Annotated in this window: 52 protein-coding genes; 26 read left to right on the top strand and 26 right to left on the bottom strand. The window is 61.3% G+C overall.

Translation table 11 applies throughout. The annotated features are described in order from the left end of the window. Positions 1-116: 116 nt before the first annotated feature. The 3 genes from QWZ03_RS13535 to QWZ03_RS13525 are packed head-to-tail and all read right to left on the bottom strand — an operon-like array spanning position 117 to position 2,537. Positions 117-716 (bottom strand): chemotaxis protein CheW, encoded by a 600-nt coding sequence (locus QWZ03_RS13535; RefSeq protein ID WP_290333203.1) that lies wholly within the window; start codon positions 714-716, stop codon positions 117-119. Then, on the bottom strand, positions 713-2,086 hold the full coding sequence (locus tag QWZ03_RS13530) for a CheR family methyltransferase (protein WP_290333202.1): 1,374 nt from the start codon (positions 2,084-2,086) through the stop codon (positions 713-715). Before QWZ03_RS13530 ends, QWZ03_RS13535 begins: the two co-directional genes overlap by 4 nt. Beyond that, entirely contained in the window at positions 2,073-2,537 is a 465-nt protein-coding gene (locus QWZ03_RS13525; RefSeq protein ID WP_290333201.1) for a chemotaxis protein CheW, read from the bottom strand. Before QWZ03_RS13525 ends, QWZ03_RS13530 begins: the two co-directional genes overlap by 14 nt. Positions 2,538-2,813: 276 nt before the next feature. On the opposite strand from QWZ03_RS13525, the gene QWZ03_RS13520 reads away from it, so the two are divergent. Then, positions 2,814-4,541, top strand: a complete 1,728-nt coding sequence (locus tag QWZ03_RS13520) for a methyl-accepting chemotaxis protein (RefSeq protein ID WP_290333200.1) — start codon at positions 2,814-2,816, stop codon at positions 4,539-4,541. A gap of 73 nt (positions 4,542-4,614) precedes the next feature. Here QWZ03_RS13520 and QWZ03_RS13515 read toward each other — a convergent pair whose 3' ends face one another. Continuing rightward, positions 4,615-6,396: an acyl-CoA dehydrogenase C-terminal domain-containing protein gene (locus QWZ03_RS13515; RefSeq protein ID WP_290333199.1), complete on the bottom strand. Its 1,782-nt coding sequence runs from the start codon at positions 6,394-6,396 to the stop codon at positions 4,615-4,617. Positions 6,397-6,733: 337 nt separating this feature from the next. On the opposite strand from QWZ03_RS13515, the gene QWZ03_RS13510 reads away from it, so the two are divergent. Continuing rightward, complete coding sequence (locus QWZ03_RS13510; protein WP_290333198.1) at positions 6,734-7,186, top strand: DUF4259 domain-containing protein; 453 nt, start codon at positions 6,734-6,736, stop codon at positions 7,184-7,186. A gap of 113 nt (positions 7,187-7,299) precedes the next feature. Here QWZ03_RS13510 and QWZ03_RS13505 read toward each other — a convergent pair whose 3' ends face one another. Continuing rightward, a complete protein-coding gene (locus tag QWZ03_RS13505; protein WP_290333197.1) occupies positions 7,300-7,755 on the bottom strand; it encodes a DUF6368 family protein in 456 nt (151 codons plus the stop codon). Positions 7,756-7,977: 222 nt separating this feature from the next. After that, positions 7,978-8,328: a metalloregulator ArsR/SmtB family transcription factor gene (locus QWZ03_RS13500; RefSeq protein ID WP_290333196.1), complete on the bottom strand. Its 351-nt coding sequence runs from the start codon at positions 8,326-8,328 to the stop codon at positions 7,978-7,980. Between the two features lie 197 nt (positions 8,329-8,525). Here QWZ03_RS13500 and QWZ03_RS13495 point away from each other — a divergent pair, with 197 nt between their 5' ends. From QWZ03_RS13495 to QWZ03_RS13485, 3 genes are all read left to right on the top strand, one after another. Beyond that, entirely contained in the window at positions 8,526-8,852 is a 327-nt protein-coding gene (locus tag QWZ03_RS13495; RefSeq protein ID WP_290333195.1) for an ArsR/SmtB family transcription factor, read from the top strand. A 9-nt stretch (positions 8,853-8,861) separates the two neighbouring features. Continuing rightward, positions 8,862-9,119: a hypothetical protein gene (locus QWZ03_RS13490; protein WP_290333194.1), complete on the top strand. Its 258-nt coding sequence runs from the start codon at positions 8,862-8,864 to the stop codon at positions 9,117-9,119. Positions 9,120-9,226: 107 nt separating this feature from the next. Next, positions 9,227-9,952, top strand: coding sequence for a DUF4386 domain-containing protein (locus QWZ03_RS13485; RefSeq protein WP_290333193.1), 726 nt, complete (start codon positions 9,227-9,229; stop codon positions 9,950-9,952). A 958-nt stretch (positions 9,953-10,910) separates the two neighbouring features. Here QWZ03_RS13485 and QWZ03_RS13480 read toward each other — a convergent pair. The 3 genes from QWZ03_RS13480 to QWZ03_RS21010 form a co-directional block, all read right to left on the bottom strand. Continuing rightward, positions 10,911-11,366 carry a T6SS immunity protein Tdi1 domain-containing protein gene (locus QWZ03_RS13480; RefSeq protein WP_290333192.1) on the bottom strand — a complete coding sequence of 152 codons (456 nt, stop codon included), beginning with the start codon at positions 11,364-11,366 and terminating at the stop codon, positions 10,911-10,913. A gap of 101 nt (positions 11,367-11,467) precedes the next feature. Further along, on the bottom strand, positions 11,468-11,779 hold the full coding sequence (locus QWZ03_RS13475; RefSeq protein WP_290333191.1) for a hypothetical protein: 312 nt from the start codon (positions 11,777-11,779) through the stop codon (positions 11,468-11,470). A gap of 74 nt (positions 11,780-11,853) precedes the next feature. Beyond that, positions 11,854-12,273 (bottom strand): GFA family protein, encoded by a 420-nt coding sequence (locus QWZ03_RS21010; RefSeq protein ID WP_441302639.1) that lies wholly within the window; start codon positions 12,271-12,273, stop codon positions 11,854-11,856. 726 nt (positions 12,274-12,999) lie between these two features. Between QWZ03_RS21010 and QWZ03_RS13460 the strand changes: the two genes are divergently transcribed. Then, complete coding sequence (locus QWZ03_RS13460) at positions 13,000-13,545, top strand: GNAT family N-acetyltransferase (protein ID WP_290333190.1); 546 nt, start codon at positions 13,000-13,002, stop codon at positions 13,543-13,545. A 4-nt stretch (positions 13,546-13,549) separates the two neighbouring features. Here the strand turns inward: QWZ03_RS13460 and hmpA are convergent, their stop codons facing one another. The 4 genes from hmpA to QWZ03_RS13440 are packed head-to-tail and all read right to left on the bottom strand — an operon-like array spanning position 13,550 to position 15,988. After that, a complete protein-coding gene (gene hmpA, locus QWZ03_RS13455; RefSeq protein ID WP_290333189.1) occupies positions 13,550-14,755 on the bottom strand; it encodes an NO-inducible flavohemoprotein in 1,206 nt (401 codons plus the stop codon). 35 nt (positions 14,756-14,790) lie between these two features. Then, positions 14,791-15,057, bottom strand: coding sequence for a hypothetical protein (locus tag QWZ03_RS13450; RefSeq protein WP_290333188.1), 267 nt, complete (start codon positions 15,055-15,057; stop codon positions 14,791-14,793). Positions 15,058-15,101: 44 nt separating this feature from the next. Next, a complete protein-coding gene (locus tag QWZ03_RS13445; protein ID WP_290333187.1) occupies positions 15,102-15,527 on the bottom strand; it encodes a group III truncated hemoglobin in 426 nt (141 codons plus the stop codon). A gap of 2 nt (positions 15,528-15,529) precedes the next feature. Then, a complete protein-coding gene (locus tag QWZ03_RS13440; RefSeq protein ID WP_290333186.1) occupies positions 15,530-15,988 on the bottom strand; it encodes an Rrf2 family transcriptional regulator in 459 nt (152 codons plus the stop codon). 202 nt (positions 15,989-16,190) lie between these two features. Here QWZ03_RS13440 and QWZ03_RS13435 point away from each other — a divergent pair, with 202 nt between their 5' ends. Further along, positions 16,191-18,632, top strand: coding sequence for a phosphocholine-specific phospholipase C (locus QWZ03_RS13435; protein ID WP_290333185.1), 2,442 nt, complete (start codon positions 16,191-16,193; stop codon positions 18,630-18,632). A gap of 95 nt (positions 18,633-18,727) precedes the next feature. Beyond that, complete coding sequence (locus QWZ03_RS13430) at positions 18,728-19,036, top strand: flagellar basal body rod C-terminal domain-containing protein (protein WP_290333184.1); 309 nt, start codon at positions 18,728-18,730, stop codon at positions 19,034-19,036. 158 nt (positions 19,037-19,194) lie between these two features. Here QWZ03_RS13430 and QWZ03_RS13425 read toward each other — a convergent pair whose 3' ends face one another. Further along, the gene (locus QWZ03_RS13425; protein ID WP_290333183.1) at positions 19,195-19,641 is read right to left on the bottom strand and encodes a GNAT family N-acetyltransferase; all 447 of its coding nucleotides are present in this window, start codon (positions 19,639-19,641) and stop codon (positions 19,195-19,197) included. A 306-nt stretch (positions 19,642-19,947) separates the two neighbouring features. Here QWZ03_RS13425 and QWZ03_RS13420 point away from each other — a divergent pair, with 306 nt between their 5' ends. Beyond that, on the top strand, positions 19,948-20,601 hold the full coding sequence (locus QWZ03_RS13420) for a TetR/AcrR family transcriptional regulator (RefSeq protein ID WP_290333182.1): 654 nt from the start codon (positions 19,948-19,950) through the stop codon (positions 20,599-20,601). Here QWZ03_RS13420 and QWZ03_RS13415 read toward each other — a convergent pair. Then, the gene (locus QWZ03_RS13415) at positions 20,591-21,535 is read right to left on the bottom strand and encodes an alpha/beta fold hydrolase (RefSeq protein ID WP_290333181.1); all 945 of its coding nucleotides are present in this window, start codon (positions 21,533-21,535) and stop codon (positions 20,591-20,593) included. The two genes, QWZ03_RS13420 and QWZ03_RS13415, sit on opposite strands and share 11 nt — an antisense overlap. Positions 21,536-21,657: 122 nt before the next feature. On the opposite strand from QWZ03_RS13415, the gene QWZ03_RS13410 reads away from it, so the two are divergent. From QWZ03_RS13410 to QWZ03_RS13385, 6 genes are all read left to right on the top strand, one after another. Beyond that, positions 21,658-22,512, top strand: coding sequence for an AraC family transcriptional regulator (locus tag QWZ03_RS13410; RefSeq protein ID WP_290333180.1), 855 nt, complete (start codon positions 21,658-21,660; stop codon positions 22,510-22,512). A 284-nt stretch (positions 22,513-22,796) separates the two neighbouring features. Continuing rightward, on the top strand, positions 22,797-24,527 hold the full coding sequence (locus QWZ03_RS13405) for a S8 family peptidase (RefSeq protein WP_290333179.1): 1,731 nt from the start codon (positions 22,797-22,799) through the stop codon (positions 24,525-24,527). A 330-nt stretch (positions 24,528-24,857) separates the two neighbouring features. Continuing rightward, the gene (locus tag QWZ03_RS13400; protein ID WP_290333178.1) at positions 24,858-25,088 is read left to right on the top strand and encodes an exodeoxyribonuclease VII small subunit; all 231 of its coding nucleotides are present in this window, start codon (positions 24,858-24,860) and stop codon (positions 25,086-25,088) included. Continuing rightward, positions 25,085-25,984, top strand: a complete 900-nt coding sequence (locus QWZ03_RS13395) for a polyprenyl synthetase family protein (RefSeq protein ID WP_308447567.1) — start codon at positions 25,085-25,087, stop codon at positions 25,982-25,984. The genes QWZ03_RS13400 and QWZ03_RS13395 overlap by 4 nt, the downstream gene beginning before the upstream one ends. Positions 25,985-26,048: 64 nt before the next feature. Next, positions 26,049-27,896 carry a 1-deoxy-D-xylulose-5-phosphate synthase gene (gene dxs / locus QWZ03_RS13390; RefSeq protein WP_290333177.1) on the top strand — a complete coding sequence of 616 codons (1,848 nt, stop codon included), beginning with the start codon at positions 26,049-26,051 and terminating at the stop codon, positions 27,894-27,896. Between the two features lie 188 nt (positions 27,897-28,084). Beyond that, the gene (locus QWZ03_RS13385; protein ID WP_290333176.1) at positions 28,085-28,945 is read left to right on the top strand and encodes a peptidylprolyl isomerase; all 861 of its coding nucleotides are present in this window, start codon (positions 28,085-28,087) and stop codon (positions 28,943-28,945) included. Between the two features lie 469 nt (positions 28,946-29,414). Here QWZ03_RS13385 and QWZ03_RS13380 read toward each other — a convergent pair whose 3' ends face one another. The 3 genes from QWZ03_RS13380 to QWZ03_RS13370 form a co-directional block, all read right to left on the bottom strand. Further along, positions 29,415-30,395, bottom strand: a complete 981-nt coding sequence (locus tag QWZ03_RS13380) for a Gfo/Idh/MocA family protein (RefSeq protein WP_308447566.1) — start codon at positions 30,393-30,395, stop codon at positions 29,415-29,417. 141 nt (positions 30,396-30,536) lie between these two features. Then, positions 30,537-32,282, bottom strand: coding sequence for an alpha/beta fold hydrolase (locus QWZ03_RS13375; RefSeq protein WP_290333175.1), 1,746 nt, complete (start codon positions 32,280-32,282; stop codon positions 30,537-30,539). An 82-nt stretch (positions 32,283-32,364) separates the two neighbouring features. Further along, entirely contained in the window at positions 32,365-34,134 is a 1,770-nt protein-coding gene (locus QWZ03_RS13370; protein WP_290333174.1) for a GMC family oxidoreductase N-terminal domain-containing protein, read from the bottom strand. 267 nt (positions 34,135-34,401) lie between these two features. On the opposite strand from QWZ03_RS13370, the gene QWZ03_RS13365 reads away from it, so the two are divergent. From QWZ03_RS13365 to QWZ03_RS13355, 3 genes are all read left to right on the top strand, one after another. Continuing rightward, positions 34,402-37,770 (top strand): hybrid sensor histidine kinase/response regulator, encoded by a 3,369-nt coding sequence (locus QWZ03_RS13365; RefSeq protein WP_290333173.1) that lies wholly within the window; start codon positions 34,402-34,404, stop codon positions 37,768-37,770. 471 nt (positions 37,771-38,241) lie between these two features. Beyond that, positions 38,242-39,354: a ribosome small subunit-dependent GTPase A gene (gene rsgA / locus QWZ03_RS13360; protein WP_290333172.1), complete on the top strand. Its 1,113-nt coding sequence runs from the start codon at positions 38,242-38,244 to the stop codon at positions 39,352-39,354. A gap of 1 nt (position 39,355) precedes the next feature. Further along, positions 39,356-39,895, top strand: coding sequence for a GNAT family N-acetyltransferase (locus QWZ03_RS13355; protein WP_290333171.1), 540 nt, complete (start codon positions 39,356-39,358; stop codon positions 39,893-39,895). Positions 39,896-39,909: 14 nt separating this feature from the next. On the opposite strand, the gene QWZ03_RS13350 is transcribed toward QWZ03_RS13355, so the two are convergent. From QWZ03_RS13350 to QWZ03_RS13335, 4 genes are all read right to left on the bottom strand, one after another. After that, positions 39,910-41,544: a diguanylate cyclase gene (locus tag QWZ03_RS13350; RefSeq protein WP_290333170.1), complete on the bottom strand. Its 1,635-nt coding sequence runs from the start codon at positions 41,542-41,544 to the stop codon at positions 39,910-39,912. Between the two features lie 160 nt (positions 41,545-41,704). Beyond that, positions 41,705-42,319, bottom strand: a complete 615-nt coding sequence (locus QWZ03_RS13345; protein ID WP_290333169.1) for a GNAT family N-acetyltransferase — start codon at positions 42,317-42,319, stop codon at positions 41,705-41,707. Positions 42,320-42,419: 100 nt separating this feature from the next. Then, a complete protein-coding gene (locus tag QWZ03_RS13340; protein ID WP_284194787.1) occupies positions 42,420-42,743 on the bottom strand; it encodes a c-type cytochrome in 324 nt (107 codons plus the stop codon). 10 nt (positions 42,744-42,753) lie between these two features. Beyond that, on the bottom strand, positions 42,754-43,074 hold the full coding sequence (locus QWZ03_RS13335) for a c-type cytochrome (RefSeq protein ID WP_284194786.1): 321 nt from the start codon (positions 43,072-43,074) through the stop codon (positions 42,754-42,756). Between the two features lie 385 nt (positions 43,075-43,459). Here QWZ03_RS13335 and QWZ03_RS13330 point away from each other — a divergent pair, with 385 nt between their 5' ends. Continuing rightward, the gene (locus tag QWZ03_RS13330) at positions 43,460-44,368 is read left to right on the top strand and encodes a MerR family transcriptional regulator (RefSeq protein ID WP_290333168.1); all 909 of its coding nucleotides are present in this window, start codon (positions 43,460-43,462) and stop codon (positions 44,366-44,368) included. 254 nt (positions 44,369-44,622) lie between these two features. Here the strand turns inward: QWZ03_RS13330 and QWZ03_RS13325 are convergent, their stop codons facing one another. After that, positions 44,623-45,366, bottom strand: a complete 744-nt coding sequence (locus QWZ03_RS13325; RefSeq protein ID WP_290333167.1) for a class I SAM-dependent methyltransferase — start codon at positions 45,364-45,366, stop codon at positions 44,623-44,625. On the opposite strand from QWZ03_RS13325, the gene gloB reads away from it, so the two are divergent. Beyond that, complete coding sequence (gene gloB, locus QWZ03_RS13320; protein WP_290333166.1) at positions 45,365-46,126, top strand: hydroxyacylglutathione hydrolase; 762 nt, start codon at positions 45,365-45,367, stop codon at positions 46,124-46,126. The genes QWZ03_RS13325 and gloB overlap by 2 nt on opposite strands. 260 nt (positions 46,127-46,386) lie before the next feature. Further along, a complete protein-coding gene (locus QWZ03_RS13315) occupies positions 46,387-48,129 on the top strand; it encodes a lytic transglycosylase (protein ID WP_290333165.1) in 1,743 nt (580 codons plus the stop codon). 75 nt (positions 48,130-48,204) lie between these two features. Here the strand turns inward: QWZ03_RS13315 and msrC are convergent, their stop codons facing one another. Next, a complete protein-coding gene (gene msrC, locus QWZ03_RS13310; RefSeq protein WP_284194781.1) occupies positions 48,205-48,684 on the bottom strand; it encodes a free L-methionine (R)-S-oxide reductase MsrC in 480 nt (159 codons plus the stop codon). Positions 48,685-48,869: 185 nt separating this feature from the next. Here msrC and QWZ03_RS13305 point away from each other — a divergent pair, with 185 nt between their 5' ends. The 4 genes from QWZ03_RS13305 to QWZ03_RS13290 all read left to right on the top strand — a co-directional run bounded on the left by QWZ03_RS13305 (position 48,870) and on the right by QWZ03_RS13290 (position 52,292). Further along, positions 48,870-49,484, top strand: coding sequence for a hypothetical protein (locus QWZ03_RS13305; protein ID WP_290333164.1), 615 nt, complete (start codon positions 48,870-48,872; stop codon positions 49,482-49,484). 390 nt (positions 49,485-49,874) lie between these two features. Continuing rightward, positions 49,875-51,014 (top strand): RNA ligase RtcB family protein, encoded by a 1,140-nt coding sequence (locus QWZ03_RS13300; RefSeq protein ID WP_290333163.1) that lies wholly within the window; start codon positions 49,875-49,877, stop codon positions 51,012-51,014. Continuing rightward, the gene (prfH, locus tag QWZ03_RS13295; protein WP_290333162.1) at positions 51,011-51,631 is read left to right on the top strand and encodes a peptide chain release factor H; all 621 of its coding nucleotides are present in this window, start codon (positions 51,011-51,013) and stop codon (positions 51,629-51,631) included. Before QWZ03_RS13300 ends, prfH begins: the two co-directional genes overlap by 4 nt. A 61-nt stretch (positions 51,632-51,692) precedes the next feature. Beyond that, the gene (locus QWZ03_RS13290; protein WP_290333161.1) at positions 51,693-52,292 is read left to right on the top strand and encodes a DUF1287 domain-containing protein; all 600 of its coding nucleotides are present in this window, start codon (positions 51,693-51,695) and stop codon (positions 52,290-52,292) included. Positions 52,293-52,382: 90 nt separating this feature from the next. On the opposite strand, the gene QWZ03_RS13285 is transcribed toward QWZ03_RS13290, so the two are convergent. Further along, the gene (locus tag QWZ03_RS13285) at positions 52,383-53,162 is read right to left on the bottom strand and encodes an ATP-grasp domain-containing protein (protein ID WP_290333160.1); all 780 of its coding nucleotides are present in this window, start codon (positions 53,160-53,162) and stop codon (positions 52,383-52,385) included. Positions 53,163-53,302: 140 nt separating this feature from the next. Then, positions 53,303-55,750: an alpha/beta hydrolase family protein gene (locus tag QWZ03_RS13280; protein WP_290333159.1), complete on the bottom strand. Its 2,448-nt coding sequence runs from the start codon at positions 55,748-55,750 to the stop codon at positions 53,303-53,305. 408 nt (positions 55,751-56,158) lie between these two features. On the opposite strand from QWZ03_RS13280, the gene QWZ03_RS13275 reads away from it, so the two are divergent. Continuing rightward, positions 56,159-56,775: carbohydrate-binding protein (locus QWZ03_RS13275; RefSeq protein WP_290333157.1), on the top strand; the 617-nt coding region annotated here is incomplete at its 3' end.

Here is a 56,775-nt window from a genome sequence, read left to right as displayed (position 1 = left end):
GAGCGGCCATCAGCGGGTTGAAGTGCAGCATGGGAAGGAGCGCGGTAGCGATGCAGCGGTCAAGCGCAAGGCCTGCAGGCGGATGAACGCAGTGCTGTGGGATAGCCACCAGAGGGTCAGTCATAGTCGTTTACCACCAGGCTGGGTTCGTTCAGCAAACGGTTGCCGTCCAGCACTTGCCATTGCTGTGGGCTGATCCCTAGCAGCAGGTTACGGCGCAGGCCGCTCAGGCCGGCTTGTTCGGTCTGTAGCGTATTGGGCGCCAGCATCTGTACGCCCAGGATGCGGTCTGCCAGCAGTCCGAATTCCATTTCAGTATTGCGCAGTATCAGAAGATGGTTGCGGTCTGCCAGGCCGCGTGGCGGCAGGGCAAACATCACCCGCAGATCCAGCACCGACACCACGCGACCACGGGCATTCACGATGCCGCGTACAAAGGCCGGCGTGCCGGGCAGGGGCGTCAATTGCTTGAGCGGGATGACGGCATCGATATGGGTCAGTGCCAGCGCATAGATTTCATCACCCAGGGTAAAGGCCAGCACTTCCTGCAGGGCATCGCTCCTGCCCTGGGGGGGCTGGGCCCACTGCAGGCTGCGTGCGGCCAAGGCGTCCGCCTGCTGTTCCGGGGTTTGGGTCTCTCCACGCTGCAACTGCTCGGCCAGGGCATCCAGTTGCCGGTGCAGCGCGGTCCAATGATCGCCGGCCATGATGTTCATGAAGGTAATGCCCCCAAGCTCAGGCATAGCTGCCGTAGTTGCGCCACGCTCATGCCATCGCCCATCGTTACCAGGGCCTGTTCATCTTGTCCCGCCAGCAGGTGCAGACAGTGCTGGCGCTGCCGCTCGGCCTGCTCGGTCTGCCCCAGCCGCAGATACAGCTGGCTGGCCAGGTAGGGTGCCATGGCCAGATCGGGTGCCAGGTAGGCCAGCTTGTCCAGCACGGCCAGGGTAGCCTCGGGCCGGCTGGCGGCATCCAGCGTCAGCGCCAACAACCAGTATGCCTCCAGCCGCAATGGGGCTAGCGGTATGGCCTGCTGGCAGCTTGCCCCGGCGGCGCCCAGCTCGCCCCGGTTGGCCTGCGCCTGTGCCAGGGACAGGTAGTCCTCATAGGTGGCGGGCGGCGGGGTACTTGCGGCGACGGCAAGCACCGGGGGCTCGACCTGCGGTTTGCTATGCGGTTTGTGGGCGTGCGGCGGGGCGCGATGCGGCGGCTGCGGTGCTGGCGTTGCCAGGGCAGGGGGAGGGGCGGGTCGGACGGCCGCCGATTCATGCGCGATGCCATAGCCCAGTCCCAGCATGCGGCCACCAAAGCCGGCGGACTGCGCCAGGCCTGCCTCGGCTGCCGCCAGCAGCAGCAAGCCCTCCGGGGCAAGCTGGGCCTGCAGCTGCTGCAGCGCCAGGCTGGTGGCCAGCGGGGTGAGGTACATCAGCACATTGCGGCACAGTATCAGGTCGTAGCCCTGTGCTGCTGGGCCGGCCACACTGTAATCGTGCAGAGCCAGGTTATGTACGGCAAAGCGTATGCGGCTGCGCCAGGGCGGGGTGACGCGCCAGCCTTTTCCCTCGCGGGTAAAGTAGCGCCCACGCCAGGCTGGCGTGCTTTGCCTGAACGCATAGTCACCATACCAGCCGGCCTGGGCATGGGCGATAAAGGCGGGATTGATATCCGTTGCCAGCAGCGTCAGTTGCCAGTCATCCAGCGCCGGCCCCAGCAGGTCAGCCAGGCAGAACAGCAAGGTGTAGGCTTCTTCGCCGGTACAGCAGGCTGCGCTCCAGATGCGCAGGCTGCGCTCGCCTGCCAGGCTGCGGCCTTGCAGCAGGGGCTGCAGGATGTCCTGCTGCAGGGCTTGCCAGGTCTCTGGGTCACGCTGAAAGTAGGTTTCGCCTACCACCAGGTGGGGTAGCAAGGTTGTCAGCGGCAGGGTGCCGGCATCGGCCGTCGTCAGCCTGGCTTGCTGCAGGGCACTACGCAGCCTGGTCTGGCGGCTGTCAAAGAAATCCAGCCCCAGCTCGGTGGCGATGCGTTGGGCCAGCGCCGTGGTGGCGTCTTGGTGTTCCGGCACGATGGGTCGATCAGTGGTGTGCATGGGCGGCTAGCGCGCTGCCGAGCTGTTGTTCGTCTGCCGGGGAGAGAAAGGTATCGACATCCTGCAGCAGATAGAGCCCCTGTCCATCGGCCAATACCCCGCGTACCGTGGCATCGCTGCCTTGCAAGGCCGTGACCGGGTGCAGCTCGCTGCTTAACTGGCAAACCGGGTTGGTGCGGTCAACCGGCAACAGCAGTTCCCGCTGGCTGCCGCGCAGCCAGATCCAGTGCGCCCAGGGCTGGGGAGGGGCGGGTGGCCAGCCCAGGCGGGCGCGCATATTCATGACGGGAATGATTTTGCCGTGCACCTGGCAGACACCGCTGATGACGGCAGGTGCGGCTGGCAAGGGCTGTACCGCCAATGCCTGCAGCACACGTATCACCTGCTGGGCCGGCAAGGCAAAGTGTTGGCCGTTCAAATCAAATGGCAGCACGGTATAGGTTGATGCCACACATTCCTCTCTCGCTCGGAATACCAAGAGCTGCTCACAACACCCAGCTTAGCGGCTCCAACCAGGCAACGGGCTTGGCTGCGTCTTGTTCGCCGTGTGCATTACGACGTGCGCGCCATTTCCCTTATTTCGATCTAGATTAGGACATGATGGCCGGGTGCGCTAAGTAGATATGTCGGTTTCCTCCGCCTGTCCGGCCAAGTTTGCTAGGTTGATGGTGCACATGTCCGTGCAGCCTGAACCAATGCTGTCCCAAAATGGGGAGGAGAGGCGGATATGCGATGGACTGTGGGCTGGAAGATTGCCATGGGCTACCTGTTGGCCTTGCTGGCACTGGTGGCGATAGGCCTGACGGCGCACCGCAGCCTGGATGGGCTGCTGGGTGCGGCGAACTGGAAGGACCATACCTATGCGGTGCTGGGGCAACTGGACAGCGTTGCATCATTGCTGAGAGATGCCGAAACTGGGCAGCGCGGTTATTTGCTGACAGGCCAGGAACGCTATCTGGAGCCCTATGTGCTGGCTGTGCGCAAGCTGGATAACACCCTGCTGGCGCTGCAGCAGGCCACCCGCGACAACCCCTCACAGCAGCAGCGCCTGCAGCAGGTGCGCCAGGCCACGGCGAACAAGCTGGCAGAACTGAAGCAGACCATAGACCTGCGCCGCGACACGGGCCAGCAAGCCGCCTTGGCGCTGGTACTGACCGACCAGGGCAAGCGCGATATGGATGCCCTGCGGCGCCTGCTGGCAGAGATGGAGGCGGAGGAGCGTGCGCTGCTGCAGCAGCGTGATGCAACCATGCAGGGCAACGCGGTGCTCGCCATGGAGCTGGTGAGCTACGGCATTCCCCTGGTCACCTTGCTGGTGCTGGGTGTCGCTGCGCTGGTGACACGCAATATCGCCGTGCCGCTACGTGCGCTGGCCGAGGCGGCCCGGCTTATCTCCCAGGGCAATCTGGCGCCGCGCCTGGCGAGTTCGGCCCGCAGCGATGAGCTGGGCATGCTGAACCAGGCTTTTCTGCAGATGACCGCCACACTCAGGCTCAAGGCGGCTGCCGCTGCATCGATAGCACAGGGTGATCTGCGCGCCATGCCCATGCTGGCATCCGAGCAGGACGAGCTGGGTCTGGCTTTCCGTACCATGGTGACCAATCTGCAGAGCGTGGTGGCGGACATGCGCCAGGGTAGCCAGACCATGGACAGCGTGGTGGGCACAGTCCTGAGTGGTACCACGCAGGTGGCGACCGCCGCAGACGAGACGGCGACCGCGACCACCCAGTTGGCCACCACTATTGCCGAGCTGCGGCAGACCACCGAGCTGACTTCGCAGCGCATGGCCGAAGTGTCTGGCAGTGCCCTGATGGCTGCCGAGGTGGCCCGCAACGGGCAGGCTGCCGTGAATGAAGTGGTGCGCGGCATGCAGGACATACAGGGGAGGATGGGTGTCGTCGCCGAGCGCATAGGCCAGCTGACCGACAAGAGCCAGGCCATCAGCGATATCGTCAACGCGGTCAATGCGCTATCCGAGCAGTCTGCCATCCTGGCGGTGAATGCCAGCATAGAGGCCGCTCATGCCGATGAGCATGGCCAGGGCTTTGCCGTGGTGGCGCACGAGATGAAAAGCCTGGCGGGGCAATCCAAGCAGGCGGTGGGGCAGGTGCGCGGCATTCTGCTGGAAATACAGCAGCTGATCACCGCGCTGGTCATGGCGACGGAACACAGTGCCGCTGCGGTAGAGAGCGGCGTGGCGCAATCAGGCGTGGCTGGCGATGCCTTGGCGCGCATGTCCACCACGGCCGCCGCCAATGCCCAGGCGGCGCAGCAGATTGCGGTCACCGCCATGCAGCAGGCAACAGGTGTGCAGCAGATTGCCGCCGCCGTGCATCATATCAAGCAGGGCAATAACGATAACCTGAACAGCATGCGGGCCATGCAGGTGGCAATGCAGGGGCTGGAGGAGGCTGGACAGCGGCTGGGCGGCATCATTAAGGGCTTTGCTACCTGAGAGTGCACGGACAAGGCGAAAAGCACCTCCCATCCGCAGGCGGACGGGAGGCGCCAAGTCAGATTGCGAGGCGTCAGAAGGCGAAGTGATCCTGGTCCAGGCTCATCAAGGGCTGGGCGCCCGTGGCCAGCTTGGCGATCAGGGCGTGGGTTTCGGGCATCAGCTTGGCGTAGTAGAAGCGGGCGGTGCTGATCTTGGCGGCGTAGAACGGCTCGTCTGCCTTGGGCAGGCTGATTGCCACCATGCGGGCCCAGAACCAGCCGTAGACCAAGTGGCCCAGCAGGCGCAGGTAGTCGCTGGCGGCAGCGCCGGCTTCATCCTTGTTCTGCATGGCTGCCATGCCTATCTTCATGGTCACCTCACCCAACTGCTTGTTGAGCGCGGCCAATGGGGCCACAAACTCGGCCATCTCGGCACGACCTTCCTGCTCCTGGCAGAAACGGTGTACCAGCTTGGTGAACTTGCGCAGCTTGGCACCCTGGTCCATCAGCACCTTGCGGCCGATCAGGTCCATGGCCTGTATGCCATTAGTGCCCTCGTACAGCAGCGAGATGCGTGCATCGCGGACAAACTGCTCCATGCCCCATTCGCGGATGAAACCGTGGCCGCCGAAAATCTGCACGCCGTGGTTGGTGGTCTCAAAACCATTGTCGGTCATGAAGGCCTTGGCCACCGGGATCAGCAGGGCCAACAGGTCGGCCGCATCCTGGCGCTGCTCGGTATCCTCGGCGCGGTCTTCCACATCCAGCAGCACCGCCAGCCAGCTGGAAAATGCCCGGCCGGCTTCGGCATAGGCCTTCATGGTCAGCAGCATGCGGCGTACATCGGGGTGGACGATGATGGGGTCGGCCGGTTTTTCGGGCGCCACTGGCCCGGTGAGGGCACGCATCTGCAGGCGATCCTTGGCGTAGGCCAGGGCAGATTGGTACGACACTTCGTTCAAGCCCAGGCCCTGCATGCCCACGCCCAGGCGGGCGGCGTTCATCATGGTGAACATACAGCTCATGCCACGGTTGGGCTCGCCTATCAGGTAGCCGACGGCACCATCGAAGTTCATCACGCAGGTGGCATTGGCCTTGATGCCCATCTTGTGTTCCAGCGAGCCGCAGCTCACCGGGTTGCGCTCGCCTACGCCACCATCGGCCGGCAGGAACTTGGGCACGATGAACAGCGAGATGCCCTTGATGTCGCGTGGGGCATCCGGCAGGCGGGCCAGCACTAGGTGGACGATATTGTCGGCCAGGTCGTGCTCGCCGCTGGAGATAAAGATCTTGGTGCCGCTAATACGGTAGCTGCCATCGCCCAAGGGCTCGGCCCGGCTCTTGATCAGCCCCAGGTCGGTGCCGCAATGGGGTTCTGTCAGGCACATGGTGCCGGTCCAGCTGCCATCGACCAGCGGCGGCAGATAGGTCGCCTTCTGCTCATCGCTACCGTGGGCGTGGATGGCCGCATAGGCGCCATGGCTGAGGCCTGGATACATACTCCAGGCCATATTGGCCGAGACATTCATTTCAGAGATGGGGAAGCCCAAGGTCTTGGGCAAGCCCTGGCCACCATAGGTGGGATCGCAGTCCAGCCCGGTCCAGCCGCCTTCGCGGAACTGGTCGTAGGCGGCCTTGAAGCCCTTGGGCGTGGTGACCTTGCCGTCGACCAACGTACAGCCTTCCTCGTCGCCACTGCGGTTGAGCGGGAACAGCACCTCTTGGGCAAACTTGGCCGCCTCCTCCAGCACCGAATCAATCAGGTCGCGGTTGGCATCCTGATAGCCGGGCAGGGCGGTAAGGGTGGATTCGACGTTCAGCAGCTCATGCAGGACAAACTGCATGTCACGCAGCGGTGCGCGGTATATGGCCATGATGGTCTCCAAGTGCTTATTGTTGGTGTGAGTTGATACACTGCTGCTGCCCCAGGGGGGCAATGGCAGTTTGTTAGTCAATTTACCAAGCGCTTGCTTGAATTACAAGTGCGACCGCCGTACCGCTTGTCTGGTCGATGCGATCATGTCACCAGGGTGCGATCCGGTGGCATGAACAGCAGGCGGTATGTGTGCACGGCAGCTTTGTATAGTCAGGCCAGCGGGGCATACAGGGGGGTAGCCAGAGGCCTCGCTTTTGTCGCTGCTACTGCCTTGCCTGGCGTTCGACGTTTCTGGAAGTTGCCTTGATTAGCGGCGCTAAATGGAAGGTTTAGGTATGAAAGTCATGCGTAGCATGTTGTTGGCGATGATGCTCATAAGCAAGGCGTGGGCCGGTGCCTGGGGTGAGGGCAGTTTTGACAACGATGATGCGCTCGACTGGATAGCCGAATGCACCCAGGCGAATGGCACACAATCTGTCCAGTTGGTACTGGAGCAGGTAATCCGGGCCAAGTATATCGAGACTGAACTAGGTGCCGCTGCCATCGTGGCGGCCGAGATAGTGAGCGCAGCCAGAGGCAAGTCGAACGCTGCCATGCCTGCCGAGTTGCGGGCATGGGTGGCGCGGCAGCCTGCCGGCACGCTGGTAGCGCTGGCGCCACGCGCCAAGTTGGCGCTGGACCGTGTACAGCGAACGGCGATTTCTGAACTTGCCCAGCAGTGGGAGGAGGCAGGCGCGGCCAAATGGCGTGGTGCGGTTGCTGCGTTGCAGGGCCGGCTTGCTCGTTGATGGACTGACGTCAACGTCTGCCTATTGGAAATGGCTGTCGGTTTGATCTACGCAGAGGGGCGAGTCTGCCGATAGCACTGGCTGTCTCTGATGCGATCAAGCAAGGCATTGGTTCAAATCAGGCGGAATTCATCGGAACCGAGCCAGTAATCCATGACACTCGGGCTAATGACATCAACGCCATAGGCAGTCTGTATCCTTCCGAGGACTCCGTCATAAGTCAGAATCGAGGGGTTACTTGTCGCAAGTGTTAGCGGTCCACCTAATTCAATCCAACCATCAAACATTCTTGCGAGTCGTGAGGATAGAACTCCAATGATAAAATGACTAATTTTTGATCCGCTGCGAGAAGCTATTTGAAGGGCACCACGCGGCGCCCAGCCGCTGATGACGATGTCGCGTTCGTCTTCGTCGGGTTCGGTGAATTGGAAGCAGAAGGACTGCCCACTGATCCAAAAATCCCCATCGACCAATGGCTCAGCGAGGCTAGCCAAGACATTGGTGGCGCGTTCTATTTCCTCTGGCGAGAAGGCCATAGGAGTCAATATGGTCACGGCATAACAGGACATATGGTCCTCAAAGTTTTTGCTTAGGCAATGCAATGATCTAGCGCTGAGTTGCGGTTTTCGCCCGCCAGGCATCGCAACGCAAGCGTGAATTTTTTGGCTCGGCTCTGGGTTTGAAATCTGCCGCATTCGCAGCGGTGCAAGGGCGGCCGATCAGTTGCACTGGCGTCTGCCAGCGCTTGCAGGCGGTCGGCCTTTGGCGCGCTCCTGTTACCCGACTGGCGACTATCCCTTGCTTTCCGATGACTCTGCCTCGGCCTTGCGCAGCTTGAGCTGCTTGCTTTCGCGTTTGAGCGGGCCGCCCACTGGGCAGATGCTCGCGGCGAAACCACCCAGGGTGTTGACCAGGTTGTCCGGCACCAGCCGATACCAGACAAACTGTCCGCGCTTTTCGCTGGTGACTAGGCCTGCGTCTTCCAGTATGCGCAGGTGCTTGGAGAGGGCCGGCTTGGACATCTCGAAGCGCGAGGCGATATCGCCCGCCGTCAGCTCAACCTCGGACAGGTAGGCCAATATCTTGCGGCGGGGTGTGGAGGCCAGGGCCTCGAAGACGCGTTCTATGGATGAATGTGACATTTAGCTAATTAGCTAATCAGGATGGGTTCAAGTCTATACCCAAACCGGTGTGCTGTCCCGGCCTGCGCTTGGGCGATGCCGGGTACTGATACCCCCACATCGGCACACAGCGCTAGCTAGCCCGGTGCGGGCCTGACTTTGCCTGCGTAAAGGGTAGGTTGACGTTGTTGGATACACGTGTAATAATTTTCTTACACATGAAAGACGACACCATTTCTGGCGAACAGCTGCTGTCCATGCTTGCCGCCCTCGCCAATCCGCACCGACTGCGCATCATTGCTGCGCTGCAGTCGCAGGGCCGCAACTATGTCAGCCAGCTGGCGCGCGAGATAGGTATCAGTCGCCCCTTGCTGCACCTGCATCTTCAAAAACTTGAAGATGCAGGCCTGGTGACCAGCCAGCTTGAGCTGTCGTCCGATGGCAAGGCACTCAATTACTTTGAAGTCAGCCGCTTCGCACTGGAAATCACGCCCGTTGCCATTGCTGAAGCGGCCAAATCCTTATCCACTCATCTCGATCCGTAAAGGCTTCCCATGTCTGAAAATGTGTACCTTTTGACGATTTGTCTGCCACTCGGGACGATCTTGCTGATTTTTGGCATGCGCTACTACGCGGCTGTTATGCAGGCGAAGGCCAACCTGGCACATCAAGAGGCCTATCGCCAGATGGCGGCGAGTATGGCGACTTCGCAGGCCGCGACCACGGCGATGCTGTCTTCCATCGATACTGCAATGACAGATATCCGATCCCGTATGGCGGCGGTGGAGAAAATCCTGAAGGACGTGGAGTAGGCGAGCCTGGCTCTTGCCCGTGTGCGCCCGGCTGGTCTGAATCGCCAGCCGAGTTGTGTTGGCGGCGCTCAGCGTTGTTCCGTGTTCCCTACAAGGAGTAGCTTGCCATGACATGTAAAACGATGGAGATATCACCGCAGGTTTATGCACGCCTGGCAGGTGTGCTTTACTTGGCGGTTATTGTGTTCGGGGCTTTCGCAGAAGGATTTGTGATCAATAGCCTGGTGGTAGCGGGTGATTTTGCGGCAACGGCACGTAATATCGTGGCCTCACCGGGTTTATGGAACCTGGGGGTGGCCTGCAATCTGATCGTGGTTATCTGTGCTGTACCACAACTCTGGATTGAATACCTATTGCTCAAGCCAGTAAGCCATAAGCTCATGCTGCTGGCCGTACTGCTCAATCTGCTTAGCCTGGCAGTCGAGTGCATGAGCAAGCTGTTTCTGTTGTTGGTGACACACATATTGAATAATGCCGATTACCTGAAGGTTTTTGAGCCTGGGCAGTTGCAGATGCTCGCCGGTTTGGCCCTGAAGTCGCACGATATCGCCTTTGATATTGCGCTGATCTTCTTTGGCTTTACCTGCCTGGTCAGCGGCTATCTGATCTACAAGTCGGAATTCTTGCCAAAATTGATCGGTTTGTTGATGCAGCTCGCGGGCCTCTGTTATCTGGTGGTTTGTTTTTCGTCTTTTTTCGCACCGGCATTCGCCAAGGCGATCATGCCCGGCATTTTCATTCCGATATTGATCGGTGAAGCTTCCTTCTGCCTGTGGTTGTTGGTGAAGGGCGTCAATGTCGAAAAGTGGCGGGCACGGGCGAGTGTAGGGTAGGTAATCATTATTTCTGCGCTCGTTCGCTGGTCGGTTGAGAAACGTTGCTAGCCCAAGTCGTGAGGCTCGTTCAGCGTCGATTACTACAATCGTGCGGGTATTGGTTAATGGATAACCAGTTCGAGCCGCTCAGAATCATGCCGCCACACATACTTTGCTGATCACGTGGATAGTGATGAAACGGTGACAGGTTTTCGGCCTAAGTAGACGTTCATCTGACAGATATAAGCGGCTGCTGACGCCCTTATTCCAGACTTCAATGCTGGATGTGACGTGCAGCCGGAGCTACGAAGCAGCGGAGGGAACCCAAAGCGCAGCTTTGGGCTGTCACGTTGACCGAAAGTTTGGGCGAGCCCTAATATAGCCTTGGAGTTGGTCGTGAGCTTTAATCTGTGAATTAAAGCCATAAAAGATTTTCGAAAATCTGAGAGACTCCAAGAATTGCAAGTATGTGGATCCATGCGAAGATATGAGAGATAAATAATTTCTTCTTCGCTCTCAGCCACCATGCAAGAGCAAGTGGAATGAGGCATATAAATGTGAAAAGGGTAAGTTGCCACGTGAGGTATTGAAATAGTTCTGGAGTGCAGAGAAATATAAGAATTCCAGATATCCAGAACCAGGTAACCCCAGCTGCTGGGCGCCAGAAGCTATCCCAAGGATCGATTTTGCAATGTGTGGCAAGTCGCTCGGTAAGGTACATGGCCAACAATGGTGATGCTATCCACGCCGAGAGCAGAAAAAATTCGCCAAGCAGCCGTGCAGATATAAATATGGCAGAATAGGAAATGAATATGGATAAGGCTATTAGTCTTTTGCTGATTGGCATGAATGTTATTGACTCAGAAGCGCCTAATGCTGAAAGTAGCCTGCCGCCGGAATGCAGGAGGCATGGAGGGACCCAAAGCGCAGCTTTGGGCCGTCCTGTTGACCGAAAGGCTAGGCAGTGTCGTTGCGCTCATAAATCCATCATTTGAGCGACGATGTGCGAGAATACCCAAACGTCTCCATGGTTATATGTTTCTGGAGCATCGCTCCCTCCGAGAAATGGGTACGGCTGCGGAATGTATATATGTCCTTGGGGGAGTTCGCCAACAACCTGGGATACAGCCAGCACATGGTCAGGGCGAAGAACGTACTCTTCAAAGCCCGGTTCTTTTAGTACGGATTTTTCAAAAGCATTTACTGATTTGTGAGAGCCATAAGATTTTGCGGCACCTTTGTATGGGTGAAGCACTATGTATTCATTGGAGTTTGGATTTCTTAGAAAGAAACTGCCTAGGCTTGAGTAGCCAATTACCTGCTTGAAAGCAGGGAAATGCTTTTCCCAAGGCCCCAGCATTTCTGCTGAGACAGGATTTATTAGGTAGTAGAGCGGAGGGTGTTTTTGTTTTTTGAAGAATAGGGAGAGCAATTGTTTCTCCTGTCTAATGTTGAACGTAAGCGGCAGCCGAGCCACCGCAGGTGGTGAGGGCACCCAAAGCGTAGCTTTGGGCTGTCCTGTTGACGGAAGTGTTAGGCCTTGCGCGGATAAATGCCATGCAGGGCTTCCCGCGCACGAAAGGCTACTTCTGAGTGCGGACTTTTTTCTAGAGTTTCTAAAATAGCAACCTCTGCTATCGCAGAGGACTCGCCCAAGATATATGCCAAATGCTCCTGCTGAAGTGGGCTAATGCCGTCGATCAGGGTAAGAAGTTCGGTGTATAGCCTTTCACCGCAAGCTTCTAACCGCGCACGCGCATCGATACAAGCTATGTCATACCAGTAGTCCGACTCGGGCAACGCTAATAACCGAAGTAGCTCTTCCGTTTGTTCTGATGGTGGCATCTGGCTGGACCTAACCTTTGAGTTCATTCGCGGGCGATAGCCGAAGGCTGGCGCACGTCGTGTGCAACGACGGGTTAGACCGCATTTGGCCCCCCGCGATCACAGATGTGGTTCTTGCCGTCCGACGTGGGCAACTCACCCAGAGCAAACACATCTACGCCTTCCAGGCACGCGACGTTGTACCCAAAGACACTCGGATCTGAGCGCCTGCGGTGATGTGTGTAGATACCGCATACGCGACAGAAATAGTGCTTCGCCACTCGAGAATTAAACTCATACAGTGTGAGGAACTCCCCGCCCCGCACAATGTGGAGGCGATCGATCGGCACTGATGACGTGACCGCACCGCGCCTGCTGCAAATGGAGCAATTGCACCTGCGCGGGTTCTCGACACCGTCAGGGAGTTCAAGCTCCATCACCACACTTCCGCAATGGCAGGAAGCGCCGTGCCGCTCTTTGATTGGGGTGTCGCCGATGCGCTTGTGCGATGTCATGCGCGAGTGTTTCCTATGCGGTCTATCAGTTATTCAACGGGCACACAGGGCCGTTTATTGATAAAATGGCAGTTGGGCGGTTCGACAGCAAGTTATTGATTGATAATAACATTTACCAGGGCTCTGTCAGTCTATGTGATGCTAAGTACGGACATGCTCTACCGGGCTATGCTACCGAATTTAACCAGTCACTAGGAGCGACTACTATGCGGCGCCAACACCTCATCTGAATTCAGCGACAACACTGTTAAGCCCCCATGCTTGATGGATCAAGTTTGTTCTGCCTGTAACCACAAGCGCGAAGCTTGGAACAAGGGTAAGCTCGTCGGCCAGAAACCGTCCCTCAAGCCAAAAGACATCTGGGCAATCCGATTTTACCTTCAGAATTCGCACGCGGTCCGCAAGTTTGCCATGTTCAATCTGGCCTTCGGCAGCAAGTTGCGTGGATGTGATCTCGTCAGCCTGCACGTACGAGATGTCACCCATGGGAGCCAGGTGTTTACCCGGGCAATGGTTATCTAAAGAACGACTCAGCGGTCGTTGCGGTTCGAACTGACTGAGCCAGCGAGAACAGCTGCTTGCAGCTTGTGATAGATTCCCCCGTCGCTGCGTACTCCGTCTGGCGCCCTGGCGGTAGCCGTGGCGGATCGCCTATTTATTGAACCCGGCCGGCACCTTCATGATGCATCTATTGCGAAGGAGCCAACTGCATAGCCTGTCTACGCCATGACCCCCTGCCTGCCTGCCACCATTCAAACCGAGCGGCTCTTGCTGCGGCCACCGCAGCTTGCCGATGCTGCCGCGCTGTTTGCTGCATACACCCAGGATGCCGGGGTGGCGCACTACATGACCTGGACACCGCATGTTGATCTGGCCCAGACCCAGGCTTTTCTGGAATGGTGCGTCAAGGCGTGGGAAGGTGGTCGGTGCCTGCCCTATGTGCTGACGCGGCAGGGTGACGCCACTGCCATAGGCATGCTGGAAGCGAGGCTGCAGGGGCACTGTGTGGATCTGGGATACGTGCTAGGCCGGGCGCACTGGCGGCAGGGTTATATGAGCGAGGCCATCAACGCCTTCAGCCGCGTGGCATTGGCATTGCCACCGATTTACCGGCTGCAGGCAACCTGCGATACAGACAATCTCGCCTCAGTCCGGACGCTGGAGAAGTCGGGCTTCCGGCGGGAGGGGGTGTTGGCCTCCCATACCGTCCACCCCAATATTTCGGCCGAACCCAGGGCATGCTTCATCTATGCCCGTTGCCGCGACCGGTAGTTCGCTAGATCAGGTGATCCAATAACTCCGGCCCGAACACCTCGCGGTGTATGCGGGTAGGCGGTACGCCTGCGCTCAGCAGCCCTTGCCATTGTTGCTGCATAAAGCCCAGCGGGCCGCAGAGAAAGAACTCGCCCTCGCGATTGCTCTCGTCCACCACGGCAGATAACTGCATACGGCCTTGGTGCTGATAGTGGCTGCCGAGCCGGTCGGCGTCAGCAGGTTGTTCGTAGAACAGCACCGAGCGCAGCTGTGGCAATTGGGCGCGGGCGGCGGCCAGGTCGGCACGCATGGCATGGTGCTGGCCGTTGCGGGCGGCATGGGCAAACACGATGGGGCGCCGGCTGGCTTGGCTGGCCAGGGTGTTGAGGGTGGCGACCATGGGGGTGATGCCTATGCCGGCCGAGATCAGGGTGATGGGGGCGGGGCCGGCCAGGCCGGGGGTGAAGTCGCCAAAGGGGGCGCCGGCCAGCAAGGTATCGCCCTGTCGCAGGTGGTCATGCAGCCAGTTGGATACCTGGCCCGCCGGGGTGGTCGGGTTGCCGGCTTCGCGCTTGACACTGATGCGCCACCAGGGGCGGTCGCTTGCATCGGAGAGGCTGTATTGGCGTAGCTGGCGCAGCTCGCCCAATTGCACGGCCACGCTGATGTACTGGCCGGGCTGAAAGCTGCCGGGCGAGCGGCCATCAGAGGTTTGCAGGTAGTAGGACATCACGTCTTCGCTCTCGCGGCGGGTTTCCATTACTACCAGCGTCTGCAAGGCGCCTGCCGCTGTTGCGGTGCGCTGGTACAACCTGGCTTCGGCAGCGATCAGCTCGCCTGCCAGCAGCCAATAGGCTTCATCCCAGGCGGCCAGCAGGGCTGGCGTTGCGGCATCACCCAGTACGGCCTGGATGGCACACAGCAGGTGGCGGCCGACGATGGGGTAATGGGCGGGGGTAATGCCGACGGAGGCATGCTTGTGCACGATGCGCTCCAGCACGGGCGCCAGGGCGGCGGCATTGTCGATATTGGCGGCGTAGGCAAAGACGGCGGCGGCCAGCGACTGCTGTTGTACCCCGCTGGCCTGGTTGCCCATATTGAACAGATGCTGCAGCTCAGGATGCTGCGCAAACATCTGGGTATAGAAGTGGCGGGTGATGGCCAGGCCATGCTCGCGCAGGACGGGAACGCTGGCGGCAATATAGGGGCGGGATGTGGCAGACAGCATGTGTTACTCCATTAGTGGTATATAAAATGCAACTTTTAATGCAGCGCTTGAGCGCGCAAGACAATGGCGGCTTCTCTCCGGCGGTTTTGCGGCTTGGCCGCTTCTTCTGCCGCCAGCCGCAGCACATAGCCCAGCTTGAGCAGGCCGGGGCCGATCAAGAGCATCAGGTGGCCGCCTACCAGGGTGCCCAGGCCGACCTGGTCGGTCTTCAAGTAGGCGAGGTACAAACCCGCCAGGCTGAGCAGGCAGGCGAACTGGATCAGCCGGGTGGAATAGCGATGTACGAGGGCGGGGTCTTGCATGGTGCGCTCCTTGCTCGGTTTGCCGGGATGGGAAAACGATTTTGCTAGCTGTGCCTGCAGGGGGCGGTGGTGGCTGGGGTCTGACTTGCCGCATCAGGGTAGTGCCCCAGTGCATGCATCAGCCGCAGCGATTCGCCTATGCGCTCGGCACGGCTCAACCAGGCAGTGGCCTGGTCGGCAGGCAGGCGTGCCTGCAGGGTCTGGCCAAACAGGGTTAGCCAATCCTGCAGCAGGGCAGGGGTGAAGCCGGCCTCGGCATGGCGTTCTGCCACCTGATAGCGGTATTCAAGGTAGCGCGCTCCGCCCAGTGTCACCCACCAGAAATGGGTCAGGTGCTCCAGGTGGGCGGGCCAGTCATGCACCCTGGCAAAGGGTTGGGCCAGGGTAGGGTGGGCGCGTACCTGCTGGTAGAAATCCGCGACCACGGCCGCTACCGTGGGGTGGCCTATCGCCTGGGCAATGGCTTGCATGATCAATGCCTCGCTGTCTGTTGATCGAGAAACTGCCGGTGCAGGGTAATGATGGCCTCGCCGGTACGGCTGCCGCAGACGTCGGCCAGTGTGTAGTCATCCATCTTGTTGTAGAAGGCGGCCAGGCCTGCATTGAGCGCCACCTTGAGCAGGCAGTGGCCGCGCAGGGTGCAGGGTGGGTCTTCGCAGTTGATCAGCTCGGTACTGTGCTCCAGCCCCTGCAGCACCTGCCCCAGCTGCAGGCCCTGGGCAGGCGCGGCCAGCCGGAGACCGCCATTGCGGCCCCGCGTGGCGGTTACCCAGCCCAGCTTGCCCAGGCGGTTGACCACCTTGATCAGATGGTTGTGCGGCACCTGGAACTGCCCGGCGATCTCGGCAATGGTGACGGGCAGGGCGCGGTCGTGCTGGGTCAGGTACATCAGCACGCGCAGGCCTAGGTCAGAGAAGCGGGTCAGTTGCATGGCAGTGGCCGGTGGGGGACTGAGGTAACGATACTAAACATGCATATAAAATGCAACTATATGAAATGTAGGCGGGCGAGACGCGTTGCTGGCGGAGGGAGGTACTGCAGGACTGCTGCTTGATGCGCCCTTGTGGCGGCTGTCATGCTGCTGACTTGTTCTACCAAAACAATGCAGGGCTTCATTCACCGTGGAGTCCGGCATGTCGATAGAGAATCCTTCCCGTAGAGGTTTCATGGCGGCGGGCGCCATGGGTCTGGCCAGTGCGTCCAGTTTTTCCCAGGTCATCGCCAAGGCCCTGGCGACACCGGCGCATGAGGGGGTTGGGGGCGTGGGGGATATCGAGCATGTGGTCTTCCTGATGCAGGAGAACCGCTCGTTCGACCACTACTTCGGCAGCCTTGCCGGTGTACGGGGTTTCAATGATCCGCGGGCTATCCCCCTGCCTTCGGGCAAGCCGGTCTGGTATCAGCCCAATGGCAGTGGCTACGTGCTGCCCTATCATTTTGACGTGCGCAATACCAATGCCCTGAAAGTGGGGCTCGATCATTCCTGGAAAGGCACCGAGGCGGCCTGGAAGGATTGGAATGCCTGGATACCCCGCAAGACGGCGCGCAGCATGGGCTATTTCAATCGGGCCGACCTGCCGTTCTATTACGCGCTGGCAGATGCGTTCACTGTCTGCGATGCCTACCATTGCTCGGTATTCGGGCCGACCGACCCAAACCGTTTCTACGCCTTGAGCGGCCATGCCAACGGCTATCTGACAGGCATTCAGGATGCCCGGCTCTACAACATCAACAATGGCACCTACAACGCCGATATCGCCAATGACAACGCGGCCGCCAAGGGGCTGGAGTGGCAAAGCTATGCCGAGGTGCTGGAAGCCAATGGCATCAGCTGGAAGGTCTATCAGGAGTGGGATAACTACGGCGATAACTATCTGCAGTATTTCAGGAACTTCAGGGTGGATGCTGCCGGCCGTAAGCTGACGGCGGATTCGCCGCTGTACCGCCGGGGTCGTGCCATGGCGCCGGGCTCGCATGGCGGCAATGCGGCGGGCACCAGCGGCCAGTGGCTGATCGATGACTTCGCTGCCGATGTCAGGGCGAATCGGTTGCCGCAGGTATCGTGGATATGCGCGCCCACCGAGTACTGTGAACATCCCTCGCACTCGCCCAATGCCGGAGAGCATTTCGCCGCGCGCCTGCTGTCGGCACTGGTGGACAATCCCAGTGTGTGGGCCAAGACCGTGCTGATCATCACCTACGACGAGAATGACGGCTTTTTCGACCACATGCCGGCGACGTTACCGCCGCTGAATGCGGGGCGTGGCCGCACGACGCTGGCGAATGCCGGCATGGGCGAGACCTATAACAGTGCCGAGCCCATCGGCCTGGGACCACGCGTGCCGACGCTGGTCGTTTCGCCCTGGAGCAAGGGGGGGCGCGTCAACTCCCAGCTGTTTGACCATACCTCGCTGATACGGCTGCTGGAAGAGTGGCTGGTGCAGGGCAAGGGCCTGCCGCGCAGCCAGGTGCAATGCAGTCATATCTCGCCCTGGCGCCGTGCCGTGTGCGGCGACATGACCAGTGCCTTCAACTTTGCCAACCCCAATGCCAGCTGGCCTGCCAGCGTGCCGCGCAGTGCCAGCTACTTCAAGTATGGCGGTAGCCGCGATGCCTTGCCCCCGGCCACGCAGAGCCTGCCCAGGCAGGAGACCACGGCCGGCGCCCAGCCGCGCTGGGCATGCGCCTTGCCCTATCGCTCGCAGGTGACGGGCAACGCAGTGGCAGAAGCGCGCAAGTACGCCCTGAGCTTCAGCAATACCGGCTCGGCGGCGGCGACCTATATCGTTTACTCCAGCGTGCGTAACGACGGGCCATGGCATTACACCGTGGAGGCCGGCAAGCAGATAGCGCTGGAAACCTGGAGCTGGAGCGGCAGCCATTACCAGGTGGTCGTCGTCAGCCACAATGGTTATGCGCGCGAATTTGCCGGCAGCCTGGACAGCCTGCCACGCAAGGCCGAGGTGCAGCTGGAGGAAGAACCTGCAGCCCGCTGCGTCAGACTGACGTTCAGCAATGGTGGGACGCAGGCGTGCCGCTTCAGGCTGGCGGACAACGCCTATGGCGACACCGCCGTGCAGCTGGTCGACGTGCCGGCCGGGCAAAGCCGCAGCCTGATCCGGTCGCTCTCTGCCAGCTATGGCTGGTATGACCTGGGCGTGAAACTGGAAGGTGACAGCAGCTACTGGCGCCGGCTGGCTGGCCACCTGGAAGGCGCAGGGCTGGATTACACCGACCCGGTGCTGAACGGCCAGGCCGAGGCGCTCCCTTCGCCGCTGCCACAGCCCCTACCCGTGGTGACATGGACGGCCAGCGCCAGCCAGATCCGCGTGGGAGAGAGTGTGACCGCCAGCTGGCAGGGTATGCCAGCCGGGACGCAGCACTGGCTGGGGGTGTATCGCGCAGGACAGGTGCCTGGCGCCACCAGCGCGCTGAAATGGCACTACCTGCCTGCCGCAATGGGCAGCCAGGTACTGAGCGGGCTGGCCCAGGGGGACTACTTCATCGCCTTGTTTCTGAACAATGGCTATGGTGAGGCCGCTCCCAGGCTGAATCTGCGCGTTGTCAGCGGCTAGTTGGGAGGGCAATAAGTTACGCCCGTCGGCTGGGTGCGAATAGGGGCTCCAGGTCAAGGTAAGCTGCAGGCTGTTGCTTTGTTTCTGGAGTTGTCATGTCCGTATCCGCACTTGGTGCTGGCTTGTCAGGCATGCTGGGTTACCAGCGGGCGCTGGACGTCTCGGCCCACAATGTCGCCAATACCCTGACAAGCGGCTTTCGGGCCCGCCAGCCCGATTTCAGCGAAGGCACCCCACCCGGTTCCGGGGTAAGGGTCGCGCCCTCTGCCAGCAGCAGTGATGGCACCCAGATCGAGACCGAAATGGTGGGCCAGCTGATCTACAAGGCGGGCTTCCAGGTCTCGGCCAAGGTGGTGTCCACGGCCGACCAGATGCTGGGCGCGCTGATTGATATCAAAGCCTGAGGGCTTGCGGTGAGCCTGCAATCGGGGTCAAGCGGCGTCGAGAGCGATTCAGGTGTCCGGAGCCCCTCCAGTGCTGGCCATTGAGCCGGCTTGCGCATTCCGTCACACAGTCAATTATCTTGCGATGGGCCAGCCGGTCTCCTGCTGGTTCTGCCAGGTCAGAGGCGTATCTCGGCCACCATCTCTTCTTCTTCATCAATGCCGATTTCGACAAAGCCGAAACTGCCATAGAAATCCTTGGCGACCGGGTTGGCCGGTACATAGGAGATCAAGATGCGTTGCACGCCGGGTTGGCTGCGAATTTCCTCGAGCGCCCGCTGCAGGGCCTGGCGGCCATGCCCCTTGCCCTGCTGGCGGCTGTCTATCATGAAGCGGTAGATGGCGTAGTCGCCTGGCTGGCCTTCTTCGGCCAGTGAGACATACATCAGAAAGCCGATTGCTTCCTCGCCCAGATAGATGGCCCGGGTATGGTAGTTGGGGTAGAAGCTGGCCTGGGCGATCGAATAGCTGTTACTGGCGAGATAGTCTTTCTGATGATCCAGCAGTTGCAGGTCGATGATGTCGTCAAAGTTGTCGCGGGTGACTGCGTTAAGGGTGATGGGCATGCTAGGTGTGGTGGCCTGGTGCGGTAAAAGGTAAGGAAATTCGACAGCAGGCATTGCTGCTGAAATAATGCTGATGGAATTTTTCGTGTGCCGCCGAAGGGCGGTGTGGATCGCGTTCACACCCATACGGCAGGCATATTCTGCCCGAGCGCTTTAGCGCCGCTAACAAAAACCAGCAATGCGGTTCCGGCTAGGCGTGGACGCGCAGACAGTAACTGGGTACGGCAAGCTTGCGCAACAACGCCAGCAGGGTTTTGTTAGCGGCTCTAGGCGCTGAACAAGATTGCCACAAAGGCTTGCCTATTTATGAAAGCACAACCGGAGATACGCCGTCAGCCCAGCCAGGCTCGCGCGCAGATGAAGGTGGCACTCATATTCGAGGCGACTTTGCGCATACTGGAACAAGAGGGCGAGGCGGCGCTCAATACCAATCGTATCGCGGCGGTGGCGGGTATCAGCATAGGCACGCTTTACCAGTATTTCCCGGACAAGGATGCTGTACTGGTGGCGCTGGTGCAGGAAGAGATCAGCCGTTGCTGCGATGCCATCCGTGACGGCTTAGCCCAACTGCCTGCCAGTGCCCGCTACGGCGATGGTCAGCGTGCCGATGTGCTGGTCAGGGTGTTGCTGGGCGCGTTTGGCGGCAAGGTAGGCGCGCGGCGTGAGTTGGTCAGGGCATTGCAGGCGCGCCAGCTGAGCTTTGCGTTTGACCAATACATTATTGAGCAACTGCATGGCATTCTTCCCTCCCTGCCTTTGCCCAAGGCAGTATTGGCCATCTTGATTCGCTCGCTATTGCACACGGTGGACGCCACCCTGCTGCACGACGAGGCCATGCTGCAGCGGCCGGGACTCAAGCTGGCACTGATCAAGACTGTGCAAAGCCTGACGCGCGAAGGCATGGGTCTGGGCATGCCGACCGCGCGTGTGCGAGGTCGGCAGCCAAACCTTACTGCTTGATGAAGTCCAATAGGTCCTGATTGAGCCTGTCATTATGGGTGTCGGTCAGGCCATGGGGTGCCCCCGGGTAGACGATCAGCTTGGCACCCTTGATCTGGCTGGCGGCGGCCTTGCCTGCTGCGTCTATGGGGACGATCTGGTCGTCATCGCCGTGGATGACCAGGGTGGGGATGTTGAATCGCTTCAGGTCTGGACGGAAATCGGTGGCCGAAAAGGCGGCGATCGAGTCATAGGTGTTCTTGTGGCCACCTTGCATGCCTTGTACCCAGAACGACTGGATCAGGCCCTGCGAGGGTTGGGCGTTGGGGCGGTTGTAGCCGTAGAAAGGCCCCGAAGCGATATCGAGATACAGCTGCGAGCGATTCTGCAGCGACGCCTTGCGTATGCCGTCGAACACCGCGAGCGGCAAGCCACCCGGATTGCTCTCGGTCTTGAGCATCAGGGGCGTCACCGCGCTGACCAGCACGGCCTTCTTGACCCGGCTGGTGCCGTGACGGCCGATATAGCGAGCCACCTCACCGCCGCCAGTGGAGAAGCCCACCAGGGTGACATCCTTGAGATTGAGCGTCTGGATCACGCTGGCCAGGTCATCGGCATAGTGATCCATATCATTGCCATCCCACGGCTGGCTGGATCGGCCATGGCCCCGCCGATCATGGGCCACTACCCGATAGCCTTGCGATGCCAGGAACAGCATTTGCGATTCCCAGCTGTCCGAGCTGAGGGGCCAGCCGTGGCTGAAGGTGACGACCTGGCCATTTTTCGGGCCCCAGTCCTTGTAGTAGAGGCGAACACCGTCATGGGTGACGACGTAGCTGGAGGCTTGTTCCAGGCGGCCTGCTTGTTTGGTGCCCGCGTCGACGGGGGCTGCGGCTTGTGCAGAGAAGGCGGTGGCAAGCAGGGACAGGGCGAGGGTGCGGTGTAGCAGGTTCATGGTGTTCCTCTTCGCATAGTTGATGTCGTGAAAGGCATTGCCTGTTGGCAGGAGGAACTGTACCGCTTGCTCCAGTACGAATGATCACGCAAAGTATGGATAACTTGATCAGGAGTATTGCTGTGACAGATAGACTCGCCGCCTTGCTGACCCACTTCGCGGTGACGGCCAAGGTATTTCACACCGGGCTGCTGTGCGGCATCCACGATCTGGCAGATGAGCAGGCAGTGGGCTATCTGCACCTGATCCGGCGCGGTCGCCTGGTGGTCAGCCACGGCCAGGGGGCTGCCGTGCAGGTGACCGAGCCCAGCCTGCTGCTCTACCCACTCCCTATGGCGCACCGATTCATCAGCGATGGCGATCAAGGCATAGACACAGCCTGCGCCCGGCTGCACTTTGACGGCGGTGCTGCCAATCCCATCGTGGCTGCGCTGCCGGCGTTCTCCTGCCTGCCGCTGGCCGAGCTTGAGGGGGCTGGGGGCATACTGGATCTGTTGTTCAACGAAGCCGCCAGGCAGCACTGTGGCCGGCAGGCGGTGCTGGACAGATTGTTTGAAGTGCTGCTGATCCAGGTGCTCAGGCATCTGATGGAGCACGGGCAGACGCAGGCGGGCATGCTGGCAGGCATGGCGCATCCACGCCTGCGGCACGCCTTGGTGGCCATGCATGAACAGGCCGCCTACGATTGGTCGCTGGCGGCGTTGGCGGTACAGGCGGGCATGTCGCGCAGTGTGTTTGCCCATACTTTCCGCGAGGTGGTGGGCTGCACGCCGGGCATATACCTGCAGCGCTGGCGCATGGCGCTGGCCCAGAAACTGCTGCTGCAGGGGCGGTCACTCAAGCTGATAGCGGGCGATACCGGTTATGGCAGCGAAGCGGCCTTGTCGCGCGCCTTCAAGGCGCAAACCGGCCTGTCGCCCAGACAGTGGCTGGGTCAGCGGGATCAGCGGCCGGCCTCTCTACCCATAGTCCCATAGCGCAGTGCGGCGACAAACCTGAGCAAGCCACGCCGCCAGCGGGTTGCGGTAATCCGTGATCAGCTGTATCTGACTGATATTGCTTAACTTTTTACCTTTCTTGTCGCCCCGGCGAATGCGAGTAGACGCCTACCCTCCCGGATTCTAGATTATGCCTTCGTCATTGCCCGTGCTGCGGGCTTGCCGATGCCGCTGTGCGGCCCGCATTCGCCGGGGCATAGGGCAGATCGGGCACGCTATCTCTTCAACCGGGTGCCGCTGGCCGGCACAACAAGGAATTCGTCATGATGCGTTTCAAGCAATCTTTAATACATGCCTGTGTGGTCGGCCTGCTGGCCGCCACCCATACCGCTACATTGGCGGCGGATACGATGGCAGAGAACAAGGCCCTGGCCCGCCAGTTGGCCATCAGTGAGGTGCAGGCGCTCGAGGGGGCAGGCCGGTTTGATGAAACACAGGTGCTGGTCAAGTTCCGCCCTGGTGCCAGCGCGGCGGAGCGGGAGCGGGTTATCCGCTCATTTGGTACCGGCGCGCGACGCCTGGGTGGCCAAGGCAAGCAGGTGATGGCCACTGGCGAGTTCTATGTGGTCAAGCTGGGTCGCCGCTGGTCGGTGGCATCCGTGATGTCGCGTATCGCAGAGGATGACAGCGCCGTCGACTATATCGTGCCGGACTGGATACTGAAACTGCAGGCAGAGCCTGCCAATGATCCGGACTTTGCCAAGGTATGGGGGGTACAGGGGCGCAGTACGTCGCCAGCCAGCCCCTTTGGCACGGGCGCCGCCGAGATGTGGGCCAAGGGTTATGTGTGCAAGTCGGCCGCGCCGGCCTATGTGGCGGTGCTGGATACCGGTGTGCGGACGACCCACCAGGATCTGCGCGACCAGGTGTTTCTCAATCCCAACGATGCCGCGGTGGACCAACGTGACGACGACGGTAACGGTCTGGTAGATGATGTAAAGGGCTGGAATTTCTACGCCAACAATAACAATGTCGAAGACGACCACAGCCACGGCACCCATGTGGCAGGCACCATCGCGGCAAGGCGTAACAATGCCTTGGGTTCGGTCGGCATGTGCGGCGACGGTGCGGTGAAAATCATCCCGGTCAAGGTGTGCAGCAGCGGTGGCAGCTGCCCCACCAGTGCTGTGCTGGCGGCCATGAATTACGTGGTCGACCTGAAAAAAAACCGTGGCATCAATGTCGTGGCGGTCAATCTTTCGCTGGGTGGGCTCACCAGTACGCCCAATCTGGCTGGCATAGAGTATTTCCAGGCAGCACAGGAGGCCGGCATCATGGTGGCGGCCGCTGCCGGCAACAATGGCGTCAATACCGACGATCGCTTTATGTGGCCGGCCAGCCTGCCGGTGGACAACATCATCTCGGTCGCCAATCTGAAGGCGGATGGCATGCTGTCGAGCTCCTCCAATCACGGTGCCAGTTCGGTGGATATTGCTGCGCCTGGTTCGGGCATCTATTCCACCGTGCATGGTTCGGACAGCGCCTACAACTGGAAGTCGGGCACCTCCATGGCGGCGCCCCATGTGGCCGGCGCCATAGGCTTGTACCGGGTGCTGCACCCACAGGCAGATGTCGCTGAAACCCGGCATGCGCTGTTTAGCACCGCCGCCGTGGAAAGCAGTCTGGCGGGCAAGGTGGCCGATGGTCGTCGGCTCGATGTCTCGGCCTGGCCGTGGCAAACCGTGACCACCAGCTATGTGGCCCGCTGCGGCCTGAACGCCGGCAAGACGGGCTTCTGGTTCCTGGTGAATGCCTATACCGACGACAGCCGCCGCACGGTACTGCGCTACATGGGTATCAGCTACAAGGCCTATGACCCGACCGGCAAGCTGCTCAATACCTATATAGGTCGCACCAATAACAACGGTGCCGCGCTCTGGGCATTCAACCGCAGCGCGCAACCCTGGGGGCAGCAGTTCACCGTGCAGGTGCAGACCGATGACGGCGGTAGCCGTACCTACAGCAGCAGCGAGTTGAACTGCCCCGTGCCTTGAGCCGCTGGCCATGCGGGGTGACTCTGCTGAGACATGACCGCGCCGTCATAGGCGGCGCGACATGGATGCGACATCCATTTGCGGCAACGCAACAGCCTATCAAACGATTGTTTGAAATCCGAACGGCTGTGCTACATTGCGTCCTGTAGTCGCAGTGCAGCTCGCTACGAGTTGTCCTGCGAGGCCGCCGGGCTAGCCCGGCCGGTTTGCCTACGCTTGGGTACTTAGGGCACGTCGGTCATCACCGGCGTGCTTTTTTTCTTTGTGCGCTGCCTTGGCGCATACAAGGTAAAATCTCGCGGTTTACTCATCCATAAGCGCGTATAGGTAATGGCCAAACCCACCAAGCCCGCCAGTTTCGAGGCGGCCATGTCCGAACTGGAAACCCTGATAGCCGAGATGGAACGTGGCGATGCCCCGCTGGAGACGGCCTTGCTGTCGTACAAGCGCGGTGGCGAGCTGATACGTTATTGCCAGGAACAACTGGCTGCTGCCGAGCAGCAGATCAAGGTGCTGGATGGCGACAGCCTCAAGCCTTTGGACCTGGAGGAGGCAGAATGAGCGGGCAGCACGATTTTCAGACCTGGTCGTTTGCCATACAGCAACAGATGGAACTGGCGCTGGGTGGCTTGTTGCCACCTGCCAGCCAGTTGCCGCAGCGGCTGCACGAGGCCATGCGCTATGCCGTGCTGGGTGGTGGCAAGCGGGTCAGGCCGCTACTGGTGTTTGCCGCTGGCGAACTGGTCAATGCCCCGGTCGAGCGTTTGCAGCATGCCGGCAGCGCGGTGGAGATGATCCATGCCTATTCGCTGGTACATGACGACATGCCCTGCATGGATGATGACGTCCTGCGCCGTGGCAAGCCCACCGTGCATGTGGAGTTTGACGACGCTACGGCTTTGCTGGCCGGCGATGCCCTGCAGACGGCGGCATTTGAGGCGTTGACCATGCAGGCCTTGGCGGATGAGCCGGCCGATCAATTGCGCATGGTCAAGCTGCTGGCCAATGCATCTGGCGCAGCGGGCATGGCCGGCGGCCAAGCCATAGACCTGGCTTCGGTGGGGCAACCCTTGAGTCTGCCCGAGCTGGAGCATATGCACATACTCAAGACTGGCGCCTTGATACGGGCATCGGTATTGCTGGGCAGCTATTGTGGCGAGCCGCTGGCATCGGCCCAGCGCGACAAGCTCGATCGCTTCGCCAAACTGATGGGCCTGGCCTTCCAGGTGGTGGACGATATCCTGGACGTGGAGGCCGATACGGCGACCCTGGGCAAGACGGCGGGCAAGGATGCGGCGCACGACAAGCCCACCTATGTCTCCCTGCTGGGGCTGAAGGAGGCCAAGCTACGTGCAGCCGAACTGGAGGCCGAAGCGCTGGCCTGTCTGGATGAATTTGGTACGCGTGCAGCCAGGCTGCGCGAACTGGCGCACTTTATCGTGCACCGGGCTTTTTGATTTCGAATCACTACAGGCGGCCCATGTGCACTCCGGTGCCTGCCGCCTTACCTAGTTGAACGTCATGGCTTATCCGCTTCTCGACAATGTCAATCTGCCTGCCGATCTGCGCGGCTTCGACCAGGACCAGCTCAAGCAGTTGGCCGGTGAGCTGCGTGAGTTCCTGCTGGATTCCATCAGCAAGACCGGTGGTCACTTTGCTTCCAATCTGGGCACCATAGAACTGACCATTGCCCTGCACCATGTGTTTGAGACCCCGCACGACAGGCTGGTCTGGGACGTGGGTCACCAGACTTATCCGCATAAGGTGCTGACCGGCCGCAAGTCGCGTATGGATACCATGCGCAAGTACCACGGCCTGGCGGGCTTTCCCAAGCGCGAGGAAAGTGAATACGACACCTTTGGCGTGGGCCATAGCTCCACCAGCATAGGCGCGGCGCATGGCATGGCCGAGGCCAGCAAGATACAAGGGCAGCGCCGCAAGGTAGTAGCCGTGATAGGCGATGGCGCCATGACGGCGGGGCAGGCATTCGAGGCGCTGTTCAATGCCGGCGACAAGGATACCGACCTGTTGGTGGTGCTGAACGACAACGAAATGTCGATCTCGCCCAATGTAGGCGCATTCAACGCCTATCTGGCCAAATTACTGTCCGGCCGCTTCTACCAGGGTTTCCGCTCCACCGGCAGCAAGGTGTTGGAGAACGTGCCACCTTTGCACGAATTGGTGCGTCGTGGCGAGGAGCATGTCAAAGGACTGTTCTCGCCATCCACGCTGTTCGAGGAATTTGGCTTCCACTATGTGGGCCCGATAGACGGCCACGATCTGGACGCACTGATACCGACCTTGCAGAATCTCAAGAGCCTGTCGGGGCCGCAGTTCCTGCATATCGTCACCAAGAAGGGGCAGGGCTACAAGCTGGCCGAGGGCGATCCGGTGAAATACCACGCCGTGACGCCCTTTACTCCAGCAGACGGCATGGCGGCCAAGGCGGCCAGCAAGCCTTCCTATACCCAGATATTTGGCGATTGGCTGTGCGATATGGCGGCCCAAGATGCTCGCCTGGTGGGGATAACCCCGGCCATGCGCGAGGGTTCGGGCATGGTGCGCTTCGAGCAATTGTTCCCCACGCGCTACTACGATGTGGGCATTGCCGAGCAGCATGCGGTGACGTTTGCCGCCGGCCTGGCCTGCGAGGGACTCAAGCCGGTGGTGGCCATCTATTCCACCTTCCTGCAACGCGCCTACGATCAACTGATACACGATGTCGCGCTGCAGAACCTGCCGGTGGTGTTCGCCATAGACCGCGCCGGTCTGGTGGGGGCTGACGGCCCCACCCATGCCGGCAGTTTTGATATCACTTATCTGCGTTGCATACCCAATATGGCCGTGCTGTGTCCGGCCGATGAGGATGAGTGCCGCCAGATGCTGTACACGGCCTTCCAGCTTGATCAGCCCAGCGCGGTGCGGTACCCGCGTGGCACCGGGCCGGGTGTGGCGGTGAACCAGGGTTTCACTGCACTGCCCGTGGGCAAGGGCGTGGTGCGCAGGCAGGGCAAGCGTATTGCCATCCTGGCATTTGGCTCCATGCTCACCCCCGCTTTGCAGGCGGCCGAGGCGCTGGATGCGACCGTGGCCAATATGCGCTGGGTCAAGCCGCTCGATGTGGAGCTGGTCAAGCAGCTGGCGGAAACCCATGACCTGCTGGTAACGGTGGAAGAGAACGCCATCATGGGCGGTGCTGGCTCGGCGGTGATCGAAGCCATGGCGGCGCAGGGTCTGCTCAAGCCCGTGCTGCAACTGGGCTTGCCCGACCGCTATGTGGACCATGGCGACCCGGCCCTGTTGCTGGCCGAATGTGGCCTGGATGCGGCGGGCATCACCGCCAGCATCCGCCAGCGGCTGGCGATGTAAGCCCGCTACCTGGCGCCATCGCCCGTGTTGTCCCATAGGCGTGGACGAGGCGATGGTGCTGTCTTTTTTACCCCACTTTTTTACTGACAGATAGCCGGGGGGGTGCGAGCTGTGACGATGGCGCTGGATTCAGCGCTAGAATCGTCACCTCGCCCGAAGGCTGTCGGGTTTTATTTCACGAGGTGCATGTGTTTCTATCCCGCTTCCAATCCCTTTATGCCGTGACGCTGGCGCTGTTGCTGGCAACCCCGCTGGCCAGCCAGGCGACGACTGTGCGCCTGGAAACCTCGCTGGGCCCGGTGGATATCGAGTTGTATGATGCCGAGGCGCCCAAGACGGTGACCAACTTCCTGGGCTATGTGAAGCGGGGCGATTACAACAGCAGCTTCATGCATCGCAGCGTTCCGGGTTTTGTCGTGCAGGGTGGCGGCTTTGCCTGGCGCAACAGCAGTAACTCCGTGGATGCCATTCCCACCCAACCTGCCGTGGTCAATGAGTTCAGCACTGCCCGCTTGAACAAACGGGGCACAGTGGCCATGGCCAAGCTGGATGGCCAAGCCAATAGCGCCACCTCGCAATGGTTCGTCAACTTGGCTGATAATCCTAGCCTGGATAGCCAGAATGGTGGCTTCACTGTGTTCGGCAAGGTGAAGGACAGCAGCATGGCAGTGATCGATGCCATGGCTAAACTGCAGCGTGTCAACGCAGGCAGCCCCTTCAACGAACTGCCCATTACCAGCATGCCTAGCGGCTATCTGGGCCGCAGCAACCTGGTGATGGTGAACCGGGCAGCGGTCTACGATGCCAACTACGACGCAGACCGGGTGTTCGATTACCTGGAAGCGACCTACCCGCAATATCTTGGCACGGTCAAATCGACCTCGGCTTCGGCGGCGGGCTACTACCTGCGCTACTACCCTGGCAAGGAAGCCTACATTGGTACGGCCAATGGCACGCTGTACTACCTAGTGCCTAGCATCAGCCCCAATGTGGAGTCTTTGGGCTCGATGGCAGACTGGATCAAGGCGGTTGCCGCTGCCGGCTACTGATACCAAGCCGTTTTACCTGCCTGATCGAAAAAAGCCTGCTTTGATGCGGGCTTTTTTCATGCTGCGTGGCAGGTGTGTGGGGACACTAGCAAGGATGACAGGCCATGCGCTGCCGGCTGTAAAACAGCTTGCAAATAGAAATAGTTATCATTATCATAATTTCAACTTGCTCAGTTAGCCCGGCGGTTGCGATCGGGAAGCGAATGGCCATGCTGATTGAGAAGTGCGAGGCGACATCCTGCTGCCTCACAGTAGGTTGCTGCAACGTTTGTCACCACCCAGTACGGACTGAAGGCCCCACTTGTGGGGCCTCTTTTTTTGTCAGCCAGCATTTGAACTGAGTACAACGTAGGGGCGTGGCTGCAATCAGGCGGCGAGTCGCTGGTTCATACGCGGACGTCCTGCGCCAGGGGGCCGGCGCCTGCCCGGTTCGCGATCACCCGGCTATGCCTGGCGTCCATAATGGCGCTCACTCGCCGGGGTGGCGCACACCAATCTGCGCGCGGATGGTGTCCAGGGCCTGTAGGGTGGCCAGGGTGTCCGCCAGGGGCATACGTGGGCTTTCCAGCAAACCCAGGCCCAGGCAGCGGTGGACTTCTTCCAGCTCGTAGCGATAGCCGTTGCCACTGATGGGCACGCTGATTGTGCGCGGGGCTTGTCCTTGCTGCTGCAGGGTCAGTCGCGACGGGCAATAGAACGGTGCATGCAGGCGTAAGGTGCCCTGCGAGCCCAGCAGGATGGCTTCGGTAGGCGAGGGTGCGCGTAGGCTGCACCAGCCGGTGGAGAGTCCGCCACCGGCATGCTGCAGGGTGAAGGCCGTCTGCTCGTCTACGCCGGTCGTGCCCAGTTCGGCCATGCTCTGTATCCGGGCTATCGGGCCCAGGAACAGGCAGGCCAGCGACAAGGGGTAGATGCCGATATCCAGCAGGGCGCCACCGCCCAAGGCTGGGTTGAATACCCGGTGGGTGGGGTCAAACGGTTGCAGGAAGCCAAAGTCCGCGTGCACACCTTGCAACTGGCCTATGGCACCACTTGCCACCAGTGCCTGGGCTTGGGCGATGGCCGGTATGAAACGCATCCACATGGCTTCCATCATGAAGACCTGCCGTTCGCCTGCCAGCGCAATGGCTTGTGCCGCCTGTTGGGCATTGAGGGTGAATGGCTTCTCGCACAGCACGGGCTTGCCTGCGGCGAGGCAAAGTTGCAGGGCGTCAAAATGCTGGGCGTGCGGCGTGGCGATGTAGACAGCGTCCACCGCTGGGTCGGCGACCAGCTCGGCATAGCTGCCGTAGTGGCGTGCGGCGCCAAAGGTCTGGGCAAAGCTGGCAGCCTTGGCCGCCTCGCGCGAGGCGACTGCGTATAGCCTGGCGTCAGCCAGTTCGGCCATTGCCCTGGCCAGCTGGCTTGCAATACCGCCGGTGCCGAGTATGCCCCACTGCAGGATGGTCATGATGTGCTGGAGGTCTGTCTGATGAAAGAGTTCGTCATATCGGTGGGGTATAGCACCTTGCAGTTGAGGCTGCGTTGCAGGGCATACCCAGCGCCTGGGCAGGCGTCACCCACCCTCCATGGCCTGAGTTCATAACCGGCGCTAGGCATGGCTATGGACCCGCAGGAAGGACAGCAGACGGGGGAAGATGTCGGTGGCGACATTCTTGCCCATGAAGATGTCCTGGTGGCCATAGCCGGGGAAGACATGCAGTTGGTGGCGGCCAGGGACGATCTGCTCCAGCCGCTGATGGCAAAGTATGTTGGAATCAGCGAACACCCGGTTCTCCTGCCCCTGTACCAACAGCATGGGGGTGGTGACCTTGCTGGCCTGGGAGAAGTAATTGTCGGGCAGGGCGGCATAGCGTGGATTGCCCGGCTCGAACTTCACTGTGTCGTGGTTGGCGTTCACCATCTTGAGCACATGGCGGTAGTAGTTGACGCTGATGCCGCCAAACAGATCGCCCAGCCTATCGTGGGTCTCCTTGGCCATGTTTTCGTGCATGAACAGGGCAGGTTTGCCGGCGCCCCACATAAAGCTCAGCATATGGCATTCGGACGAATCGCATTCATGGTGGAACCAATCTACCCCCATGGCCAGCAGCTTGCCGGCCGACCAGGCCGGCTGGTGCCGCCAGCGCGGATTGACATATTCCACCCCCAGCAGCCAATCACAGGCAAATGGCCCCAAGCCCAGTTTCAGCTTGGAAAAGGGTGGCACGCGGGCGGTCAGGGCAATGCTGTTGAGGATCACGCTACTGACGCCACCCACCTGGCCGGCGAACAGGCTCATGCCGAAGGTGAGGGCGCCGACGCAGTGCGCGATCACATGGATGCGCTTGTGCGGGCCGACCAGCTGGCGCAGGGTGGCGATGGCAGCGGGGTGGTCATACAGCGCCAGATCGTCCAGGTTGGCGCTGCCCCGGACCAGGTTGTAGGGGAAGCGGTTGCTGCCACGATGATCGAGTGTGAAGACATCCCCATAACCTTGATCCAGCAGGTGCTGCACAAGGTTCTCGTGCTCGGGCATGATGAACATGTCGGACGAAGTGGTCAGGCCGTGGATGATCAGGACCACATCATCGCAACTGGCGCGCTGGAAGCGGGTCAGTGATAGCCCCAAGCCGTCGCCGGTAGTGAAGGCATGCTCGCTGATGCAGGCGCCTTGTACGCCCTCCGTGGTGTAGCGTGGGTAGAGTCGGGGTGCCTCATAGGGCCTGGGTGGCAAGGAGGGGCCGTAGATCTGCCAGAGCGAGCCGGCGAAGAATTCGCCAAAGGCAGCCAGCCCGACCAGGCTGTTGTTGCCTGCTGCATCGGTCGCCCGCACGGTGCGCAGCACCTTGGCAAAATCCACCACACCCAGGCTCAGTATGCCGGTGGCCAGCAGATCGCTCTGCGGCGCCTGCTCGGGCGTGACATGGCCGACAAACAGGTTGGTATAGAGCGTGGTGGTGTCGTGCCACAGGTCAAAACCGAAGTGGTGCTGCACTTCCTTTTCGCCTGCCAGGGTAAAGCGCTCGCCATCCTCGTTGCGGCAATAGACCCGGTAGTTCATGACCTTGCGATCGCGGTCTGCCGTGTTGGGCATCAGCATGAAGCGGCCCGACTCCACCTCGGCCCGGCCACCCACCAGCGGGCCTTCGACATAGCCTGTCAATTGCGCCGCGTGCTCGGCAGTATCGAGAAAGGTTTTCAGGTCATCGACATCGACGTTGACATGCAAAGCCAGCGGCAGGCCCGCAGCGCGACCCTCCTCGAAACCATCGCTGAAGCTGCTGCCGCCCAGGCTGGCGTAGCCGCTCATGGTCTCGGCAAAATGTATGCGTATGCCGCTGAGATGTTCGTTCATGCCTCTCTCCTTCTGTTCTTATGCTTAGGGGCCCTAACCAAACCCGGCTTGGTGGATCGGCAGCGCTTGCTTGCACACCTCGCTACAACAGGCTGTCTGTCGGAGCTTGGCCGGTGATGCCATGGGCTATCCATTCTGACAGCGCGGCAATGGTGGCGGCAGGGTTGGCTCCCAGTGCGGTGGGCATGATGGCGCCATCGGCGACATACAGCCCCTGGTAGCCGAATACCTGGCCTCGATCGGCCTCGGCAGCGCTGACCACGCCGGCCTCAGGGCTATCGGCCAGGGTACAGCCCCCCAAGGGGTGGACGGTAACATTGTTACGCATGGGGCGCAGCCAGGTGGGCAGGGGCAGGAACACCTCACCGCCAATAAAGCGATTGAAGCGCTCCCCCAGCGCCAGGATGGCATCGTATAGCGGCTGGCTGGTCTTTTGCGGCCAGTCCAGGTCCAGGTAGCCGGCCGGGTTCAGCGAGAAACGGCCATCGGCCTGATCCTGGCCCATGCACAGCAATACGGCGCTGTACTGGGTGATATCGTGCTGCAGCAGCCGGTTGAGCAGAAAGCCCACCTGCTGGTTCTTGCGGCCCGGGTAGAGCGAGCAGACGGCTGCCCACGCCACCTGCAGCAGGGCCTTGAACTTGTCCCAGGGGTGCAGTACCGGCTGCAGGGCGGCCATGGCCCAGGCCGCATGGGTGGGGACGCTGGCGTCCTCCAGCAGGAAGGCGCGCTGCGGGTCGTATTGCTCGAACAGATGGTGGTCTGTGTACTGGGTGATGACCGGGCCATAGGTGGAGTTCACCGGTACTTTGCTGTCGAGGGCGAAAGACAGAAAATCGCCGTTGCCGGAAAAACGGTAGCCCAGCCGCTGGCTGATGGCGGGTAGGCTGCGATGGATGTCGCGGCAGCGCAGCAGCAACTCGTTGCTGCCCAAGGTGCCCGCAGAGACGACAACCCGCCGGCTGGTAACGGCGGTCACGGTATCGTGCTCGAAGTCGTCGAAGTACACGCGGTAGCCATGCTCTCCCTTGGCATTGGCATCATCCTCGCCCTGGGCATTGAGCGGCACGATGCGCTGGACCTGTGCCTGGGTCTGCACCTTGGCGCCATGTACGGTACGTGCCACGTGCAGGTAATTGAGGTCGGTGGTGTTCTTGGCATGCACATTGCAGCCTATGTCGCACTCGCCGCAGTAGGTGCAGGAGGTCTGCACCGCGCCGTAGCGGTTGGGCTCCTGCAGGCCTATCTGGGTGGCTTGGGCCTGCTTGCCGTAGCTGTAGCCATTGCCGAAGTACACGGCAATATCGGCCAGCTTGCTGCTGAGCTTCTGCTCGGCGGCAAAGCGCTGAAACTGATGGGTGCGCAGGATAAAGCGGCGGTCGGATTGATCCTGATGGGGAGGGATGATGCGGGCGCCCAGGACCGACTGGGCCACATCGTAATAGGGGGCCAGGGTGGCGAGCTTGAGCTGGCTGGGCCAGTGCTGGTTGAAGGTGTGCTCGGGTGGGCGCAGGAACACATTGGCGTAGATCAGCGAACCGCCGCCCAGACCGGCGCAGGTGACGGTATCCATATGTGCGAAGCTACGCACATCGAACATGCCCAGCAGCCTGCCCTTGGCCACCTTCTGCTTGCGTACATGGCGGGGACGGTTGCCTGCGGCATCATCAGGACACCAGAAGTTATTGGCCAGGTCCGCCGGGCTGCGTGGGAAACTGCCTTGTGGATAAGCCTTGCCGCGCTCCAGCAGCAAGACCTGGCCGGGCCAGCGCTTGCTGAGTCGGGCGCACATCACCGCGCCACCAAAACCACTACCGATAATGATGGCTTCATATTCCGGAGCAAAGGACATGTTGCGGGCTCTCACTGGGTAACAAACTGTGCTGGAGTTTAGTTGAGCCTGGTCAACAAGCCAGCATTAGAAAAGGGTGCCTGATCTGCTAGGATGCAGTGTTTCCCTTGCTTGGCAGGGCGCCTACCCCAACCTCAGTCTGTAACAGCGGTGATGCGCAGGGCCGATGTCGTCCCCGGCCGTGTGGCAATCGAAGGCGCGGGCACTGTTTGCGCCATGCCGCCGGAGGATGACCCCGCGCCCGACGGCCTGGCACCACCAAAGAATATGTCCGTGCACTCCAGCTACCACCGTCCATTCCATAGCGTCCTGCATTGCCTGCTGGTGCTGTGCCTCTGCATGGCAGCGGCCATGGCGGCCGAATCGCCGATGCTGGCCCTGAGCCAGGACGATCCCGATGCGGTACTGCTGACCAGCTATATCGAGGTACTGGAAGACCCTTCGCGCAGCCTGTCACTGATGGATGTACAGCGGCCGGAATACGCTTCGCGTTTCGAGACGCGACCGACGAAGGGCGATGCGCTCAACTTCGGGCTATCGGATTCCGCCTGGTGGCTAAGGGTGAAGCTGCGCAATACAGGCAAGCAGCCGGATGCGCGCCTGCTTGAGATTGCCTACGCCCATCACGAGAAGATCGAGTTCTTCCAGCCGCTGCCTGGGCAGGGATACAGCATGCTTTTGAGCGGCAGCGGGCTGCGCTTTGCCGACAGGCCCTATGCCAACCGCTTTTATGTGCTGCCCCTAACGGTGCCGGCAGGTGCGGAGCAGACCTACTACCTGAAGCTGGAGTCGGAAAGCTCCATGGATATCCCGATCCGGCTATGGCGTAGTGCTGCCTTTGCCGAGCACGAGCGCCGCGATTACATGGGACAGGCCTGGTATTTTGGCATGGTGATGGCCATGGGGCTGTTCAACCTGCTGCTGTTCGTGGCGTTGCGTGACCAGTCCTATCTGCTGTACGTCTGCTTTATCACCAGCGCGGCGATGTCGCTGGCCTGCTACAACGGCGTGGCCTATGAGTTCCTGTGGCCCAATTCCCCCGCCTGGTCAAAGGTGTCGACCATGATAGGGTTCGCCACTACCTGCATCATGTTGCTGCTGTTCATGCGGCGCCTGCTGGAAACCGCCAGGAATGTGCCTGTGCTCGATAAGGTGCTGCTGGGCGTGGTAGGCCTGCATCTGTTGCAGATCATCGGCTTTCTGTACTCCTTCCGCACCACCATCATGCCCGCCATTGCCCTGGATTCGGCGACCATGTTGCTGGTGCTGGCGGTGGGCATCGTGTGCCTGATACGGCAGCAGCGCAGCGCAGCCTATTTTGTGGTGGCCTTCAGCGTGCTGCTGCTGGCGGCCACCATGACGGGCCTGCGCAGCTTTGGCCTGCTGCCCACCAACTTCATCACCGTCAACGGCATGCAGTTTGGCTCTGCCCTGGAGATGCTGCTGCTGGCCTTTGCCCTGGCAGACCGCTTCAACTCTATCCGACTGGAAAAAGAGAAGGCGCAGGCCGAAGCGCTGGCGGTTAACCAGGAGCTGGTTGAGACGCTGCAATCTTCCGAGCGGGTGTTGGAAGAGCGGGTGGAGCAGCGTACACACGAACTGATGGAAGCCAATGACCGCCTGCTGGAACAGGAAGGCGCACTGCGCCGTGCCATGCTGGTGGCAGAGAATGCGTCCAAGCTCAAGAGCGAGTTCCTGGCCAATATGAGCCACGAGATACGCACACCGATGAATGCTGTCATCGGCATGGCTTATCTGGCGCTCAAGACCGAGCTGACGGCCAAGCAGCATGACTATGTGAGCAAGATACACAAGGCGGGCGTGTCGCTGCTGACGGTGCTGAACGACGTGCTGGATTTCACCAAGATCGAGGCCGGCAAGCTGGAGATGGAGAACGTGGAGTTCTCGCTGGACGAAGTGCTGTCCAATGTGGCTACCGTTACCGGCCAGAAGGCGCAGGATAAATCGCTGGAGTACCTGTTCCAGGTACCGCCCAATATCCCCAGGCACCTGGTGGGTGATCCGCTGCGGCTGGGGCAGGTGCTGATCAACCTAGCCAACAATGCCATCAAGTTTACCGAGCGTGGCGAAATACACCTGAGCTGCCGGTTGGTCTCTCACCATGCGGGCGGCGTGACGCTGGAGTTTGCCGTGCGTGACTCGGGTATAGGCATGACGCCGCAGCAGGCGGCCCAGCTGTTTCAGCCCTTTACCCAGGCTGATGGCTCGACCACCCGCAAATATGGCGGCACGGGCCTGGGGCTGACCATCTGCAAGCGGCTGGTGAACATGATGGGTGGCGAGATACGCTTGGAGAGCGAGGTGGGCATAGGCTCCACCTTCCGTTTTACCGCCAGCTTCGGCATTGCCCGCGACACCAAGCCGGCGCCATCTGCCCGACCTGTGGCCTTGCAAGGCTTGCGCGCGCTGGTGGCAGACGACAATCCGGTGGCATGCGAGATATTGGCCGATGCCTTGCTTAACCTCTCGATAGGCGCCGATACGGCTCGTGATGGCGCAGAGGCCTTGCTGGCCATCCATGATGCCGATGCGGATGAACCCTATGACGTGGTGTTCTGCGACTGGAAGATGCCGAGGCTGGACGGGATAGAGGTGGCGGAGGCCTTGAACCGGGCCCAGCTACGCCATCCGCCGAAGTTTGTCTTGGTGACGGCGTTCGGCCGCGAGGAAGTACGCCAGCACGCCGAGGCCGCGGCGGTGGACGGCTTCCTGCTCAAACCCATCAATCTATCCAGCCTGGTGGACACCCTGATGCCGCTGTTTGATTCGGCGGATCAGCGCAATTTCAAGCCGGCAGCGGCCGATGGCCTGCCCCGCTGGCCCGGCTTCAAGGTGCTGCTGGCCGAGGACAACGAAATCAACCAGCAGATCGCGGTGGAGTTGCTGCAGACCGAAGGCTTTGTGGTGGATATCGCCGGCACCGGCCGCGAGGCGCTGACGCTATTGCATGCGCACCCGGCCGATTATTACAGCCTGGTCCTGATGGACGTGCAGATGCCGGAGATGGATGGCCATGAGGCCACCATCAAGATACGCCAGGAGGCCCGCTTTAATCGCTTGCCTGTCTTGGCGATGACGGCCCACGCCCTGGTGGAGGAGCGGGAACGCTGCCTGCGGGAGGGCATGCAGGACTGCATCACCAAGCCGGTCGACCCGGACATGATGTTTCGTACCATCGCCCAGTGGCTGACCCCAGGCGTTGCGGTGCCTGCACAGAGCTTGGCCAGCAGCACTGCTGCTACCGAAGCCGCAGCGCCCGTGGGCGAGGCGGTGGTACAGCTGTTGGGCTTTGATACTGCCACCGCGTTGGAGCGCATGGGCGGCAGGGTGGAGTTCTATCACCGCATGCTGGCCAAACTGCCCTCTGCTCTGAAGCATACGGTGGCCGACCTGGAAGCCGCCTTGCGGGACGGGGACCGGGCGACGGCAGAGCGCCTGGCACATACCACGCTGGGTGTGGCCGGCAATATCGGTGCGGTGGAACTGGCCGAGCTGGCAGCCCAGATGGAGTCGGCATTGCGCAAGGGCTCCGAGACGCCTACCTTGCTGCTGGCGTTTGAAGCCGCCATTGATAGTGCTTTGGCGCAGGTGGAGCAGCACTTTCCGGCAGCCTAGCTGCGCGTACAACACCCTGCTGGTGCCCACTGCCCCCGGCGCTGGCTGCTGCGAACGCCCGCGCCAGGCCAGCATCGCCAAGCCCTCATGCCTTGCAGCCGGCCTGCGCACTGGCGAGACCTGGCCCCGCTAGTGGCGGGGGCCAGCATGTTGAGGCGCAGTGCTTGGCTGGCGCTACAAGCGCGCTACGGCACCTTGAAGTAGTTGACCTGCGCCGCCCCTCGGTATCACACTGTATGTACCTTTCATCCACCACAGGAGCACAGCGCCATGAAGACATTTGACCTTGCCCTCCTGTCGGCCACTGCCTGAGCCTAGCCTCACCCCTGTTTTGCCTGCCTGCCGGTATGTACTGAATCACCGGTTGGTCTGTGTTCCAAGTCGTTTGTAAGCCAGGTGCGTTGGCGCCCGCGTGTTGTGTGGCCGACTTCCGCTCTTCTTTGTGCTGCCGGTCTATAGGCTGGCGGCGTCGTGCGCGGCTGCACGCAACAAGACCTGGAATACAACGACATCATGATCGAATTCGATTTCGAAACCCTGCGTCAGATTGGCCTTACCCCGCAACTCGCCAGCCAGCTGGCATTCCTGCCCCCGGCAGCGCCGGGTAGTTGTTTGATGCGCATTACCGAAGTACAACGCGACCTGCTGCAGGTGCATGACGGTGTGGCAGAACACACTGCCCGTGCCTTGCCCGCCCTGGTCAATCTACTGCAGGAGCAGGGCACGGGCCTGGCGGTGGGGGATTGGGTGGTGGTCGCGCCGCATGCCCACGGCGAGTGGTGGATAGCCCAGCAGCTGCCGCCCTTTACTCACCTGGCCCGACGCGCCAACGATGGCAGGCGGCAACCGCTGGCCAGCAATATCGATACCGCCCTGCTGGTCATGGGCCTGGATCACGACTACAACCTGCGGCGCATGGAGCGCTATCTGGCGCTGGTGCAGGCCAGCGGCGTGATGGGCGTGGTGGTGCTGACCAAGGCAGATATCGGCGATGCCGTAGAGGCACGTATGGCCGAGGTGCACCAGCGGCTACCTCGCAATATCCCGGCCTATGCCGTCAATGCCCTTTCACCCGATACGGTGGCTGACCTAGCACCGTGGCTGGCGCCGGGGCAGACGCTGGTATTGCTGGGTTCCTCGGGCGCGGGCAAGTCCACCCTGACCAATACCCTGAGCGGCAGTGCAAGCCAGCTGACGGGCGATGTGCGGCGGGGGGATGGCCGAGGCCGCCATACCACCACGGCCCGTTCACTACACCTATGCCCATCGGGCGTCTGCATCATCGACACCCCCGGTCTACGCACCTGGCGGCCTGATGCGGATGAGGAGAGCCTGGCGGCGACCTTCGAAGATATCGAGGCGCTGGCGGTGCATTGTCATTTCCGTGATTGCCAGCATGAGGATGAGCCTGGTTGCGCGGTGCGTGGGGTGGTGCCGGAAGACCGGCTGCTGAACTACCACAAGCTGTTACGCGAGGTGCGCCGCAGCCAGCAGACACCGCTGGAGCGCAAGGCCATGCAGGCCAAGTGGAAGGTGATAGGCAAGGCAGGCAAGGCGCGCTCCAACGAGAAGCGGAGGTTTTGAGATGGAAGACCTGCAGAACACGTCGCTGGATTTACGGGTGATGCACGCCACCCCATCTGATCGTCTGCCGCTCCAGCACATGCTGGAGCTTTACCAGCACGATCTGTCCGAATACTGGGACATGGAGCTGGACGAGCATGGTCTGTATGGCTACAAGCTGGATGCCTATTGGCTGCACGCCAATTATCACCCCTTTGTGTTCAGGGTGAATGGGCGCTATGCCGGCTTTGCACTGGTAAACGACATAGTCTGCCGGCCGGATAGCCAATACTGGATGGCGCAGTACTTTGTGCTGCGCCGCTATCGCGGCCGGGGTCTGGCGCAGCATGCGGCCCTGCAGGTTTTTGATACCTTGCCAGGTAGGTGGGAGGTGGCGCAGGTGCCGCGCAATCTGCCGGCACAGGCCTTTTGGCCCAAAGTCATTGCCGGCTATACGGGCAATGACTTTGAAGTGGCGCGGTGGCAGGATGGCCCTTGGGAAGGGCCGATGCAGTGCTTTGATAATCGCGGCCGCGCCAGCTACCCGCTGGCCTTAGACTGAGCGCCGTCCGGCAGTCAGTCTGCGGTCTGGGTGTGGCTAGCCACACCATCATCTGTCGCCTGGGGGGCAGTAGCCACCCGGTTGCGGCCTTCATGCTTGGCATCGTAGAGCGCTGCGTCGGCGGCGTGCAACACGTCGTCGAGGTGGTGACCATGCTCGGGGAACACGGCAATACCGATGGAGACCGTCAGCGCCAGTTGCTTGTCGCGGTAGGGCACCCGCAACTGCTCAACCTGCTGGCGTAGCTGCTCGGCGCGCTGGCGGGTGGCATTCAGGGTGGCGCCGGATAGCAGGATGGTGAACTCTTCACCGCCGTAGCGGCACGCAATGTCACCCGCCCGCAAACTGCCTTTCAGCAGGCCGGCAAAGGCGCGCAATACCTCGTCGCCCACTTCGTGGCCATAGGTGTCGTTGATCATCTTGAAATGATCCAGGTCCAGCATCATCAAGCCGACCGTGCGATTGTTGCGGCGTGAGCGGCGCTCGGCTTCTTCCAGCGCCCCATCCAGGTAGCGGCGGTTATACAGACCGGTCAGGGGGTCGTGGGTGGCCTCGTTGAATAGTGCTTCGCGGGTCTTCAGGCTCACCAGGGCCAGGGCGGCGCGCTTGGCAACGCCATCCAGAAAGGCCGGATCGTGCAGGCCACGCGGGTGGCGCAGGTGCAGTAGGCCCAAGGTCTCGCCATTGCCTATCAGGGGCACGCACACATGGTCGCTGTGGTCGCTGACATGCTGGCAGTGCAGATTCTGCTGCAAGGGGTCGGCCGGGTGTATCTGGCCGCGCCGCAGTGCCCAGCAACTGCCGGGCGGGAAGGTTTTCTCCACCTCGGGCATATTGCCCCAGCTGCTTTCCTCGGTGACCAGGCCGGCCTCCTCGTCCATCAGGTAGATGGCACCGGTAGCGGCTTCCAGATAGCCGGCCGAGAAGTTGCTCAAGACCTGGGCCAACTCGTTCACCGAGACACAGCTTTGCATCAGGTCGCCCATCTTGTTCAACTGCTCTATCTCGGTAGAGCGGGCGGCTTGCTGCCGCAAGGATTCCTCCAGCTTGCGGTTGACCACCTGCAGCTCGGACTGCATGCGCTGGCGATCGGCCACCTCACCCTGTAAGCGGGTATTGGTCTCGGCCAGCTGGGCCGTGCGCTCCGCCACCATGGCTTCCAGATTGTCGGACAGCTGGCGCAGGCGTTCTTCGCTGGTCTTGAGCTCCAGCTCCTTGTCCCTGCGGGCCGCAATCTCCTCTGATAGCTTGAGATTGGCTTCGGTCAACTGCCTGGGGCTGGGCAGGGCGAGCACCCGCGGGATCAGGCGCCACAGCGCGTAGGCGGTAAACAGCGAGATGATGGCGGTGAATACCCTTGCCCAGGCATCTATCCAGTAGATGGGGTACCAGATGCTGATGAGATCGAGGAAGTGGGTAGTGCCGCAGGCCAGGATGAAGGCAGCAAACAGCAGCATGACCTGATTGAAGTGCAGGTCCGCACGCTTGCGGGCAATGGTGATCAGCGCCATCGGTATGCTGAAGTAGGCCATGCCTATGGCTGCATCGGAGAGCACCATGGTCCATAGCAAGCCGGGCGACCATGCAAAGCAATAGCCATGGGGGATGAAACCCTGGCCTATGAGCAGTTGGGTCAGATTGTCCAGCATGGGCACCTCCGCCATTCCGGATAGTCGCTACGCTGGTGCGAGCGGCGGGATGGCTATTATTAGTATTCTATGATTTTTTAACTAACGTGGGGTTCCAACATTGCGCTTGTGAATGACGCACAGAATGAGCCTAGCTGGCCGGCGCCTGTGAGGCCAGCCCTTATTTCTGGCGTGTGCCTGTACCGTCGACTATCAGTGGGGCGTGGAGGTCACGGGCTTGCCAATCGGTGTGGGTTAGCGCGGTCAGCACATGATCACGCCAGATACCGTCTATCAGAAGGTAGTCGGGTGCGTAGCCTTCGTGCTTGAACCCCAGCTTGGCCAGTACCCGGGCACTGCGTTCGTTGTCGGGCAGATGGTTGGCGGCGACGCGGTGCAGGTTGAAGTCATCGAACAACCAGTCCAGCGCCAGCCTGAGCGCATGCACCATGCGGCCCTTGCCCCATTCCGATTGCGCCAGCGAATAGCCGAGGGTGGCGCCGTAGTGCGGGTAGCCTGAGATGTTGGTGAAATTGACAGTGCCGATGACGGTACGGTTGTCGGCATCGAACACAAACAGGCAGGCACTACGTCCTTCCTCCAGCTGGTTGCGGTGCATGGCCAGTCGCATATGACAAGACTCCAGGGTATAGAAGTTGTCGGGCCGGCGTGGCTCAACCGGGCCAAAGGCCGTGCGGTTGGCCTGGAAGAACGCCAGTATGGCGGGGGCGTCGCTGGCCTGGCCCTGGCGGACCACCAGGGTGCCATCGCGTAAGTCGGGGCTGTGTCTGTGCATGATGGAGCGAACCAGTGCGGCTGGGTATAGGTTGACGATAGTGCAAAAGACAACGCCCGGCAGGGCCGGGCGTCGCGACAGCAGGGAAACAGCGAAGCTGTTACCGCTTCATGTTCAGGCTGCTGTCCTGGCTGGCAAACCAGGCCGACAGATTGTCGATATCGGCCTTGGTCAGGGTTTTGACCATGCCGGCCATGATGGCGTTGTTGCGCACGCCGTTCTGATATTGCTTGAGCGAATGCTTCAGGTAGTCGGCATGCTGGCCGGCCAGCACCGGGTATTGCGGATTGGTGCTCTTGCCATCCACATTGTGGCAGGCAGCACAGAGCTGCTCGGACTTGGTACGGCCAGCGGCCAGGTCTGCGGCTTGTGCCGACAGTGCCAGGCCCGCCAGGGCGGCCACGGTATAACGTAGTGCGTTCATCGGGCTCCCCTTATTTCTTCTGCGCAGCGTAGTAGGCGGCGAGGTCGGCAATATCCTGTTCGGACAACTGCACGGCTATGCCATTCATGGTGGGATGCTTGCGGGCACCCGTCTTGTAGCCTTGCAGCGCCGCCGCGAGGTATTCGGCATGCTGGCCACCTATCTTGGGCACATGATAGACATCCGGGAAGGCGGTCTTGTAGCCAGGAATGCCGTGGCAGCCTATGCACATTGAGTTCTTCTTGGCGCCGTTGGCCGCATTGCCAGCGGCATGCGAGGCCAGCGGCAAGGCCAGCAGGCCCAGTAGCAGCCAGGTTGCGTTGTACTTCATGTCACCTCCCATATTGGTATCTTGCTTCGACGGGGGAGTCGTCGAAATCCGCAGCATTGTAACGACGGGGCGGCTACCCTGCCAGTCAAGCCCGCTGCTTTATTAGGCAAGGGTGTCTGGGCGTGGTTTTTCCGCCCGCGCCGGGGGGGTGAGGGCAGGCATGGCCAGCCTTGCCGCTATAGCAAATTGGCTAAGAGCGGCTACCAAAATCCAGCGTAGCGGTTCTGGCTAGGCGCGCGCAGCTGACAGTAAGTGGGTACGGCAAGCTCGCACAACAACGCCAGAAGGGTTTTGTTAGCGGCTCTAAACCGCCCATTGATGTGCGACGACAAAGGAACGGCGTTATGATGCAGACATCCTCCTGTCCGATACATGTGTACATGCCATGCAAGTAGATCAAACCCTGGGGCTTAACATCAGCGCGGTCGAGCGAGAGACCGGCCTGTCCAAGGAGCTGTTGCGCATCTGGGAGCGCCGCTATGGCTTTCCGCTGCCGGGGCGCGACGCACAGGGGGATCGTGTGTACCCGCCTGAACAGGTGGAGAAGCTCAGGCTGGTCAGGCGCCTGCTGGATAGAGGCCTGCGGCCCAGCAAGATAGTCCGGGGTGAAGTGGCCGAGCTGGCGCAACTGCTGGAGCGCATGGGCAGTGGTGGCCGCCACGGCGAGAGTGGCGCCGACATCGATCCCTTGATCGAATGCCTGGCACGCCGTGACCTGGGTGAGTTGCAGCGCTACCTGCAGGGCGAACTGGTGGTGCGCGGTCTGCGCGATTTTGTGGCCGAGTTCATGCCGCAGGCCAACAACCGTATCGGCGAGGCCTGGTTCTCCGGTGAGATCAGCGCCTGGCAGGAACACTGTTATGTAGAACAGATTTCGCAGACGGTGCGTATGGCGGTCAATGGCATCAACCAGCCCCTGGCTGCGCCACGCGTACTCCTGACTACCCCATCGGGCGAGCAGCATGGGCTGGGGCTGCTGATGGTGGAGGCCATGCTGCGCATGCAGGGCTGCCAGACCTGGTCGCTGGGGACTTCGCTGCCGCTAGACGATATGGTGGAAGCCAGTTGCGAGCTGGGCTGCGATATCCTGGCGCTGTCTCTGTCGTCGACCTTCCCGGTACGCGAGGCCGGCGAACTGGTGGCCGTGCTGCGCCAGCGTTTGCCTTCGGCGGTATCGCTATGGCTGGGTGGGGCGGGTGTCGGCGGTTTGAAACGCCTGCCACCCAATGTGCTGCGGCTTGAACGATTGATCGATATCGCGCCCGCCGTGGGTCACTGGCGGGCAGAGCACTAGGGTCTCCCTAGTGCCTGCTCAGGCGTCATACCCATCAATGCCTTGAGCCCATGACAGGCTCGACAACGAGCGCCAGCGAGGCTCCCCCCACGCACCGTGCAACGTGGACTTCCGGCGCGGCAGCGCGGGCGGGGGTGTGGATTCAATCAGGGGAGAGCCTATGGGTTCAGGCTGCGCTGACGTTTAGCGCCAGGGTCTCCCTGGCGCCTGCTCAGGCTTCACGCCCATCAGTACCCTCAAGCCATGATAGGCTCTCAGTCGTCAGGCTGTTCCTGCCGGTCGGGCAGCGCGACCGCCACTGCTCGTACACTGCTGTGGGCTTTCTTCCAGCGTGGGGCGATCAGGCGCATGCCGCGTACCCGTTTGACAGCCTCCAGGCAGTAGATGCCACCTGCCACCGGCCACCAGCGTTGGCCGGCATACTCCATGAAGGCAAAGCGGTTGCGCCAGCCGCATTGGGCTAAGGGTGGCAGGTAGCAATGGACCTTGTTGGCGCCTGCTTCGAAGTTCAGCAGGGCCATCCAGTCCTTGATGCGCGGCAGGCTCAGGAAATGCCCCTGCCAGGGCATGCCCTGGCCGCGCTTGCCACGGCGGGCCATGCCCCATAGGCTCCAAGGATTGAAGCCCGTCAGCATCAGGCGGCCTTCCGGCACCAGTACCCGTTCTGCCTCGCGCAGCACGGCGCGCGGGTCGGCGTGGAAGTCCAGCGTGTGGGGCAGCACCAGCAGGTCTATGCTGGCGGTCGAAAAGGGGAGTTGCGCAGGGTCGCAGTTGAGCGAGCAGTGCCGAGAGAGACCGGCCGTCAGCCGCGTCGGCATGCGGTTGCTGCGCAGCAGGTCCAGTCCCGGTAGTTCCAGCTGCACTGCGTAGTAGCCGAATACATCGGCGACCGCACTGTCGAAGAAACGCTGCTCGTGTTCCAGCACGCACTGGCCCAGCGGGCTATGTAGCCAGTGGGCGAACTGCTCAGGCAGCACGGTATTGAAGGAGTCTTGCATGTCGACCATCCTGCCTGTTCCCATACTCCAGGACAACTATGTCTGGTTGATGCACCAAGCCGGCCATGCCTTGGTCGTGGACCCGGGTGTGGCCGCACCGGTGGTGGCTCAGCTTGAGACACTGGGTTTGCACCTGAGTGCCATACTGGTCACGCACCACCATGGCGACCATACTGGCGGCCTGGCTGAGCTGGTGGCCCGCTATGGCTGCCCGGTCTATGGACCGCCCAGCATTGCCGGTGTCAGCCAGGGCGTGGGTGAGGGCGGCAAGGTGAGCGTGCCCGCGATGGGCGTGAGCTTTGCCGTCTTGGCGGTACCCGGTCATACGCTTGATCATATTGCCTACCATGGCGATGGCGTGGTGTTTTGCGGGGATACCCTGTTTGCCTGCGGCTGTGGCCGGCTGTTCGAAGGCACGGCCACCCAGATGCAGGCATCGCTGGCGCGGCTGGCGGCCTTGCCGGACGAGACGCTGGTGTGCTGTACCCATGAATATACGCTTTCCAACCAGCGGTTTGCGCTGGCTGTAGAGCCCAATAACCCGGCATTGCAGCAGCGCCACGAGGCGGATCGCTTGCGGCGAGAGCAGCAACTGCCTACCTTGCCCTCCAACATCGGACTGGAGCGGGCGACCAACCCCTTCTTGCGCTGGGCGGAACCGGCCATCCAGGCGGCAGCGGCCAGTCAGGGTGCCATAGACAATGGCCCGGTGGCCGTGTTCGCCACCCTAAGGGAGTGGAAGAATGTATTTCGCGGTTGAACTGACGAACGGCAAGATGGACTAATACCCGTTCCACCACCAAGGTCATTGCGGGGTGTGATGATGCTTTGTATTGATTCATAAGGAAATTTCAGGTTGACGCACTACCGCCATGCTCCTACCATCGCGGCAGTTTTCATTTACTTGGCATGTCCCATCAAAGCATGGGATGCACGAAACACTCGCTGCGTCCCTTCGGCCGGCGGACCTTCAACAGGTGCGGCCCCTTTGTTCGCGACGTGCCTTTTTCATTTGAGCCTATGACCCAAATCCATTTCCGACTTGCTCCTCTGTTTGCCCTGGTGGCCGCCCTGTTTGCGCCCCTTGCCCATGCAGGCGATGCCATCGCGGAACAGGCCACCATGACTGAGCCGGCATTGCTTGCCGCGCCAATCGATGCCGCCGCCGCCGAAACCACTGCAGAACCCGTGACGGATACGGTGCTTGAATCCGCCACCGAAACAACGCCAGCATTTGCCCCTATCACCCCGGAAAACCCCCTGATGACCTCGCCGCCCGCCACCATGGGTGCCGATGCCGATCTGTGGGCACGGGTGCGGCAGGGCTTCAAGATGGGCGAGGTGGATACCCCGGCCGTGCGGGCGCAGGAACGCTTCTATGCCAGCCACCCGGAGTACATGAAGCGGGTGGTCGATCGTGGTCGCCGTTATCTCTACTTTATCGTCAGCGAGGTGGAGCGCCGTGGCATGCCCACCGAGATTGCGCTGCTGCCTATTGTTGAGAGCGCCTTTGTGCCCAAAGCGCAATCGCATGCGCTCGCATCGGGCCTATGGCAATTCATTCCGTCTACCGGGCAGCGTTATGGCCTGGAACGTACCTGGTGGTACGACGGTCGGCAGGACGTCATGGCGGCCACCTATGCGGCGCTGGACTATCTGCAGGATCTCTACAACCTGTTCGGTGACTGGCAACTGGCCCTGGCAGCCTACAACTGGGGCGAGGGCGGCGTAGGCCGTGCGCTGGCCAAGACCCGCGCCCGTGGCCTGGAAGACGACTTCGACACCATCAAGAAGCCACGCGAGACCGAAAACTACGTGCCCAAGCTGCTGGCCGTGCGCAATATCATCGCCAATCCGGAAGCCTTCGGAGTGAAGATACCGTCGGTGCCGGACAAGCCGTACTTCCAGCCTGTCAGCACCGGCCGCCACATGGACCTGCAATTGGCTGCACAACTGGCCGGCACCACGGTGGACGAACTGCTGCACCTGAATCCAGGCCTGATACGGCCGGTGTTTGCCCACAAGGAAGACCGCAAGCTGCTGCTGCCGGTCGACAAGGTGGAGAACTTCGAGCGCAATCTCAAGAGCTACGACAAGCCACTACTGTCGTGGCAGCCCTATGTCACCAAGCGGGGCGAATCGCTGGACGGCATTGCCGACAAGTTCAATATCCAGCTGGCCGAACTGCGCGACGTGAACAAGCTGGGTAGCGCCCGTGCTGCCAATGGCCAGACCATCCTGGTGCCCATACGCGACAATATGGACGTGAGCGAGCGGCAGAACCTGGCGGCCTTGATCTCCGGTGCCATCAAGTCGGACGACAAGGAAGACGACGCTGCCGAGGAAGCCACGCTGCCTGCAGCGCGTGCCATGCCGGCGGTGCAGACCACCCGGGTCGTGACGCGCTACCGGGTACAGCGTGGCGATACGCTGTTTTCCATCGCCAAGCGCCACGGCATGACCGTTACCGATATCAAGGCGCTCAATGACCTCAAGTCCAATAGCGTGACTGTAGGCAAGATGCTGAACCTAGATGTGGAAAGCGGGCAGGAGCCGGAGGTGAGGCTGGCCAGCAGCAAGAAGCAGGCCGACAAATCTAGGAAGGCGCGTGATCGCCAGCACGTGGTACGCAGTGGCGATACCCTGGACGAGATCGCCCGCCGCTACGATGTCAGCGTGGCCGACCTCAAGCGCTGGAATCGGCCAGCGGCCAAAGGCGTGCTGCGCGTGGGTTACAAGCTGCAGATCCGTAACGCTAGCTGATAGTCCCGTATTGGGCAGGCCTGTGCCAAACAAACAGCCCCGCAAAAAATTTTGCGGGGCTGTTTGTTTTTGCGCTTACAGGTCGGTGGCGGCCACAAAGCGGGCCAGCAGCTTTTCCAGCCCCAGCTTGTCGGCGGCGCTGAAGCGGTGGGTTTCCGGGCTGTCGATATCGAAGACGCCCACTAGTCGGCCGTCCTTGATGACGGGTAGGACGATCTCGGCGTTGGAAGCCGCATCGCAGGCGATATGGCCGGGGAAGGCATGGACATCGTCGACCACGATGGTTTCCCGCTGCTGGGCGGCGGTACCACAGACACCACGGCCAAAGGGAATACGCACGCAGGCCACCTTGCCCTGGAAAGGGCCCAGTACCAGTTCGTCACCGCGCGCAAGATAGAAGCCCGCCCAGTTGAGGGCATCCAGCGTCTGATAGATGAAGGCGGAGAACTGCGCCGCATTGGCGATAAAGTCCCGCTCGCCCTCGAACAGGCTGGCCAATTGGCGGTCCAGCTCGTCGTAGTTGGGCGTGCGGCTCTGGTCGGCGGTGTGGAACATGGCGGTATCCTGATGGAGGGGCAGAAATGATAGCACTGCGGGGAACGTCTTGAGCCGGGTCTGGGTCAACAGGCCAGCATAACAAGTCTATAGGGGGAAGCATGCGGTATGGGCGTCGCGCCATGTGGGTGGGGATGGGTGTATCAATGGGGCTGCACATCGTTCTATTCTGGGTTTGGCCCATCATGCAGCAGCAGCGACGTGCTGGCCTGGCAGACGAGCCGCCTACGGTACGGCCCCGGCCTGCCATGCAATGGCTGTGGCTACCCACACCACCCAGCAGCCGTGCCGAGCCCCAAGCCCGCGCCGCACCATCGCCCCGGCCAGCCAGTACCCGATCATCTCGGACACTGACCCGTGCCGCCCCAGTGCAGCCACCACCACCGACAACCGCCATAACGTCGCCGCCGCCGGTAACGGCACCCACGACCATCACTGCCGATCCCTTTGCGGTGCCGCCGGATGAAAGCCTAACTGAACGCGCCTTGCGCAGCGCCGGCGCGACCGACCTTGCCCTGCGGCAAGAGGCAGATGCCGCCCGCCAGTTGCTGCCGGTTAAACCACTGCCGCACAATCTGATCAAGCTGCCACCTATTGTGCAAACCGCCATGGCCAGGGTGTTCGAACGCGAACTGGGTGAGCTGGTGGTGCTGAATGTGGTGACCACGCAGGAGGGGGGTAACCGTGTGACCCGCGTCTATACCAATAAGGGCCTGTACTGCGTGAACGTGCCGCTGGTGCGTTCGGCGGCCTTCCGTGGCACGCCGGTGGTGCCTATGGCAGGCGGCTGCGGACCTTAGGTGGCCGTGCCCCTTTCGTGCGGAACCAAGCCTATGGGGACGACCCGTAGGCGACGGCCCGTGCCACCGGTCTGGTCTCGCACGCTGGAAAACGTCGATTGGGCGGCACTGGCGCTCAAGCGCGGCTACTCCGACGCGAGCAGAGGCGCGACGGGCAGACCGGGTGGCGCTTTCCAAACGGTTTGCTGTAGTGCTAGTATTTGCCGCGCTTATCCCTCACTCATCAACCTCACTGTAAAGGAGAAAAACACCATGCAACACACTGTTTCCCCCCTCTGCAGTGCCCGTGTCTAGGTTGATCGAGACCTCCCAGCTTTAGCTGCACTCTCGTATTGCCCCAGGCTCCGGCCTGCCAAATCAGCGTTCTTAAAAATCTGGTATGGAAATACGATGGGCAATTACGTTCAGAATCTGTCTGACCGCGTCACCTTGATCGCGGCGGAAGACACTTGGATCGAAGGCGATGCGATCCAGCAATTACACAACACGGCAAAACTCCCAGGCATGAGCCTGGTGGCCGGCATGCCCGACCTGCATCCCGGTCGTGGTTATCCTGTCGGCGCGGCCTTCTTTGCGGCCGAGCATCTGTACCCTGCCTTGATCGGCGGGGACATAGGCTGCGGCATGGCGCTATGGCAGACCGATATCGATGCCAGCAAGGCCAGTATCGGCAAGCTGGAGAAGAAGCTGGGCAATATCGATGGCCCGCTCGATGACAGCTGGCAGGCCGCCGTTGCGGCCTTGGTGCCCGCCGACATGGGCTTTCAGCAGGCGCTGGGCACCATAGGTGGCGGTAACCATTTTGCCGAGCTGCAACGGGTGGACGAGGTGTACGACCCAGCCGCCCTGGCGCAACTGAAGCTGCAGAAAGGCGTGCTGCAACTGCTGGTACACAGTGGTTCGCGCGGCTTGGGCCAGCATATCCTGCGCCAGCATATAGACCAGCATGGCCACAGCGGCTTGGTGGCCGACTCCGCGGCGGCGCGCGGCTATCTGCAGGCGCACGACAGGGCTGTGCTGTTTGCCGAGGCCAATCGGCAACTGATCGCACGGCGCATACTGGCGCGATTGCACGCCGAGGGCGAGCAACTGCTGGATATCACCCACAACATGGTATGCCGTGCGCAGGTAAGCCAGCAGGATGGCTGGATGCACCGCAAGGGCGCGACCCCGGCGGACCGTGGTGCCGTCGTCATTCCCGGCTCCCGTGGGGACTACAGCTACCTGGTGCAGCCCCTGCCCAGTGCGGTCAGCCTGTATTCCTTGGCCCATGGCGCGGGCCGCAAGTGGATGCGCAGCGAGTGCAAGGACAGGCTGCTCAAGCGTTATAGCTACGCCCAGCTGAGCCGTACACGCCTGGGTAGCCATGTGATCTGCGCCGACCGGGAGCTGATCTACGAGGAAGCGCCCGAGGCCTACAAGCCGATAGACAATATCGTTGCCGTCCTGGCGGGGGCAGGCTTGCTGCAAGTGGTGGCTCGCCTGAAGCCGGTACTGACCTACAAGACCCGTGGGGAGTGCTGCGATTGATCTTGCTACAACTATCTGCGGGCCAGGGGCCCGATGAATGCTGCCTGGCGGTGGCCAAGGCGCTGCAGCGCCTGCAAGACGAGGCCGAGCAAAGCCGGGTGGTAACTGACATCCTTGAGCAGGAACCAGGAGACCAGGCCGGGACTTACCGCTCGATATTGATCAGCCTGGAGGGTGAGGCCGAGGCCGAGCTGGCCCAGCAATGGGAGGGCACTCTGCAATGGACCTGCGCCAGCCCCTATCGGCCACGCCATCTGCGCAAGAACTGGTTTATCGGAGTAAGCCGCTGCGCCATGCCAGCCAACGCGCTGGCCAGCGAAATACGCTACGAAACCTTGCGTGCATCGGGGCCGGGCGGACAGCACGTCAACAAGACCGAGTCGGCGGTGCGGGCCACTCATGTCGCCACCGGCCTCAGTGTCAGGGTGCAGACCGAGCGCAGTCAGCATGCCAACAAGCGGCTGGCGGCCTGCCTGCTGGCCCACAAGCTGGCCATGCGGCAGTCGACAGGTATGGCAGCATTGCGGTCTGAGCGACGCATGCAGCACTATCAGATTGAACGCGGTAGCCCTAAGCGGGTCTTTGCAGGAGAGCGCTTCCAGGCAGTCATGCCGTAGTGGAATCCGGCCTGGCTGAGGCCAGCCCGGATTCCACTTTCTTTGATAAAGCGGGTGATCCATGAAGGTCTTGCCATCCATCGTTGTTGTCGCGCTGTTGCTGCCCTATGCCTCGATGGCATGGGCAGCCACTTTTGCGGACAAGCTGGTCGCGGCGGCGCGAGCCCGTACTCAGCAGCATGAAGTCTATGACGGTGCCTACCAGCGTATTGCCTACCCCATGGGCGATGTGGCCGACAACCGGGGTGTCTGCACCGACTTGGTGATACGTGCCTATCGCAAGCAGGGCGTGGATCTACAGGTACTGATACACGAGGACATGACCCGGCATTTTGGGGCCTATCCCAAGCTATGGGGCATGCGCGCGCCAGACCGCAATATCGATCATCGCCGCGTACCCAATATCCAGACCTTCATGACACGCGCCGGCGCAGCCTTGCCAGTGAGCCAGGAGCCGACCAGCTACGCGCCTGGCGACTTGGTGACATGGCGCCTGCCCGGCAATCTGCCGCATATCGGCATCGTCTCTGACCAACGGGTCGGCGGCAGCAAGCGGCCCAAGATCATTCACAATATCGGGGCCGGGCCGGTGGAGGACGATATTCTCTTTCGCTATCCCATTACGGGGCATTACCGGTATGCGGGGTCAGCACGACGCTGAATCTGGTCTGCGAGCGCTGACTTCCATTATGGGCTGTGCAAATAGCGTGGCAAGCTCGCAAGGCCATGCCCGGTGGGGCAATTCTGCTTATTACTGGGCGTATGCAGCCTCCAGCGCCAAGACGAGTCGCTGTACATCGGCGGCATAGAAGCCGGATGAATTCAGGGTGTTGATCTCGACGATACGGATACCATCGGCTGTATCGCAGGCGTCTATCACAAAGGCTTCATGGGGCGACCATTCGAGGATGCGAGCACGGACGAATGCGGCAACCCGCTCATCGACATCGCTGGTGTAGAACACTTGGTTGCCGCGTTTGTAGAGCGACTGCGTGATGATCTCGCCTTTGAGTATCCAGAAGCGATACTCGGCGTAGATCTCAACGGGCTTGGACAGCTGTATCTCGGTTTGAGGTGTCAGGCTATCGTTGCGGCTTGCGTGGGGATCGCAAATGGCGCTTTGCCAGGCGTGAAATGCCGCAGAGCTAAATACTTTGCCTGAAAACACCTTGGAGTCTTGTATAGGTCTGACGAACATGTGCTCCCCGTTGAAGCGGGCCTGCTCTACGGTACTCACTACCGAGTGGTAGTTCAGCATATGAGCACCCCAGTGCAGGCGCTGCTGTTCAAAGTCCTGTGCATACAGGTCGAAAACACCGGGCCACCATCCATTGCTGCGGGCAGCGTGGCGCATGGAGTAAGAACCGATACAAATGACATGCTTGTGCTCAAGCATGGGTGAGGGTAACAACACCCCGGTTTTTGGGGTGACGGCATGCACGGAGTAGGTGAGGCCGAATCGTGTCAGCGTGGCGATCAAGGCCTGCCAGCCGGTTTCGGAGAGAAAGCCATCTTGGAGTATCCAGTGCATGTTGCTATCCAGCGTCTTATGCGCGTATGGGTCGAGTTGGCAAGCATATCAGTCGGCCTGGGTAATTGGTGATAGCACTGGTTAACCCACAAGGCACTGGTCAAAAAAAGGCCACTCGCATTGAGTGGCCCTTTGCCTGCCTACTTGCCAGCGGCTCTGGGCTTGGCCTGGGTGACGTAGGTTTCCAGCCAGCGGTCCTGCTCCCACAGCATATGCATCAGCGATTCGCGGGCGCGGTAGCCGTGGCTTTCATGCGGCAGCATGACCAGCCTGGCGGTGCCGCCCAGGCCTTGCAGTGCCTGGTATAGCCGCTCGCTCTGGATGGGGAAGGTGCCAGGGTTGTTGTCGACTTCGCCGTGGATGATCAGTAGGGCATCCTTGATCTTGTCGGCATGGTTGAACGGCGACATGGTTTGGTACACGCCCTGCGCCTGCCAGAAGTTGCGGTCTTCGGCCTGAAAGCCGAATGGTGTCAGCGTGCGGTTGTAGGCGCCGGAGCGGGCGATACCGGCGCGGAACAACCGGGTATGCGCCAGCAGGTTGGCGGTCATGAAGGCGCCATAGCTGTGGCCACCGACGGCAATGCGCTCACGGTCGGCTACGCCGCGTTTGACGACTTCGTCGACGGCGGCCTGGGCGCTTTGGGTCAGTTGCTGCAGGTAGCTGTCGTTCGGCTCCTTGTCGCCTTCGCCTATGATGGGCATGGCCGGGTCGTCCAGCACGGTGTAGCCACGGGCCAACATGACCAGGGGGCCACCCAGGCTGATGCGGTTGAAGCGGTAGGGGGAGTCGGTCACCTGGCTGGCTGCCTTGGCCGATTTGAACTCCTGCGGGTAGGCCCACATCAGCATGGGGCGGGGGCCGTCACGCTTGGGGTCGTAGCCGGCTGGCAGATACAGGGTGGCCGTCAGGTCCACGCCATCGGCCCGCTTGTAGCGTATTAGCTCCTTCTGCATGCCCTTGAACTGCGGGTAGGGGTGTGGGAATTGCGTCAGCGCACGCGGGGCAATCCGGCGTACCAGATCGCGCAGATAGTAGTTGGGGCGCTCGTCCACGGCCTCGCGGCTGGTCACCAGCCGCTGGCCTTCATCATCCAGTACGGCCACGGTGCGTTCGTAGTACGGTGCTTCGGAGCGCCACAGGCGTTCGGTCTGCTTGCTGTCCAGGTGGAAGCGATCCAGGAAGGGGCGGTCGCCTTCCGGGCTGGCGCCTTCACCGGCCAGTAGCAGGGTGTTGCCGTCCTTGCCGGTTTGCAGCACGGGCCGGCCGTAGCTGTTGAGGCGGGTCAGCGGGGTGCCGGGGTCGCTGTAGCGGTCTTCTGACTTGCGCGACACGATGAGCTCGGCCGCTGCAGTCGGTTTGCCCGGCTGGATGCGCCAGGTGCGGGTGTCGCGACTCTTCCACCAGCCTTCGGTGACCAGGGCCAGATCATCACGGCCCCAACGGATGTCGTCTACCCGTGCGGCGACATCCAGCAGGCGCGTGGCCGGCTGGTCGAACGGTGCCGCCTGCTGGAACAGCGAGTCGCGCACCTTGGCTTCCCGATTAGGATCGCCGCCGTCCTGGGCCTCGGTCCAGTGTACGGTGGCAGGTGCATCATCGCGCCAGGCAAAGTCGCGCGGGCCGGGTTGAACGGCATCGTTGCCGCTGGGCAGGCGCTCCAGCAGGGGCTGTTCTGCCAGCGTCTTGATCAGCTTGCCCTGGGTATCCCACACCTGGGTGGCACGTGGGAAGCGCGATACCGGGACCAGATAGGAATAGGGTTGGCGCAGCACGCCCAGCAGCAGGTATTTGCCATCGGGCGAGCCCTGCAGGCCGATGACGGTAGCGGGTTTGCCCACCCGGCTCAGTTTGCCATCCGTGCCTACCAGGGCGATCTGGGTTTGCAACTGCCATTCCAGTTGCGCTGCATCGGCCGGGTTCTTGAGCATGTCGGCATAGGTGCGGGTCTGCGAGGTCTGGCCGCCGGCCGTCTGCTGTGTATTGGGCCCGGCTGGCACGCTTGAGGCGACGGGGGCGGCGGCCGGATCCTGCGGAGCCAGCCTGACCAGCAACTGCTTGTTGCCGCCCAGCCAGCCGAACCCGTTACCGGCGATGGCGTTCAGGTGCTCTTTGATCAGGCGGCGGGCCTGACCCTGGGCCACATCCAGCAGCCACAGTTCAACGCCGTTGTCACCCCAGCGGCTGAATGCCACCCAGCGCTCATCGGATGACCAGGCGATATCGGCGATGCGCGGATCGACCGGCAAGCCTTGTACTGGCCGCTGCTGGCCCGTGCCCACATCCAGCAGGCTCAGGCCGTTACCAAAATCAAACCGGCTGGCGGCGCGCATGCGGGGGTTGATGCGCAGCCCGGCCAGGCGCAACTCTGGCTGTGCCACGGCGCTAATGCTGGGCAGGGCTGCCATGCCTACCAGCAGGGCGGTGCTGCGTTTGGGGCCAAGGTTGAACAGAGGGCCGCGCGGTGCATCGACCAGCGCCTGCAGCTCGGCAGGTGGCGTCTGGTAGTGGGTGTCGGCCAGGGCCATGCTGCCGGGCAGCAAGGCTGCGCACAGCAGGGCCAATGAGATCGGGGTGGAACGTTGCATGGGTTCTCCATGGGTTGGAAGCTGGCTTGCCTTTCGGGGCAGCCACGTACGGTCTTCGAGTGGGGGTGATCGCGTCAAATGATTGCGATGAAGCGTAAAGGGGCAGGACGAATGGTGTGGGGATTCCGGCACAGCGTGGTTAGCCATGGGTTGACATTGTCATTATTGAATTGTGCTGATCTAATACCATAATGTAACCATGCATAACCAGTAAGAGATGTTTTGATAATACCGGTATTGTTTTTGGCCTTGATCGGCTGCATGGGGCCGGGATAGGGCTCCAGGCCGGCGCAAGCCTCCTCACGAGAGTGCACCGCTATCGCCGCGAGGGGTGGTGCAGCCCATAAGCCAGCCGGGCAATGTATTCGGCTACCTCGCCCAACCTACAGATATGGATGGAGCAACCGCATGAACCCAACCCCTACCTTGGCCAGGCGCTTTGCGCTGCGCACCCTTACCCTTAGCCTGGCCACGGCCGGTGTGCTGTATAGCCCCAATGCCCTGGCGGCGAGTTGTGCGGCCGCCTGGACCGAAGGTAATACCTACGCCACGCATGCCTTGGCCAGCTACCAAAGTAAGAACTACAAGGCACTACAGACCCATACCGCCCATGTAGGTGCCAATTGGAACCCTGCCGCAACGCCTACCCTGTGGGCCTATCAGGCAGACTGCGCTGGTACGCCAACGCCAACGCCAACGCCAACGCCAACGCCGACACCGACACCGACACCGACACCGACACCCACGACGTGCTACCAGGCCTGGAGTGCGGGAACGGCTTATACAGGTGGGCAGCGGGTGACCTACAACGGCCGTAACTACGAGGCCAAGTGGTGGACGCAAGGTGAAGTTCCGTCTGCCAGCACCGGTAGCGGCAAGCCCTGGAACGACCTGAACGCCTGTGGGACCCCGACCCCGACGCCGACGCCGACGCCGACGCCGACGCCGACCCCGACCCCGACCCCGACCCCGACCCCGACCCCGACCCCGACCCCGACCCCGACCCCGACCCCGACCCCGACCCC

Origin of the sequence: Chitinimonas viridis, assembly GCF_030409555.1 — a bacterium.
Classification (GTDB): domain Bacteria; phylum Pseudomonadota; class Gammaproteobacteria; order Burkholderiales; family Chitinimonadaceae; genus Chitinimonas; species Chitinimonas viridis.
This window is presented reverse-complemented; position numbering and strand designations above follow the sequence as displayed.

Coding starts and splice junctions, on each gene's coding strand:
- QWZ03_RS13345 (WP_290333169.1), bottom strand. CDS start 42,319: ATGCACAGACACAGCCCCGACTTACGCGATGGCACCCTGGTGGTCCGC.
- QWZ03_RS13330 (WP_290333168.1), top strand. CDS start 43,460: ATGCAAGTAGATCAAACCCTGGGGCTTAACATCAGCGCGGTCGAGCGA.
- QWZ03_RS13435 (WP_290333185.1), top strand. CDS start 16,191: ATGTCGATAGAGAATCCTTCCCGTAGAGGTTTCATGGCGGCGGGCGCC.
- dxs (WP_290333177.1), top strand. CDS start 26,049: ATGGCTTATCCGCTTCTCGACAATGTCAATCTGCCTGCCGATCTGCGC.
- QWZ03_RS13400 (WP_290333178.1), top strand. CDS start 24,858: ATGGCCAAACCCACCAAGCCCGCCAGTTTCGAGGCGGCCATGTCCGAA.
- QWZ03_RS13495 (WP_290333195.1), top strand. CDS start 8,526: ATGAAAGACGACACCATTTCTGGCGAACAGCTGCTGTCCATGCTTGCC.
- QWZ03_RS13315 (WP_290333165.1), top strand. CDS start 46,387: ATGACCCAAATCCATTTCCGACTTGCTCCTCTGTTTGCCCTGGTGGCC.
- QWZ03_RS13300 (WP_290333163.1), top strand. CDS start 49,875: ATGGGCAATTACGTTCAGAATCTGTCTGACCGCGTCACCTTGATCGCG.
- QWZ03_RS13355 (WP_290333171.1), top strand. CDS start 39,356: ATGGAAGACCTGCAGAACACGTCGCTGGATTTACGGGTGATGCACGCC.
- QWZ03_RS13415 (WP_290333181.1), bottom strand. CDS start 21,535: ATGAACCTGCTACACCGCACCCTCGCCCTGTCCCTGCTTGCCACCGCC.
- QWZ03_RS13535 (WP_290333203.1), bottom strand. CDS start 716: ATGAACATCATGGCCGGCGATCATTGGACCGCGCTGCACCGGCAACTG.
- QWZ03_RS13375 (WP_290333175.1), bottom strand. CDS start 32,282: ATGAACGAACATCTCAGCGGCATACGCATACATTTTGCCGAGACCATG.
- QWZ03_RS13505 (WP_290333197.1), bottom strand. CDS start 7,755: ATGTCCTGTTATGCCGTGACCATATTGACTCCTATGGCCTTCTCGCCA.
- QWZ03_RS13445 (WP_290333187.1), bottom strand. CDS start 15,527: ATGCAAGCCATTGCCCAGGCGATAGGCCACCCCACGGTAGCGGCCGTG.
- QWZ03_RS13370 (WP_290333174.1), bottom strand. CDS start 34,134: ATGTCCTTTGCTCCGGAATATGAAGCCATCATTATCGGTAGTGGTTTT.
- QWZ03_RS13500 (WP_290333196.1), bottom strand. CDS start 8,328: ATGTCACATTCATCCATAGAACGCGTCTTCGAGGCCCTGGCCTCCACA.
- QWZ03_RS13285 (WP_290333160.1), bottom strand. CDS start 53,162: ATGCACTGGATACTCCAAGATGGCTTTCTCTCCGAAACCGGCTGGCAG.
- QWZ03_RS13365 (WP_290333173.1), top strand. CDS start 34,402: ATGTCCGTGCACTCCAGCTACCACCGTCCATTCCATAGCGTCCTGCAT.
- QWZ03_RS13450 (WP_290333188.1), bottom strand. CDS start 15,057: ATGCAAGACCCCGCCCTCGTACATCGCTATTCCACCCGGCTGATCCAG.
- QWZ03_RS13430 (WP_290333184.1), top strand. CDS start 18,728: ATGTCCGTATCCGCACTTGGTGCTGGCTTGTCAGGCATGCTGGGTTAC.
- QWZ03_RS13280 (WP_290333159.1), bottom strand. CDS start 55,750: ATGCAACGTTCCACCCCGATCTCATTGGCCCTGCTGTGCGCAGCCTTG.
- QWZ03_RS13420 (WP_290333182.1), top strand. CDS start 19,948: ATGAAAGCACAACCGGAGATACGCCGTCAGCCCAGCCAGGCTCGCGCG.
- QWZ03_RS13335 (WP_284194786.1), bottom strand. CDS start 43,074: ATGAAGTACAACGCAACCTGGCTGCTACTGGGCCTGCTGGCCTTGCCG.
- QWZ03_RS13325 (WP_290333167.1), bottom strand. CDS start 45,366: ATGCAAGACTCCTTCAATACCGTGCTGCCTGAGCAGTTCGCCCACTGG.
- QWZ03_RS13520 (WP_290333200.1), top strand. CDS start 2,814: ATGCGATGGACTGTGGGCTGGAAGATTGCCATGGGCTACCTGTTGGCC.
- hmpA (WP_290333189.1), bottom strand. CDS start 14,755: ATGCTGTCTGCCACATCCCGCCCCTATATTGCCGCCAGCGTTCCCGTC.
- QWZ03_RS13440 (WP_290333186.1), bottom strand. CDS start 15,988: ATGCAACTGACCCGCTTCTCTGACCTAGGCCTGCGCGTGCTGATGTAC.
- QWZ03_RS13405 (WP_290333179.1), top strand. CDS start 22,797: ATGATGCGTTTCAAGCAATCTTTAATACATGCCTGTGTGGTCGGCCTG.
- QWZ03_RS13380 (WP_308447566.1), bottom strand. CDS start 30,395: ATGACCATCCTGCAGTGGGGCATACTCGGCACCGGCGGTATTGCAAGC.
- QWZ03_RS13510 (WP_290333198.1), top strand. CDS start 6,734: ATGAAAGTCATGCGTAGCATGTTGTTGGCGATGATGCTCATAAGCAAG.
- QWZ03_RS13350 (WP_290333170.1), bottom strand. CDS start 41,544: ATGCTGGACAATCTGACCCAACTGCTCATAGGCCAGGGTTTCATCCCC.
- QWZ03_RS13305 (WP_290333164.1), top strand. CDS start 48,870: ATGCAGCAGCAGCGACGTGCTGGCCTGGCAGACGAGCCGCCTACGGTA.
- QWZ03_RS13490 (WP_290333194.1), top strand. CDS start 8,862: ATGTCTGAAAATGTGTACCTTTTGACGATTTGTCTGCCACTCGGGACG.
- QWZ03_RS13515 (WP_290333199.1), bottom strand. CDS start 6,396: ATGGCCATATACCGCGCACCGCTGCGTGACATGCAGTTTGTCCTGCAT.
- QWZ03_RS21010 (WP_441302639.1), bottom strand. CDS start 12,273: ATGACATCGCACAAGCGCATCGGCGACACCCCAATCAAAGAGCGGCAC.
- QWZ03_RS13530 (WP_290333202.1), bottom strand. CDS start 2,086: ATGCACACCACTGATCGACCCATCGTGCCGGAACACCAAGACGCCACC.
- QWZ03_RS13460 (WP_290333190.1), top strand. CDS start 13,000: ATGACCCCCTGCCTGCCTGCCACCATTCAAACCGAGCGGCTCTTGCTG.
- QWZ03_RS13290 (WP_290333161.1), top strand. CDS start 51,693: ATGAAGGTCTTGCCATCCATCGTTGTTGTCGCGCTGTTGCTGCCCTAT.
- gloB (WP_290333166.1), top strand. CDS start 45,365: ATGTCGACCATCCTGCCTGTTCCCATACTCCAGGACAACTATGTCTGG.
- QWZ03_RS13340 (WP_284194787.1), bottom strand. CDS start 42,743: ATGAACGCACTACGTTATACCGTGGCCGCCCTGGCGGGCCTGGCACTG.
- QWZ03_RS13395 (WP_308447567.1), top strand. CDS start 25,085: ATGAGCGGGCAGCACGATTTTCAGACCTGGTCGTTTGCCATACAGCAA.
- QWZ03_RS13425 (WP_290333183.1), bottom strand. CDS start 19,641: ATGCCCATCACCCTTAACGCAGTCACCCGCGACAACTTTGACGACATC.
- msrC (WP_284194781.1), bottom strand. CDS start 48,684: ATGTTCCACACCGCCGACCAGAGCCGCACGCCCAACTACGACGAGCTG.
- QWZ03_RS13475 (WP_290333191.1), bottom strand. CDS start 11,779: ATGCCACCATCAGAACAAACGGAAGAGCTACTTCGGTTATTAGCGTTG.
- QWZ03_RS13485 (WP_290333193.1), top strand. CDS start 9,227: ATGACATGTAAAACGATGGAGATATCACCGCAGGTTTATGCACGCCTG.